The sequence below is a fragment of the Nonomuraea sp. NPDC049709 genome (assembly GCF_040674815.1).
Lineage (GTDB): Bacteria > Actinomycetota > Actinomycetes > Streptosporangiales > Streptosporangiaceae > Nonomuraea.
Genome location: NZ_JBFANM010000025.1, coordinates 113,539 through 154,134 on the forward strand (window position 1 = coordinate 113,539; position 40,596 = coordinate 154,134).

The following is a 40,596-nucleotide window of genomic DNA, read 5'->3' on the forward strand; positions in this document are numbered from 1 at the left end:
TCACGACGGGGACCAGGCACGAGACCACGGGCCGGCCGTCCAGCAGCACCGTGCAGCTGCCGCAGCCCCCTTGCGCGCAGCCGCGCTTGGCCCCCATCAGCCCGAACGTCTCGCGCAGGGCGTTCAGCAACGTCGTCGACGGCCGGGCGATCAGCTCCCGCTCGGTGCCGTTCAGCTTGAGGGTGACGATGGTCGAGGGCATACGATCCCCTTTCAGGCCCCGAGCAGGGCACGACGCAGGTGGACGGGGTAGACCCGAGCGCGGTACCAGGCGGAGGCGTAGGCGTCGTCGAACGGCTCGATGGCGTCCGCTCCGGCCGCCCGGGCGACGACCTCGGCGGTCAGCGGCGCGCCCAGCAGCACGCGCTCGGCGCCGACCGCTCGCACCAGGCGGCGCGCGAGACCGCCGAGCACAAGACGGACGTCGCCGACCAGGCCGTCATCGATCGTGATCCGGGCCGCCACCGTGACGATGGATCCTGAGTTGAGCCGCCGCCGGCTCGCCTTGTAGAACCGGAACGTGTCCTTCGCCGGAGCGGTGAACCGGACACAGGTCACCAGCTCGCCCGCGGGCAGGCCGTCCGTGACGATCCGCTCCAGTGGTTCGCGGCGCGCGCCGTCGGCGCCGAGCACGTCCAGCTCCGCGTCCAGGGCGAGCAGAGCCGCCGCCAGGTCGCCGTACGGCTGCGGCACGAAGAGGTTGCCGGCCACGGTGGCGAGGCTGCGGACCGGCGGGGAGGCGATCGAGCGCACGCAGCGGGACAGGTAGCTCAACCGGGCGTCGTCCTCGATGTCCGCGAGCGTGGTGGCCGCCCCGAGCGCCACGGTGGCGCCGTCGACGTCGATGCCGCGCAGTCCCGCCCTGCGCAGGCTGACCAGCCGCACGTCGCCGCCGGCTGCGTCGTTCAGCCGGGCCATCAGATGGGTGCCGCCGCCCAGGGGGATGGCCCCCGCCTGAAGGCCCGCACGAGCCGCCTCAGCACTGTCCGGCATCTGAACCGATATCAGCATCTAGGCTCCAATTATCGATATCGATAATTGGAGCCTAGATGGCATGATCTAAGAGTCAAGGGGCACTTTGGCCCTCGAAGCCACAGGAGGCCTGTTGCCGGAACCCACGGGGAGCCCGTTCACCGTCCCGCGCTCCGCACGACCGACCCTGAGCCGGCAGATCCGCGACGGTCTGCTGCAACGGATCGTCGCCGGCGAGCTCGGCGAGGGCGACCGGCTGATCGAGACGAAGATCGCCGCCGAGTTCGGCACCAGCCAGGCCCCGGTCCGGGAGGCGCTCCGGCAGCTCGAGGGACTCGGCCTCATCGAGGGCCAGCCCCGTCACGGCAGCCGGGTGCTTCCCTTCGCCGAGCAGACGATCCGCGAGGCGTACATCCTGCGGGCGGCGCTTGAGGAGACCGCCACGCGGCTCGCGATGCTGGCCGGGACCCTGCCCTTCGACCGACTGGGGGAGGCGGTCGAGGAGATGTACCGCCGCGCCCGGGACAACGACGTGCCCGGCATCGGCCTGGCCAGCGCCCGGTTCCACCGGCACGTCGTACAGGCCGGCGGCAACGGGCTGCTGACCCGCGCCTGGGAGGCGCTGCAGATCGAGGCGCGCACGGCCATCGCCCTGATGGTCACCAGGCCGGAACTCGAGCGGGTCGCCGATGAGCACCGCGAGCTGCTGGACGTGATGCGCGCCGGGGACGTCGAGACGGCCTGCCGGCACGCCCGCGACCACCAGTGGGCCTACGCCGACACACCGCACGACCCGTACGGGACGCCGAAGACGCCTCCACCGGCTTGACCTCCCTGCTACGGCCGGGCCATCGCCAAGTTCTTCCCCACCGCTCCCTGAACGCCCTCGGTGGGCCAGACTGGAAGGGCTTCGAGAGAAGCCGACAACCATTCGCATCCACCCCGGCCGGGACCATTGCCATGAACGATGACAAGCGTGGCCTCGCGCATACTCCGGAACGAGCAGCCGCGCTCATGCGCGCCTCTCTGGCGGGGTTGTCGGTCGGAGACGCGTTCGGTGACCAGTTCTTCCTGCATGCCAATCGCCATCTCACCGCCGCGGACCTTCCCGCACCGCCGTGGGAGTGGAGCGACGACACCGAGATGGCCTGCTCGGTCGTCACCTGCCTGCATCGTCTCGGACGCATCGACCAGGACACTCTCGCGACCTCCTTCGCCACCCGCATGAACACCGGCCGTCGCTACGGCGCCGGAGCCTTCGGACTCCTCGAACGCATCCGCGACGGACACCCGTGGCGGGTCGCCTCGGTCGAGTCCTTCGGCGGCAACGGCTCGTTCGGCAACGGCGCCGCCATGCGCGTCGCCCCGCTGGGCGCCTACTACAGCGGCGACCCAGCCCGCGCCGCCGCCGAGGCCACCCGCCAAGCCGAGATCACCCACACCCACACCGAAGGGATCGCCGGCGCGATCGCCGTCGCTGTCGCAGCCTCCCTCGCCGCCACCGGCACCGCTGAGAACATGATCGAGGCAGCACTCGATCACGTTCCCGGAACCTACGTCCGAAGAGGACTCCGACGCGCTCGCCGCCTCAGGAAGGCGACACCGGAACAAGCAGCGCAGATCCTGGGCAACGGATCGCGAATCACCGCCCAGGACACCGTGCCGTTCGCGCTCTGGGCAGCCGCCCGCCACCTGGACGACTATCCGGCCGGAGTCCGGGCCTGCGTCACAGTCGGCGGCGACATGGACACCACCGCCGCGATCGTCGGCGGCATCATCGCCGCCAACACCGGGATCGGCGGCATCCCACCAGAGTGGCTCGACTCCCGCGAACCACTTCCGGGATGGCTGGAGGACGGCCCAGCAGCCTGACGTCGGCGGGCTGTCGAGCGTCGTGGCGGCAAGGCTCCGTGAGCGGCTGCCACCCCCTGCGGAGCACCTGAGCGCGGGCCATCAACCGATCGGTGGATGCCGGAGATCGCGCCGGCGGGGGAATCTCGGAACATGACAGACATCATCGAGATCAACAACCTGAGCAAGAGCTATGGTGGACCGCGTTTCAGCGGTCCACCACAGGTAGCGGACGGAGTCCGCACCTACGGTGGACCCGGTTCCAGCGGTCCGCAGGAGGCGGACGGAGTCCGCACCTCCGGAGTCGGCAAAGCGGTGGACGGCGTCTCCCTGAGGGTGGCGCGCGGTGAGATCTTCGGGATCGCCGGTCCGAACGGCGCGGGCAAGACCACGCTCGTGGAGTGCATGTCAGGGCTGCGGCGGCCGGACGGCGGCACGCTGCGGGTGCTGGGGCTGGACCCGCAGAACGACCGGCGGGAGCTCCTCCAGCGCATCGGCGCGCAGCTGCAGGAGGCGGCCCTGCCTGACGCGATCAAGGTGGGAGAGGCGTTACGGATGTACGCCTCCTTCTACGACAAGCCTGCCGACTGGCGGGCGCTCATGAGCGAATGGGGGCTGGCGGACCGGAAGGGGGAGCGGTTCGCGAACCTGTCCGGCGGGTGGAAGCAGCGGCTGTTCATCGCGCTGGCCCTGGTCGGCAACCCGGAGGTGGTGTTCCTCGACGAGCTGACCACCGGGCTGGACCCGGCCGCCCGCCGTACCACGTGGGGGCAGATCCGCGAAATGCGCGATCGCGGGGTCACCGTCGTGCTGGTCACCCACTTCATGGACGAGGCCGAGGCGCTGTGCGACCGTCTCGCGGTCATCTGCCGCGGCCGCGTCGTCGCCGAGGGCAGCCCGCGCGAGCTGATCGCGCAGGCGGGTTCCGACTCGCTGGAGAACGCGTACTTCGCTCTGACCGAAGGAGAACTGGCATGAAGGGCAGCACGCAGGTCATCGGGGTCGAACTCAAGCTGATCATGCGCGACCCCATGTCGGCCTTCTTCGCGCTCGCGTTCCCGGTGATCATGCTCTGGGTCAAGCTGCGCAGCGGCAACAAGCCCCTGCCGGGCGGGGTGCTCGCCATCGACGCCACGGTGCCGATGCTGACCGCCTTCGTCATCGGCCTGGCCGCGCTGGTCGTCCTGCCGGCCACGCTGGCCCACTACCGGGATCGCCGCGTGCTCAAGCGGCTGCGCGTCACGCCCGCCTCGCCGGTGATGCTGTTCGGAGCGCAGTGGGCGGCGCACATGCTGCTGGCCGTGCTCGGATCGGTGCTGGTGATCCTCATCGGCCTGGTCGCGTACGGGCTGAGGGGACCGGCCAGCGTTCCCGTCGTCCTGCTGGCGTGGCTGCTCGGCGCGCTCAGCCTCGGCTCCATCGGGCTCCTGCTCGGCGCGATCGCCCCGAGCGGCCGCGCGGCGACCGTGATCGGGCTGGGCGTGTTCTTCCCGATGGTGTTCCTGTCCGGCGCCGTGATCCCCCGCGAGAGCATGTCGGGCTCGATGCGCGCGATCGGCGACCTGACCCCGATGGCGCCGGTGGTCCAGGCGATCCGCGACGGCTGGTCCGCCGGCACGACGTCCCCGCTTACGCTGGGCATCATGGTCGCGATTTCGGTCATCGCCGGGAGCATCGCGCTGAGGGCGTTCCGGTGGTAGCCGTCTCGCGCTGGGACCGGGTCCAGGCCGCGCTGCCGTACGCGCTGGTCCTGCTCCCCGCGCTCTTCTCCCTGGTGCGGGAGTGGCGGGTGGAGGTGCTGGCCCTGGCGTTGTTCGCGGCGGCCTGGCACTGGCTGGTGGTGGCCTCGGGCCGGAGCGCGCGGCCCGTGGTGCTCGTCGTCTACTTCGCCGTGCTGCTCGCCGTCGTCGGGGCGCTCGTCAGGTTCGACTCGGTCTTCACGGTCACCGGGATGGGGGCGTTCATCCAGTGCTTCGTGCTGCTGCCCGGGTGGTGGGCGTACGGGGGAGTGGCCGTGACGGTCGGCGTGCTGATCTCCGCCCGGCCCCGGCCGCCGGTCGAGATGGTCTCCTCCTTCCTCGTCGGGGTGCTGGTCGCCTCCACGGTGGGGCTGATCGTCAAGACCATCTCCGACCAGAACGACGAGCGCAAGAAGATGATCGTGGAGCTGAAGGAGACCGGCGCCAAGCTGGCCGCGCTCGCCGAGGAGAACGCGAACCTGCAGGCCCAGCTGCTGACCCAGGCCCGGGAGGCCGGGGTTCTGGAGGAACGCCAGCGGATGGCCAGAGAGATCCACGACACGATCGCGCAGGGCCTGACCGGCATCGTCACCCAGCTCGAAGCCGTCGACACGGAGACCGGCTCGCCCGCCGTACGCTCCCGCCTGGACCAGGTGCGCACCTTGGCCAGGGACAGCCTGACGGAGGCCCGCCGCTCGGTGCAGGCGTTGCGCCCCTCGCCGCTGCAGCACGAAGCCCAACTGGCCACCGCACTGCGGGAGGTCGCGGCGAAATGGTCGCTGAGCACCGGCGTGCCCGCCTCCGTGTCGGTGACCGGCGATCCGCGGCCGCTGCACGTGGAGGTGGAGACCGCCCTGTTACGGGTGGCGCAGGAGGCGCTGGCCAACGTCGCCAAGCACGCCTCCGCCGGGCGTGTCGGGCTGACGCTCTCGTACATGGAGGATGTGGTGGCGCTGGACGTACGCGACGACGGCCGCGGCTTCACTCCCGAGCCGGGTGAGGGAGGCTTCGGCCTCATCGCGATGCGCCAGCGGATCATCCGCCTGGCCGGCGACTTCGCCGTCGAGTCCGCCCCCGGCCAGGGCACGGGAATCTCGGCCACCGTCCCCGCCATCCCCACCGTCCCCGGCCCCGATCCCAGCCCCGTCCCCGGCCCCGATCCCAGCCCCGTCCCCGGCCCCGATCCCAGCCCCGTCCCCGGCCCCGATCCCGGCCCCGACCGCAGCCCCGCCCCTGACTCTGGACCGTGAGCCGATGCCGCCGATTCGTTTGATCATCGTGGACGATCACCCGGTCGTCCGGGACGGCCTGCGCGGGATCTTCGCCGCCGACGACGCCTTCGAAGTCGTCGGCGAGGCGGCCGACGGCCCCGAGGCGCTCGTCGTGGCCCTCCGCACTGGCCCGGACGTCGTGCTCCTGGACCTCCGGATGCCGAAGATGAGCGGTGCCGAGGTCATCCGCAGGCTGCGTGCGCAGACCCCCGGCATCCACGTGCTGGTCCTGACCACGTTCGGCGACGACGCCGACGTCCTGCCCGCGATCGAGCAGGGAGCCACCGGCTACCTGCTCAAGGACACCCCGGGCGCTGACCTGCGCCGCGCGGTGCAGGCGGCGGCCCGCGGCGAGACGGTGCTGTCCCCTGCGGTGGCCGGCGTGCTACGGCAGGGAGCACGGGCGCCGGAGGCCGGGCCCGCGCTGACGCTGAGCCCGCGCGAGCTCGAAGTGCTCAGGCTCATCGCGCGCGGTGCGACCAATCGTGAGGTCGCCGGGAAATTGTTCATCACCGAGGCGACGGTGAAGACGCACCTCCTGCACGTCTTCGCCAAGCTGGAGGTGAACGACCGGGCCGCGGCGGTGTCGGCGGCGTACGAGGCCGGCCTGCTCAAACCGGCCGCCGAGAGCTCTTGACGCGGCTGCGTCGGAACCCGCACGCTTCGGCCACCCGATACGACGTCGCCTGCTCCGCGGCCAGGCGGTGGCCGTGTCCGCCGTCCGTGATCACGGGGGCCGCGGAACGACGGGACGGCCATTCGCCGTGCTATCCGGCGGGGCGCAGGTGGACGGGGAGCTGCTGGTGACCGTTGCTGATGAGGGTGGGCACCGGCCGCAACGAGTCCGCCGGTGCCGCCAGCGCCATCGCGGGGAAGCGCTCGAAGAGCTGACGCAGGGCCTCGGCGACTTCGAGGCGGGCGAGGGGGGCTCCGAGGCAGTAGTGCACGCCGTAGCCGAACGCCAGGTGATCCTTGACCTTGCGGGTGACGTCGAAGGTGTCGGCGTCGGGCCCGTGCCAGTCCGGGTGGCGGTTGGCGGCCCCGTATGCGGCGAGGATGGGATCTCCCGACGGGATGACCTGCCCGTCGGGCAGCTTGATGTCGGTCACGGCGAAGCGCAGCGGCAGGTATTTGATGGCGGGCTCGAGGCGAAGGGTCTCCTCCACCACGTCCTCCCAGGTGGCCTGGCCGGTCCGGACGAGGTCGAGCTGGCCGGGGGACGTCAGCATCGCGAAGACGGCCTGGTCGATGACGTTGACGGTGGTCTCGTACCCGGCGTTGATCATCAGGATCATCGTGTCGCGCAGTTCGTCGTCGGTGAAGCCGCTGCCGTCCGACTCCTCGTCGCGGGCCGCGATGAGCAGGGAGGTCATGTCGTCGCCGGGGTCGGCGCGCTTGGTGGCGATCAACTGGTCGGTGCGCTCGAAGAGACGCGCGGCGTTGGCCTGGGCCTCCTCGGGCGTGAGCGTGCTGTCGAAGACGCGGTCGACGATCTGCCGGAAATCGTGGCGCTGGTCCTCCGGCACGCCCATCAGGTGGCCGATCACGGCGATGGGCAGCGGGTAGGCCAGCCGCTCGCGCAGGTCCACCGCCTGACCTGCGGGCACCGCGGCAAGGTCGTCGATCAGGCCGGTGACCAGGGACTCGATGATCGGCTTCAGCTTGGCGATGCGGCGCGCGCCGAAGACGGGGGCGACCATCCGCCGTAACCTGCGGTGGTCGGCACCGTACGCGGTGAGCATGCTCTGCACCTCGATCCACAGGGCGAGCGGCCAGGTGCCGGTCGTCCGCTGGAAGTCCGGATAGTGAGCGCGGCCGTCCTTGGACACATCGGGGCTGGTGAGCATGGTCTTGAGGAGTGCCGGGTCGGAGACCGCCCAGGCGCGCAGCCCGAGGACGTCCACGGGCGTGGCCGAGCCTCGGGCCCGCAGGGCCCGGTATTCGGCGTGCCGGTCGGCACCGGTCGGATCGATGACGAACGGCAGGGGCTGGGGCATGCGTCTTCTCCTTCAGGTCGCAGCAGCGAAGCGGAGGGAATCGAGGGCTCACGGCACGCTGGAACGTTCCGGCTCGCCACGGCGCCGTGTTACGGATACACCCACTTGACCGGACAGCCCGGCCGATGCGTGACAGAAAGCCCGATGTGACGTACGTCTCACCTGAGCCGCCCATCGAGAGGGCGGCCCAAGTGGCCGCTTTCAGTGATGGCCTGGAGGGCCCGAGCCGGGTGGCCTCTGGCCTTCGTCAGGGGCGGCGGCCGGTGAAGCAGAGGAACGCCGTCTGCGGACGCGGTCGTGGGGACGAACGCGCCCGATCAGCAGGCCGACGTCGTCGCGCGTACGTGCCCCAACGAGACGGCCGGCACCTTCACCGTTTCCTACCTGTCGTCGCTGGCCGTCCTGGGCGGGATGGTCGCCGGTCTGGAGGGGCCGTGCCGGGAGCGGTTCGCGGCCGCGCTGCGGACCGTGCCGCAGTCGCTGAAGGCGACTCTGGCGCAGCCCGCTCCGGTTCGGGCCGCCGCGGGCTGCGCCGCCGGCGAGCCGCTGCTGCTGGTCGGCTTCGATCTCGACGCGATCACCGCGGCCGAGGCCGCGCTCAAGATCAAGGAGGGGGCTCGCCTGTGGGCGGAGGCCGATGTCCACGGAATTCTCCTTGCACGGCACTCCCGCCGCCTTCCGCGCTGGAATGAACGTCATCAGCATCACCCCGGGCACTGACGACCAAGGACGGACGAACACGCTGCGGGCGCTGCTGGCCAAGCTGGGCGCGACCGTGTGGACCAGCGGCGAGGACGACGAAGAGCTGAGGTTCGCACCGGTTGACCCGTTGATGCGGCCTTTCACGTCCATCGTGCCGTTGCAGCGGCTCACCGCGGAGCTGGCCCGGCTACGTGGCACCGATCCCGACACGCTCCACGGCAGGGTGGAGCCGTGGCTGTCGGCCATGACCGAACTGGAGTTGTGACATGCCTCCCGCACCCCCTGTCCGGGAACCCTTCGCGCTACCGGCCCCGCAGGACCGAGTGGCTCGGCGTCACCGAGCACGCGGGCTGGCGGCTGAAGCTCATCGCCATCACGGCCGTCGGCGCGCTTCCTGACGATGCCCGGGATCAAGGCCGCGCTCGAGGCGGCCGAGCGAGAGGTGCCACAGCCCGCGGGCCGGGGCACGGCCGGGCGTCGGATTCCTGATCGTGCACCGTGGCGCCGAGGCGCTGTGGGTGCTCGTGTGCTGGTGGGAGGGCGACATCCTGTACGAGAGGCTGTGGCGGGCCGATCCCGGCACGACGGAGCTGCGGCCCGTACCACCGGAGGGGCCTACGGCCTGCGTCTGGGAGCTGCAGGCCATCGACCACGAACGGCGAGCCTGGATCAGGTACGTGCTGGAGCACCCTGCCGCTCCGGACCTCTCCGGATATCTCACGTCGGTCCCCGCCGGCGGGGAGCCGGCGCCGTGACCGCCCGACGCGTCGCCGTCGTGCAGGCCGCGCCCCGCCTGTTCGACCTGCCGGAGACGCTGCGCCGCTTCGAAGACCTCCTGGCGCGGGCAGCCGCCGGGGGAGCGCACCTCGTGGTGTTCCCGGAGGCGTTCATCGGCGGCTACCCCAAGGGCTCGACCTTCGGCGCGACTGTCGGACGGCGCGACGACGAGGGACGCGCGTTGTTCGCCCGGTATCGCAGGTCAGCGATCGAGATCCTGGGCGAGGCGTTCGAGCGGATGAGTGCCGCCGTGGCGGCCCAGCAGGCCCATGTGGTCGTCGGCGTCATCGAACGGTGCGGCCGTACGTTGTACTGCTCGGCGCTGTTGTTCGCGCCGGACGGCACGCTGCAGGCTCGTCACCGCAAGCTGGTGCCCACGGGAACCGAGCGCGTGATCTGGGGGCGCGGCGACGCGCGCGACGTCGTCGTCGCGGACACCGACATCGGACGCATCGGCCTGGCGATCTGCTGGGAGAGCTACATGCCGCTCTACCGGACCGCCCTGTACCAGCAGGACGTGCAGATCTATTGCGCGCCGACAGCGGACGATCGCGACGTATGGACGTCGACCATGCGGCACATCGCCGTCGAGGGCCGTTGCTTCGTGGTGTCGGCCAACCAGTTCGCCGGCCGGGACGACTACCCGGGCGACTTCCCCGCGGCCGCCATCCAAGGGGGCAGCTGCGTCGTGGATCCCTTCGGACACGTGCTCGCCGGACCGTCCTTCGGCAAGCAGGACGTGCTCATCGCCGACATCGACCTCGCCGTGCTCGACGGCGCCTATCTCGACCTGGACGTCGTCGGCCACTACGCGCGCCCCGACATCTTCCGGTTCCGCACCGCTCCGCCGGAGTCACAGGAACGGCACGACCGCTCGTAGGCCCGGGCCCGCTGGGCGAGGGTGACGACGGTGGCGCCGGCGGAGCACGACCGCCTGACCGTCTTCGCCGTGGCGGAGCCGGCCCGCCGCCGGGACCGGCGCGCTGTACCCGGCGGACCCGGGAACGGCCATCCCGGCGGCGGGACAGGCGGCCGTCCGCACCGCGCTCAGCGGGACATGGGGTCGGCGGCGATGAGGGCTTCCAGGGGGAGCAGGGCGGAGCCCGTGGCCACGGCATCGCCGCCGAACTTGGCGACCAGCAGCTCGAACTGGCCGCCGGGGCGCGCCAGGCTGTGCCTTCTGGTCGCCTCGGTGATGCGCTCGCCCAGGGACTCCATCAGCCGGAGCCCGACCCAGCCGCCGATGACGATGCGTTGCGGCCCGGTCAGGTTGACCAGCCCGCCCAGCGCGGCGCCGAGGCAGTCGACGACGTCGTCGACGATCTCGCCCGCGACCGGGTCGCCGGCGTGCGCGTCGGCGATGAGCTTGCCGACGGCCCCCCAGCCGGTGCCCTCGAAGACGCCGCCCCTGGCCCGCCACGCGGACAGGATCGCGTCGGAGCCGAGGTACGCCTCCACGCACCCGCGGTTGCCGCACCGGCACATCCGGCCCCCGCGTTCGATCACCGTGTGCCCCCACTCCCCGGCGCTGGAGTGGGCGCCGGACAGCAACTGCCCGTCGCTGACGATCCCCAGCCCGACCCCCCGGCCGAGCAGGGCGATCAGGGCATGCGCGGCCCCGCGGGCGTTGCCGAACCAGTGTTCGGCCCTGGCCTGCATCTTGGCGCCGTTCTCCGCGAGGACGGGGACGTGCCCGACGTCGCACAGCGCCGAGACGGGGACGGGCGGCCAGCCCAGGCTCTGGGCGTAGAGGGTCTGGCCGCCGTCGGGGGCGGTCTCGACGACGCCGGGCAGGCCGAGCCCGACTCCGAGCAGGGTCGGCCAGCGGTCGGCGTTGCGCTCGCGCAGCGCGTCGAGGGCCTCCTGGAGGTCCGCGCCGATCCGCTCCGGCTCCTCCTCCTTGGCGCCGCCGCGGAACTCCCGGTCGATCCGGTTCACCGCCAGGTCGAACATCTCCACGGCCACGCCGCGCTCGCCGATGTCGGCGCCGATGGTGATCGCGCTCTCGGCACGCGGCCCGATGAGCGTGATGGGCCGCCCGCCGCGCGAGGAGATCGAGCCGCGCTCCTCCACGAGCCCCGCGGTGATCAGGTCGGTGACGAGATTGGCCGCGGAGGCCGCGGACAGGCCCGTCTCCCGGGCGATGGCGGCCCGGGTGGTCTCCTGCGCGAGGATCACGTGTTTGAGGGCCAGCGCCCGGTTGCGCTGCCGGAGGGTCGTCACGGTGGACGCCTCGGGCAAGGAGAGATGGGGCCGACCACCACGGGGTTCGACGCTCATGATCCCCCGATCCTAGCAATCAGCCGCCCGCGTCCGGGCCGGGCCGAGGCCGCTGATCAGGTGCGCGTCACCGGGCCACCGCCTGTCGGTAGGTCTCGTCGGTGTGGAGGAGGTTGCGGTGGGTGTCCTCGGCGGTGATGACGCCGCCGTCCAGGACGAGGACCCGGTCGGCGGCGTCCAGGAGGGCGGGGCTGCTGGTGATCACGATCATGGTGCGGCTCCGGCGCAGCCGGGCGAGGTTGCGGGCGATGAGCTGTTCGGTGACCGCGTCCACCGCCGTGGTCGGGTCGTGCAGGACCAGGATGTCGGGATCGGCGGCCAGGGCGCGGGCCAGGGACAGCCGCTGGCGCTGCCCGCCGGAGAGGTTCGCGCCGCGGTCGCGGACGTCGTGGTCGAGCCCTTCGCGGTGGAGGGCGACGACGTCGGTCAGCATGGACGCCTCGACGGCCTCGGCGATCATGCGGCCGGCGCCCGCCGGGTCGATGTTCGTGCGGAGGGTGCCCGCGAAGATCTCCCCGTCGTACGGGTTCACCAGCAGGTGCTCGCGGACCGCCCCGACCGACAGGTCCTTCAGCTCCCGCCCGCTGACCCGCACCACGCCCTCGTACGCGCCGGGCGGGACGTGCACGGCCAGGATCGACACGAGGTCGGCCGCCGCGCCCGGCTGGTAGGCGGCGATCGCCACGAACTCCCCGGCGGGCACGTGGAGCTTCAGCTCGCGCAGCGACCCGTACCGGACGCCGTCGACCTCGAGGTCCCCGCCCGCCGACGGTCGTTCCCGCCCCGGGGTCATCACCGGCGGCGCGGCCAGGACCAGCGCCATCCGCTCGGCCGACGCGCGCGCCATCATCACGTACTTCGGCATCTCCGAGAACAGCCGGAGCGGTTCCATGATGAACTGCGCCAGCCCCACGGCCATGACCAGCTCCCCGACGGTGATCTGGCCGCCCAGCGCCAGCCCGCCCGCCGTCAGGGTCACGGCGATGGCGAGGATCGCATTGAGCGCCAGCGCGGTGCCCGCGTACGCGCCGTTCACCTTGGCGACGGTGATCGCCTGGTTTTTCGCCTCCGTGCTGACCTTCCGGTACGACAGGAACGCCGCGTGAGTGCCGCCGAAGCCGTGCAGCGGGCGCAGGCCGGAGATCAGGTCGGCCACCTTCGCGCCCGCCCGCGCCACCCGGGCCTGCTGCTCGCGGGTGCCGGTGCCGATCCACCTGGACATGACGCTGAGGATCGACAGGATCGCGATGGTGCCCACGATCACCAGCACGCCGAGCCGGACGTCGGCCAGGCCCAGCGCGACCGCCGTGATCAAGACCGCGACCAGCGAGCTGACCAGCAGCGGCACCACCTCGATGATGTCGGCGGTCTGGTCGGCGTCCTCGGTGGCGATGGTCAGGACCTCGCCGGATTTGAGATCGACGTCCCTGGCCACCGGCTGCAGCCCGCAGTCCGCGACCCGCACCCGCCAGCGGTGCGCCTCGGTCGTGTTGGCCTTCTGCAGGATGCGCATCCCGAACCGCCACGACAGCGACACGGTTGTGATGATCACGGCCAGCGCCGCGATCGCCAGGCCGAGCGAGCCGAGGCTGCGCTCCCGCAACGTGTGCTCGACGATCAGGCCGAGCGCGATGGGGAAGGCGGTCTCGCCCGCCTGGTACAGGCCCATGAGGAGGGTGCCCCCGGCCATGGCGCCCTTGTTGCGGCGCAGCGCGGTCCACAGGATGTCGGACCCCGTGCGGGGCCCGCGCTCGTCAGGAGTGCTCATCGAGGTGCCGGGCAATCGCTTCGGGGGTCCGCAGCGCGAACAGGTCGCGAACGGTGATCAGGGGGCCGTACTCGCGGCGGAGCAGCCCGATCAGCCGCACCGCCAGCATGGAGTGCCCGCCGAGGGACATGAAGTCGCTCACCGCGCTCACCTCGTCGTCGTCCAGGTCCAGCGCCTCGGCGAAGAACTCGCACACCGCGGTCTCGGTCTCGGTCGCCGGGCCGCGGCCGGCCGACGTGGTCAGCGCGCCCAGCGGCTTGGCCGCCGGCAGCGCCTTGGTGTCGGCCTTCCCGTTGACGGTCAGCGGGATGGCGTCGACCTGGGCGTAGTGCGTGGGACGGAGGAAGTCCGGCAGTCCGGCGCCCACCTCGGCGGCGACCGTCGCCAGGTCGGAGCCGCCCAGCACGAGGTACGCGGCCAGCCGGAACGCGCCGTCGACCTGCGGATCGGGCTGGGCGACCGCGGCGGCGAAGCGCACTGCCGGGTGCGCCGTGAACGCGGCCTCCACCTCGCCCGGCTCGACCCGGTGCCCCCGGATCTTGACCTGCTGGTCGGTGCGGCCCAGGTACATCAGGTTCCCGTCGGGCCGCCGGAGCACGAGGTCCCCGGTGCGGTACATGCGCTCGCCGGGCTCGCCGAACGGGCACGCGACGAAGCGGTGCGCGGTCTGTCCTGGCTGGCCGAGGTAGCCGCGGGCGATGCCGATGCCCGACACGTACAGCTCGCCGGGCACGCGGTCCGGCACGGGCCGCAGCCACGGGTCGAGCACGTACACGTCGGTGTTGTCGATCGGCACGCCCACGACCGGGTCCCCGCACTCGAAGGTGCCGACGCCGAGGGTGTTGATGGTGTATTCGGTGGGCCCGTACAGGTTGTAGCCGACGGTCCCCTCGGTCGCGGCGAGCCGGTGCCACAACGCCGGGGTGACCGCCTCACCGCCCAGCAGTACCAGCGCGGGCCGCCGCGCGGGGTCGTCGAGCAGCCCCTCGGCCACCAGCTGCTGCGCGTAGGTGGGGGTCACGTTGATGACGTCGATCCCGTGCTCGAGGCAGTACGCGACCAGGCGCGGCGCGTCCCGGCGCAGCTCCTCGTCGCAGATGTGCACCTCGTGGCCGTCGGCCAGCCACAGCAGCTCCTCCCACGACATGTCGAACGCGAACGACACGGTGTGCGCGATCCGGAAGACCCGGTGGCCGTGCTCCGCCAGCACCGGCTCGAAGATCCGGCGCTGGTGGTTGATCAGCATGTTGGTTAGCCCGGCGTACTCGGTCACCACGCCCTTGGGCCGGCCGGTCGATCCGGAGGTGTAGATCGTGTACGCGGGGTACCGCAGGCGGTCCGGGTCGTCGGGAGCGAACGTCACGAACGGCTCGGCCGCGGGCAGGGGGCGGTCCAGCTCGATCAGGTCGCCGGTCAGCCGGGGGGAGACGGCGCTCACGGTGAGGATCACGTCCGGGCGGGCGTCCGCCACGATCGCGGCGATCCGCTCGTCGGGGTGGTCCAGCTCCAGCGGCACGTACGCGGCCCCGGCCCGCAGCACGGCGAACAGCGCCACGATCGAGTCCAGCGAACGCGGGATCGCGAGCCCCACGGTCGTCTCAGGCCCGATGCCGCGCCCGGCGAGCACCCCCGCCACCGCCCGGCTGCGCTCCTGGAGCTCGGCGAACGTCATGGTCCGGCCGTGGGCGACGAGCGCGACCCGCCCCGGGCTGCGCTCCGCCGCCCGGTCGAACCGGTCGACCACGGTGTCGGTGCCGATGTCCGTGCGGCTGCTCGGCGCGGGCTCCGGCCCGAATCCCCCCAGCGCGCCCACCGGCCCCTCCGTCCGGGCCAGGTCGTCGAGCAGGCGCAGGTAGCCGTCCAGGAGACGGCGGGCGCGCTCGGTGTCGCCGTCGCGGTACTCCAGCTTGACCGTGAACCGGTCGCCGGGCGTGACGACCCAGGTGAACGGGTAGTGCGTGGAGTCGTCGGCCCGCACCGCGGTGATGCCGTGCCGGGCGTTCAGCTCGGCGAATGTGTCCAGGTCCAGGAAGTTCTGCAGCACGAACAGGTTGTCGAACAGGGTGTCGTGCCCGCTGCTCCGCTGGATCTCGCCGAGCCCCAGGTGCTCGTGCTCCATCGCCGCGACCCGGGCCGCCTGCACCGCCGACAGGTACTCCCGCACCGTGTCCCGGGGCCGGGCCCGGGTCCACATGGGCACGGTGTTGAGCAGCACGCCGACGATGCCGGACAGGCCCTCGCCCTCCCGGCCCGAGACGGTCACCCCGAACACGGCGTCGCTCCGGCCCGTGTGCGCGCCCAGCAGCAGGCCGAACGCGCCGGTCAGCACCGAGTTCAGCGTGACGCCGTGCGTCCTGGCCGCCTCCCGCAGCAGCTCCGACTGTTCGGCGGTCAGCGTGTGCACGAGCGCGCGCGGCAGCTCGTCCGGGAGCGACGGCGACGGTCCGGCGAGCAGCGTGGGGCCCGGCAGGCCGGTCAGGTGCTCCGCCCAGAAGCGCTCGGCCGCGGAGGGGTCCGCGGCGTCGAGCGCGCGGGCGTGGTCCTCGAAACTCGGCGTGGCCGGGGCCGGGTCCAGCGGCTCGCCCGCGACGACGGCCTCGTAGGCGCCGAACAGGTCGCGCAGCACGATCTCGCGTGACCAGCCGTCCCACAGCAGCAGGTGGTAGCTCAGCAGCAGGCCGTCGTGGCCGCCGGGCAGGCGCACCACGGTCAGCCGGAGCAGCGGCGGCTCGTCCGGGTCGAAGCCCGTGTCGCGGTCCCGGGCGAGCAGGGCTTCGACCTCCGCGTCCGTCCCCGGCACGACCGTGCGCACCTCGACCGGCCGGCTCGCCGCGAGCACCTGGACCGGGTTGCCGTCGGCGTCGGTGCTGAAACCGGCGCCGACGACCGGGTGCCGCGCGATCACGTACGCCATCGCCTCGGCCAGGGCGCCGGTGTCGAGCCGCCGGTCGAAGGTGAAGTAGCTCTGGGCGACATAGTGTCCGGCCGGGCCCGTCAGCTGGGCCTGGAAGAACAGGCCCTTCTGGAGCGGGGTCACCGGCGCCGTCCGCTCGGCCGTCGCGGAGGCGTCCGCGATCCGCTCCAGCGCGCGCAGCCAGTGCCCGGTGAGCTCGTCGGGGATGCCGTCGGCGAGCGTGAAGGCCGCGCGCAGGCTTCCGGTGGCCGCGTCGATCCACGCGTTGACCTCGACGGCGTACGGGCTGCTCCGGTCGCCACCGGTGATGTGCAGGGCTTGGGACTCGCTGCCCTGGCCGAGGTAGTTGAGCAGCACCTGCGGGCGCGCGGTCAGCAGCGGGGCCGTCTGCGGGTCGAGGTATCGCAGCCGGCCGTAGGCGACGTGCCCGCGCTCGTCCGGCTGGCGCGCGGCGACCTCGCGCGCCGCCGCGACGGGGTCGGTGTGCGGGGTGAGCCGTACGGGGGCGATGGAGGTGAACCAGCCGACCGTCCGGGTGTAGTCGTGGTGTTCCAGCACCGGGACCCGGCCGTGCCGCTCCAGCTCGATCGCGAGATCGGCGGGCGACGGCTGGATGTGCGTCAGCGCGGTCCGGAGCGCGCCGCACAGCAACTCGGTGAGACCGACGCCGAGCGCGGCGGGCGCGGTACGCGTCACCTGGGCGGTCACCTCCGGCGCGAGCTCCACGACGGTCTCGCGCAGCCCCTCGATCACCGGCAGCAGGACGGGCGCCGCGAGCGTGGTGAGCCAATGCCCGAGTTCGTCGATCAGGCCGGCGGAGCGGGCCGCCAGCGCGTCGGCGTACTCGGCGTACGGCGTGGTCGGCGGCGCCGGCACCGCGCCCCGCAGGGCGGTGGCCAGGTCGTCCAGCAGGATCAGCCAGGACACCGAGTCGACGGCGAGGTGGTGCACGGCGATCACCAGGGTCCGGCTCGCCGCCACCCACGAGAACGCGATCACCTGCCCGGCCTCGGGGTCGAGCCGTCCGGCGGCCTCGTTCGCCGCGATCGTGGCGTCGGTCGTGTCCGCCCGGACGACGGTGACCTCGCTTGCGGGCTCGGTGCTCAGCGCCCACACCCCGTGCTCGACGCGCAGCCGCAGCCGGAGGATCGGGTGGGCGGCCACGACCGCGTTCGCGGCCCGCACGGCGTCGTCGAAGCCGGTGCCCTCGGGCGCCACCAGCGCCCTGGCCTGGGCGAACCGGGCGAGGGAGCCGCCCAGCTCCCGCTGGCGCAGGATGATCGGCGTCGGCGTCAGCGGGCCGTCGCCGGGGCGGGCGGGTGCGGGCGCCGTGGCCCGCGGCGTGCGGGTCCCCAGGTGCTCGGCCAGTGCGCGCGGCGTCCTGAGCAGGAACACGTCCCGCGGGGCGATCGGCAGGCCGAGCGCCCGCGCCCGGTTGACCACGGTGATGGCGACGATGCTGTCGCCCCCGGCCCTGAAGAAGTCGGTGTCGCCGTCCACCTCGGCGCCGGGCAGCGCTCCGGCGAAGACACCGACCAGCGCGGCGAGCGGGGGCTCGCTCGGAGGCACCAGGGCGCCGTCCGTGGCGAGCGGGGGCTCGCTCGGGGGCATCGGGGCGCGATCCGTGGCGCGTGGGGATTCGCCCGGGGACACCGGGGCGCCGGCGGCGAACGGGGGCTCGCCCGTGGGCACCGGGCTGTCGTCCCGCGTGGCGCGCTCGATCAGGGCCTTGCGGTCCAGCTTGCCGTTGACCGTCAGCGGCAGGGCGTCGATCGGCAGCACCCGGCCCGGCACCATGTGCGCGGGCAGCTTCGCCGACAGCAGGCCGGCGAGGTCGCCGGGCACCCCGCCCACGACGTGCGCGACCAGGTGGTCGCCGCTGTCCGCCACGGTGACGGCCGCGTCGGTCACGCCGTCGAGCTCCCGGATCGCGGACTCCACCTCGCCGAGCTCGATGCGGAAGCCCTTGAGCTGCACCTGGTCGTCGGATCGGCCGGCGAACCGCAGCTCGCCGCCGAGCGTACGGCGGGCGAGGTCGCCCGTGTGGTACATGCGGGAGCCGTCGCCCGCGAACGGGTTCGCCACGAACCGGCCCGCGGTGAGCCCCGGCCGGCCCAGGTAGCCCAGCGCGACCTGGTCGCCGGCGACGTAGATGGCGCCCACCCGGCCCGGCGGCACCGGCCGGAGCCGGTCGTCGAGCAGGTAGGTGACGAGGCCGGGGATCGGGCCGCCGATCGGGCCGGCGTCGTCGCCGGGCGCGAAGTCCTCGTCGGTCAGCACCCGGTGGGTGACGTGGACGGTGGTCTCGGTGATGCCGTACATGTTGACCAGCTCGGGCGAGCGGGTGCCGTGCCGCTCGACCCAGCCGCGCAGCCGCCCGAGGTCGAGCGCCTCGCCGCCGAAGATGATCCGGCGCAGCGCGGTGACCGGCTCGCCGGCGTGCCGGTCGGCCTCGACGAACTGGTAGAACGCCGACGGGGTCTGGTTGAGCACGGTCACGCCGCGCTCGCGGACCAGCCGGTGGAAGTCGACGGGGGAGCGGGTCAGCCCGTACTCGGGCACCAGCAGCTCACCGCCGTGCGCCAGCGCGCCCCACAGCTCCCACACCGCGAAGTCGAAGGAGGCCGAGTGGAACTGGACCCACACGTCGTCCGGGCCGAAGCCCATGTCGGGCCGGGTGTTCGCGAGCAGCCTCACCACGCTGGAGTGCGGGACGACGACGCCCTTGGGCCGGCCGGTCGATCCGGAGGTGTAGATGACGTACGCCGGGTCGTGCCAGGTGACCTCGGGCGCGGCGGCGTCCACCGGCGACGCGTCCTCCTGCACGAGCACGCGGGCCGACCGGCCCGCCAGCTGCGTGAAGCGGGCCTGCTGCTCCCGGTTCACGAGCACGACCTGCGGGGCGCTGTCGGAGAGGATGTACTCCAGCCGCTCGTCCGGGTACGCCGGGTCCAGCGGCACGTACGCGGCCCCTGCGGTGACGATCGCGACCAGCGCGACGACCTGTTCAAGGGAGCGCGGGACGGCGACCGCGACCCGCTCGCCCGGTCCGACTCCGGCCGCGCGCAACGCCGAGGCCAGCCGGTCCTTCGCCTCCGCCAGCTCGCCGTAGGTCAGTGACCGGGTGCCGCCGTCGAGAGCGCACTGGGTGACGGCGGTGGCGGCCGGGTCGCGGTTCGCGGCGGCGTCGAACAGCGCGCCCAGGGTCGTCGGGGTGATCGGCGCGGGCGGCCGGGAGCCGTCGGGCACCAGGTCGCCGACCAGGTCGTCGGGCCGGGTGAGCAGGCCGGTCAGGGCCCGGCCGAACGCGTGCAGGATCGCCCGCGCGTCGCTCTCCCGCAGCAGCTCGCTGTCGTGGATCAGGTTGAAGCGCGGGCGGCCGTCGGGAGCGCGCTCCACCACCAGCGTCAACGGGTAGTGCGGGGCGCCCTCGTTCACGATGCCGGTGATGACGAGCTCGTCGCCGGGCCCGCGCAGGCTGCTCACGTCGGTGGCGACGTCGAACACCACCAGGGTGTCGAACAGCGGGCCGCCGCCGGCCTGACGGCCGATCGTGGTCAGCGAGACGTGCTGGTGCGGCAGGACCGCGCTCTGGTGCTCCCGCACCGAGGCGAGCAGCTCGCGCGCCGTGGTGGTGCCGGTCCATCGGGCGCGTACGGGGATCGTGTTGATGAGCAGGCCCACCATGTCCTCGATGCCGGGCACGTCCGCGTCCCGCCCCGACACCGTGGAGCCGAACACGACGTCCTCGCGGTGCAGGATGCCGCCCAGCGTCGCCGCCCACGCGCTGTGCACGGCGACGCTGAGCGGCACGCCCGCCGCCCGGGCGGCCTCGTCGACGTCTGCGCCCGGCACCGGCGCGGTCCCGGCGAGGTCCGCGCCCGGCACCACGGCGGTCCCGGCGAGGTCGGCATCCGGCTCCAGCGCGGTCTCGGCGAACCGGCCGGACGGGGTGTGCCCTTCGGCGACCAGCGAGGGGCCGGGCAGACCGGCGAGCTGGTCGCGCCACACCCGCTCGCTCGCCTCGTCGTCGCGTCCGGCGAGCCGGCGCACGTAGTCGGGGAAGCCGCCGCGCGGGTGCACGGTGCCCGGTGCGTGATACTCGGCCAGCAGCGCACGCAGCATCGCGGGCACCGACCAGCCGTCGGCGACGATGTGGTGCACGGTCTGCACCAGCACGCTCCGGCCGGACTCCCGGCGGATGAGGGTGTAGCGCATCAGCGGGCCGGTGGCCAGGTCGAACCCGGCGCGGCGGTCCCGCTCGGCGTGGTCGCGGATCTCGGCGTCGGTGATGCCGGGGCGGTCCAGCGTGGTGAACGGGGCCCGCACGCCGCTCTCCAGCACCGACACCACCCGGCCGTCGGCGAGGGCCACGAACCGCGCGGCCAGGTTCGGGTAGAGGGCGAGCAGCCGGGTGGCCGCCGTGGCGAGCCGGTCGGCGTCCACCTCGCCCTCCAGCGTCAGCAGCTGCTGCTCGACGTAGCTGCCCGCCGAGTCGTCGTCGAAGACCGAGTGGAAGTACAGGCCCTCCTGCAACGGGGTCAGCGGCAGGATGTCCCGCAGCGCGGGGCCGTCCAGGGCGTCCACGTCGGCCTGCGTGAGGGGCAGCGGGGCGAAGTCGCTGGGGGAGTGGCCGCCCTGGTCGAGCGCGGCCAGCCCCGCCAGGGCCGTGGCGAAATAGTCGCCGATCGTCGCGATGTCCGCGTCGGTGAACACCCCGTCCGGCCACGAGATGGCGGTGACCAGCTCGTACGCGCCGGTCGGGCCGGGTTCGGCGATCGCGTTGAACTCCAGGGCACGCGGCAGGCGCATCCCCGGGTCGCGCCGCTCGCCCAGTTGCCCCGTGGCGCCGGCGAGCTGCCAGTCCCCGGCCGCCCCCGCGTCGAAGCGGCCCAGGTAGTTGAACAACACCTGCGGGGCGGGCGCGCCGAACCCGGCATCGGTCAGGTAGCGCAGCGCGCCGTAGGACACGCCGTGGTCCGGCACCCGGGCCAGGTCCTCCTTGACCGCCTTGAGCGCGGCGGACAGGTACGCGGGGTCGGTGAAGTCGGCGGCCGCCCCGGGGTCCACGGTGACCGGGAACAGGGTGGTGAACCAGCCCACGGTCCGCGACAGGTCCGGCTCGAAGCCGGCGGCGCCCGCCACGAACCGTCCCTCGCGGCCGTGGCCCTCCAGCTCGATGTGCGCGTACGTCTGGTCCTGCCCGAGATCGCGGCGCCACCGGGCGAGGGTGACGGCGAGCGCGGTCAGCAGCACGTCGTTGACGCCCGCGTGGAACCTCGCGGGAACCTCGCCCAGCAGCGCGGCGGTGACCTCGGGCCCCACCGGGACCACCCGTACCCGCTCACGGGCGACGGTGTCGGACTCGGACAGCGGACGCCTGCCCACCGGTCCGTCCGCGCCCGGCAGGGGACGCCGGTAGTAGCCGGGGTCGGCGCCGGACGCCGCCCGCTCCAGCAACTGCGTCCAGCGCCGGAACGACGTGCCCACCGGCGGCAGCTCGATCGGCGCGCCGGAGGTGAGCTGCCGCCACGCCGTGGCCAGGTCGTCCAGCAGGACGCGCCAGGACACGCCGTCGATCACCACGTGGTGGACGACCACGACCAGTTGCCGTGCCCGGCGCCGCCAGACCGCACGGAGCAGCACGCCGTGGTCCGGGTCCAGGCCGGCGGTGGCGAGCGCGACGCACTCGTCCACCGGCCGGTCGCTCTCCTGCCACCCGGCGACGGCACGGTCCGCCGCCGGGACGTCGAAGCCCCAGCGCTCGCCCCGCACCAGCCTGGCCCGCAGCATGTCGTGCCGCTCGACCAGGGCGGACAGCATCGCGTCGAGGGCGTCGCCGGTCAGGTCGGCCGGGGTGTTCAGCACCACCGACTGCACGAAGCCGTCGATGGCGTCCGTGGTCTCGCCGAGCCACCGCACGATGGGCGACCCCGTGACGGGACCGGTCGCGACGTCCGCACGGTCGACGGGGGTGACCTCGTCGCGGCTCACCACCGCCGCCAGCGCCCCCACGGTCGCGCTGGTGAAGATCTCCGTCGCCCGGACGTGCAGGCCCGCGTCGCGCAACGCGCCCAGCAGCGAGATCGCCAGCAGGCTGTCCCCGCCGAGCCGGAAGAAGTTCTGGTCGACACCGACCGCCTCCAGCCCCAGCACCGACGCGACCGCCGCGCACACCGCGCGCTCGTTCTCGGTGGCGGGCGGGACGAGCGCGGCCGTCTCAGCGGCCGGCTCCGGCAGCGCGGTCCGGTCCAGCTTGCCGTTCTCGGTGAGCGGGAACTCCTTCAGCACGACGACGTGCGCGGGCACCATGTAGTTGACCATGTGCCCGGCGGCCCACGCCTTGACCTCCTCCGCCCGCAGGTCCTCGCGCCCGGCCACCGGGATCACGTACCCCACCAGGTACGTGCCGCCCGCCGCGTGCTCTTTCGCGACGACGCAGGAATGGCGTACCGCGGGGTGCTCCGCGAGGCCGACCTCGACGTCCTCGAGCTCCAGCCGCATCCCGCGGATCTTGATCTGGTTGTCGGCCCGGCCGAGGAAGTCCAGCGACCCGTCCGGCGCGAACCGCGCGAGGTCACCGGTCCGGTACAGCCGGGAGCCGTCCGTGGCGAAGGGGTTGGCCACGAACCGGGACGCCGTCAGGCCGGGCGCGTTGACGTAGCCGCGCCCCAGGAGGAACCCGCCCACGTACAGCTCGCCGCCGACGCCGATCGGGACCGGGCGCAGCTCGTCGTCCAGCACGTACAGGGCGGTGTTGGGGTTGGCCTTGCCGATCGAGGTCGACAGGCGCTCCGCCGCGCCCCGGTAGATGACGTGCGAGACGCCGATCGTCGTCTCGGCCGGGCCGTAGCCGTGGTAGAGGGGGATGCCGAGGCGGGCGCGGAACCGCTCGTACAGGTCCGGGGTCAGCACCTCGCCGCCGCACCACACGTGCCGCAGGCTGTCCAGCTGCCCCGAGTCGCCCGCGATCTCCAGCAGCACGTCCAGCATGGACGACACCAGGTACGTGAAGGTGACGCGCTGCTCGGCGATCACGCTCAGCAGGTGGTGCGGGTCGCGTTCGCCGCCGGGCCGCAGGACCACCAGCCGGCCGCCGCACACCAGCGGCAGGAAGATCTCGTTGACGGAGATGTCGAACGACAGCGGCGCCTTGAACAGCGACGCGTCGTCGTGGCCGAAGTGCAGGATCTCGCCGACCTGCCACAGCAGGCGCTCGCTGATCGCCTCGTGCCGGATCATCGCGCCCTTGGGCCGCCCGGTCGAACCGGAGGTGAAGATCACGTACGCCAGGGCGGGTCCGGGGACGGCGACCTCGGGCGGCTCGGCAGGGTAGGAGCCGAACCGCCAGTCGCCGAGGTCCACGGCCACGGCTTCGGGCTCGCCCGCCGCGTGCTCGCCGGAGTCGTTGAGCTGGGCCGCCAGCCGGGCGTCGTCGATGACGACCGCCCGCCGCGCGGCGGGCCACCGCGGATCGAGCGGCACGAACGCGCCCCCGGCCATGAGCACGCCCAGCAGCCCGATCACCATCTCGGCCGAGCGGTCCAGCGAGATGCCGACGGTCTGCTCGGCGGTGAGCCCGCGGTCGATGAGGTGATGGGCCAGCTGGCCGGCCAGCCCGGCCGCCTCGCGGTAGGTCAGCGACCGGTGCCGGTCGACGATGGCGACGGCGTCCGGCCTGGCCCGCGCCTGCTCGCGGAACATCTCCACGATGGTCGGGCGGGCCCGGTCGGCCCGGTTGTCGTTCCACTTGGCCAGGGTCTCGAGCCGGGCCGCCACGCTCGACGGGCCGATGGTCCCGACGGGCCGCTCCGGGAAGTCGGCCAGGTCGTCCAGCGCGAGCTGCGCGTCGCTCAGCACGACGCCCTCGGGGACGGTGATGCTCCGGCCGTCCGCCCCGACCTCCCAGCCGGCTGTCCCGCGCCCGCCGTGGCCGGCCCAGCCGAGGACGTCGGCGAACGGTGTGCCGGGGGTGAGATCGAGGCCGTGGGGGCTCCGGCCCGTCGCCCAGTACGCCAGTCCGATGGCGCACGCTCCGGCGAAAGTCCGGTCGGAATGTTCGCCGGCCCGCCGGCGCAGGCCGGCCAGGTGCGCGGCGGAGAGCGACACGCGCCGGGTTCTCGGTTCCGTCATCGAATGATCAGCCGTCCCTTCAAGCGAAGTCACGGTCCCTGGCTGCCGTCTCGCCACGCCCGCCACAGACGCGCGTACCGGCCGCCCAGAGCCACCAGTTCCTCGTGCGTTCCCTGCTCCACCACGCGCCCGGCGTCCAGCACGGCGATCCGGTCCGCCGCCATCGCCTGGGTCAGCCGGTGCGCCACGAACAGGGAGGTACGGCCCCGGCACGCGGCCAGCACGGCCCGTTCCAGCTCGGCGGCGCCCTGGCTGCCCGCCTCGGCCGTCGATTCGTCCAGCACCACCACCGGTGCCCGGCCCAGCACCAGCCGGGCCAGGGCGATCTGGGCGACCTTGGTGCCGTCCAGGCGCTCACCGCCCTCGCCGACCACGGTGTCCAGCCCGTCGGGCAGCGCCGCGACCCACGTGCCGGCGCCGACCGTGCGCAACGCGTCCAACAGCTCGGCGTCCGTCGCCTCCGGCGCGGCCAGCCGCAGGTCGTCGGCGAGCGGGCCGGAGAACACGTGCGTCTCCTGCGTCAGGATGCTCGCCAGCACCCGGGCCCCGGCCTCGTCCAGATCGGCGAGGTCGGTCGACCCGATGCGCACCGACCCGGCCTGCGGGGTGCCGATGCCCGCGATCAGCGCCGCCAGGGTCGACTTGCCGGCGCCCGTCGCCCCCACCAGCGCCAGCGAACCGCCCGCCGGGATGACCAGGTCGACGTCGTCGAGGACCGGCCGCTCGGAGCCGGGATAGCTGAAGGTCAGCCCCGTCACCGTCACCGGGTACGGCCCGCGGTCCGCCCGCGCGACGGCCGCACCGCCCACCAGGCGCTCCTCCGTGGCCTCTCCCAGCACCCCGACCAGCCGGGTCAGGCTGGCGCCCGACTTCTGCGCCTCGTCGAAGGTGAACATGATGGCGCCCAGCGGGGTGAACAGCCGGTGGAACAGCAGCGGGGCCACCGCGGCCTCGCCCAGGGAGACGGCGCCGGCCTCCAGCAGCACGTACCCCACCACGATGATCAGGACCAGCCCGATGAACTCGGCGCGGTTCTCCCGGCCGACGAACCGGCCGAAGAGCCGGAACACCTCGATGCCGAGCTCGCGCACCCGCCACGACTCGGCGGCGACCTTCTCGCGGAAGACCTTCTCCAGGCGGTAGGCCCGGACGGTGCCGATCCCGTTCAGCCCGCTGATCAACGCCTGCGCGCGGTCGGCCTGGGCCTCCCGCTGCCTCCGGTAGAGCGGCGCCGACCGGGGCAGATACCAGCGCAGGGCCAGCGCGTACGCGGGCAGCGCCCCGGCACCCGCCAGCCCGAGCCGCCAGTCCAGCCCGAACATGCCCGCCGTGGCGATGACGACCAGCACTCCCGCCGAGAACACCGTGGGGACGGCCGCCCGGATGCCCCTGGACACCACGGCCACGTCGTCGCCGACCCTGGACAGCACGTCACCGCGGCCGACCTGCTCGATCCGCGCGCTCGGCAGCCCCAGCACCGCCCGGACGGCGCCCTCCCGCAGCCGCGCGAGCAGTTCCGCGCCCAGCCGTCCGATCAGGTACGCCGACGCGGCGGCGGCCGCCGCACCGAGCAGCGCGGCGGTCACCATCAGCACCCCGATCGTGACCAGGATGGAGTGCGGCTCGCCCGCGACCACCCCGTCGACCACCTGACCGAGCAGGAACACCGGCAGCACCTGGAGCGCCGCCCCCGCCACCGTGGTGAGGACGGTGGCGGCTGTCAGCCAGGGCGCGTCACGGCAGTGCGCGGCGACCCATCGGGTGGCCTCGCGTCCGGTCGCCGTGCGCAGGGCGGCCGAGGCCACGCCCGTGTCGGTGCTGCTCACATCGGGACCGCGGCGGGCCGGGGACGGGACACGCTGACCCGCATCGCTAGCCGACCGACTTGACGAGCTCGTCGATCGCGTACGGCAGGGACAGCAGGGTGCCCTGCGACATGGCCGCGCCGATCGCCGGGCCCTCGCTGTCCAGCAGGTACGACACCTTGCCGTTCTTGACCGCGGGCAGGTTGGCGAACAGCTCGAACTTCTTCAGCGCGTCCTGGTCCGCCTGGTCGGCGATGACGAAGATGCGGTCGACGTCGATCAGGTCGATGCGCTCGGGGGACAGCACGGTGTAGAAGCTGCCGCCCGCGATCTTGTCGATCTCCGTCGTGCCCTTGAAGCCGATCCCCGTCACCATCCGCCCGCGCACGTCGGTGGTGGTGAACGGGGCGACCGAGTTCTTGTACCAGGACACCGCGACGGCGGTCTGCTCGGCGAACTCCGGGTGCGCCGCACGGGCCGCGTCGAGCTTGGCCTGGATGTCCTGCACCATCTTCGCGCCCTCATCGGCCTTGCCGAGCGCCTTCGCGATGTGCAGCGCGTTGTCCTGCCAGGGCGCGCTGAACGGCTCCTTCTCGCCCTTGGTGCGCCCCACCGTCGGGGCGATCTTGGAGAGCCGGTCGTAGGCGGCCTGGTCGATCTCGGAGTAGACCGCGATGATCAGGTCCGGCCGCAGGGCGGCGATCTTCTCGTAGTTCGGGCCTGAGTCCCCGTTGGTCATGATGACCTCGGGGCGGGTGTCGCCCCACTTGTCCTTCACCCAGGGCCACTGGGTGTTGATGTCGGGGGTCTTGCCCGGCGGGTTCGGGTACTGGTCGACCATGCCGACCGGCTTCACGCCGAACGCCAGGATGGCCTGGTCGTCGGTGTAGCCGACGGAGACGACCCGCTCGGGGGCCTTGGTGATCTGGGTGGAGCCGAACGCGTGCTCCACGGTGACCGGGAACGCGCCGCCCGTGGCGGTCGCGGTGGTGCCGGCGCTCGTCGGAGCGTCCGCCGGGGCGGATCCGCACCCCGAGAGGAGGCCGGCGCCGAGGGTGGCTGCGGACAGAGCCACGGTCAACCGCCGTAAGGTCCGCACAACATTCGTTCGCTGGAGGAGCATCCGCAGTCCCTTGTCGAGTCGTGCCCAAGCGTCGTCAGGCTCACTTTACTTAGGTTAGCCTATCCTTCATATCCCCCTCCTGAGGTTCGTCCGTACCAGCAGGTAGACGAGGAAGGGGCCGCCGATCGCGGCGGTGATCACGCCGACCGGGAGGGTGAACGGCAGCGCCGTACGCGCCACCAGGTCCGCGCCGATCAACAGCAGCGCGCCCACCAGCCCGGAGGCCACCAGCGGCGGCGTCGCGTACCGCGTCAGGCGCATCGCCACCTGCGGCGCCACCAGCGCCACGAACGGGACCGGCCCGGCAGCGCTCACCGCCACCCCGGCCAGCAGCACCGCGCACAGCAGCAGGACCGCCCGCACCATCGAGTAGCGGACGCCCAGGCTCGCCGCGACCTGGTCGCCGAAGTGCATCGGCCTGAGGTGGAACGCGACGAGCGACACCACGGCCAGGAGGGCGAGCGCGCACCACAGCGCCACCCAGACCTCGCTCCACGACCGGTTGTCCAGCGAGCCGACCAGCCACGCCTGGGCCCGGGCCACGTCCCGGATGTCGGCCCTGGCCAGCAGCCAGACGGTGATCGCCTCCATCACGGCGCTCACCGAGATGCCGATGAGGATGAGCCGGAGACCGTCGATCCCGCGCCGCCAGGCCAGGAAGTAGACCAGCAGACCCGTGCCGAGACCGCCCGCGAGCGCCGCCGCGGACAGCCCCACGGAGCTGACGATCGCCGCGGCGGCCCCGCCCGACACCGTCACCAGGAACACCGCGACCGCGCTCGCGCCCCCGGTGATCCCGAGAACGTCCGGGCTGGCCAGCGGGTTGCGCGCGATGGACTGCGTGATCGCCCCCGACACCCCGAGCGCGGCCCCCACGACGAGCCCGGCCAGGGCGCGCGGCATCCGCAGATCCATGATCACGAACTCGTCGACCCGCTCGCCCCGGCCGAGGATCGTGGCGATCACCTGGGGCAGGCCGATGGGGAAGTCCCCGGCGCCGATGGACAGGCAGAACACCAGAAAGGCCGCCGCCGCCAGCAGCAGCGTGACCAGCACCATCCAGGGTCGCCACACGAACGACGCGTTCCCGAGCCGCACGCCCGGCACCACCGTCCGCCGCACCGCAGGCCCGGTCATGTCTTCCTGAACTTCCCGCGCCACACCAGCGCCGCGAAGAAGGGTGCGCCGGCGAGGGCGACGACGACGCCCGCCTGCAACTCGCCCGGCCGGATCACCACGCGTCCCACGATGTCGCAGGCCAGCAGGACGACCGCGCCGAGCAGGCCCGCGTACGGCACCAGCCAGCGATAGTCCGGGCCGGTGAGATACCGGGCGACGTGGGCCACCATGAGCCCGAGGAACGCGATGGGGCCGCACGCCGCCGTCGCCGCGCCCGCCAGCACGGTGATGGCGGCGATGCCGGCGGTCCGGCTCAGCGCGGTGTTCACCCCCAGGCTCCGCGCCACGTCGTCGCCCAGGTTGAGCAGGTTGAGGGCGGGCAGCGTGGTCAGCGCCAGCACCAGCCCGGCAGCGACGAACACGGTCACCGGCCAGATGACGTCGAATCCCACACCGGCCACGGAGGCCTCGTTCCAGAAGCGCAGCGCGTTCAGCGACGCCTGGTCCGACAGCGCGACCGCCGTGGTCATCGCCGCCAGGAACACCGTGATCCCCTGCCCGACCAGCGCCAGCGTCAGGGGGCTGCCCGCCACCCGGCCGATGCTCGCCAGCCCGAACACGACGACACCGGCCGCCGCCGCCCCCAGGAAGGCGAACCACACGTACTGGTACGGATTGCTCAGCCCGAACAGCAGGATCGCCGACACCACGGCGAACGAGGCGCCGGAGTTCACCCCGAGCAATCCCGTGTCCGCGATCGGGTTGCGGGTGAACCCCTGGATCAACGCCCCGCCGACTCCCAGGGCGACGCCCGCCACGATCGCGAGCACGGTCCTGGGCACCCGCACGGTCTGCACGATGAGCGTGATCTCGGTCAGCCGCTGGTCGGAGCCCGCCACCGCGAACAACCCGTGCCACACCTCCAGAGGGCTCAGCGCGCGCGCCCCGACGGCCAGCGACGCCGCCCCCACGACCGCGAGGACCACCACCAGCACGCCGACGCCGGCCACCCGCCGACCGCGGGACCGCTCACCATTTCGATCACTCAATTTAGGTAAAGCTATCCTTAATTGCCGGTCGGCGGTAGGGACGGATGGGGACTTGCGCATGGAGAGCACCTTCGCGAAGTTCGGGCTTCCCGGTGAACCCGGTACAGAGGAATTCTGGGCGGCGGCGGGGGGACCCGCGTCGGTACCCGCCGGGGGCGGCTGGCTGACGCTGTTCCTGTGGCGCGGGTCCCCGGCGAGCATCGGCTTCGAGAGCTGGTCCGAGCCGGTGCCCCTGCGCCGGTGGGGTGACACGGACTGCTGGTACGCCGAGGTGGCCATGCCCGCGCGGCTGCGCGTGACCTACCGGTTCCGCACGGACGACGGGGCGTACGCCGACCCGCTCAACCCGGTGGGCGCGGGCGGTGACCGGTCCATCGCCGCGACCCCGGACGTCCCCGCCCAGCCGCACTGGCCCGCCGTCGGCGCCGCCGACGTGCTGCCCCTCCCGCGCACCCGCCTGCGCTGGACCAGCGAACGGCTCGGCGGGCGGCGCACGGTGCGGGTCCACCCGGCGGGCGGCGGCGGGCCGATGGTCCTGCTGCTCGACGGGGACGACTGGCTGTACCTGCACCCGGCCATGACCGCGTTCGACTCGGCCGTCGCCTGCGGCGACCTGCCTCCTGTCACGCTCGTCTTCCTGCCCGCCCGGGCCAGGGACACCGAGTTCGGATGCCGGCCCGAGCTGTGGGAGGCGATCCGGGACGAGCTGCTGCCGCTGGTGGCCGGGAGCGGCGTCCCCGCCGAGCCGGACCGGCTGGTGGTCGCCGGGCAGAGTCTCGGCGGGCTGAGCGCGATGTACGCGGCACTGGAGTTCCCCGAGCTGGTGTCCGGCATCGCCTGCCAGTCGGCGTCGTTCTGGTGGGCGCCCGGCGCCACCGACCTGGCCGACCCCATGGGCGGTCCGGCCGGCGGCGCCATCGCCGCGCGGCTGCGGGACCGGCCCGACCTGTCCGGCCTGCGGGCCGCGTTCGACGTGGGGGAGCACGAGACGCGGATGCTCCCGCACTGCGGGCTGGTCGAGACGCTGGCCGAACGGGCCGGGGCGACCGTGCGGGTCTCGCGGTCGCCCTCGGGCCACGATCGAGCGGGCTGGCGGCACGCCCTGCTCAGGGACGTCTCCTGGGTGCTGGACCGGCCGGCGGCGCCGGCGGCGGGATCGGTCATGGACGACCGGTGAGGTAGCCGCCCATCGTGCGGAACACCTCGGTGGCGGGCAGGTCCGCGCCGTCCTCCGTACGCACGCGTTCGATCACCAGCCCGTGGCTGCGGCCGCGGCGGGCCTCGGCCCCCGCCACGATGACCACGCCGTCACCCTCCCGGATGAAGACCCGGCCGGGGGTGCCGCCGTAGACGCCTTTGGAGACCGAGGCCTTCAGCACCCGGATGCGCTCGCCGTTGTGGTAGGTGAAGGCGTTGGGGTACGGGTCGGACTGGGCGCGGACCAGGCGGGCGATGTCCTCGGCGGGCCAGGTCCAGTCGATGTTGCCGTCCTCGACCGACCGCTTGTGGAAGAAGCTGGCCTTCGACCGGTCCTGCGGGGTCCAGGAGGACCGGCCGGAGTCGATGAGGTCGAGCGCCTCGGTGACGATCGGTGCGATCAGGTCGACCGTGCGGTGGAAGAGGTCGGTGGCGGTGTCCTCGGGCCCGACGGGCACCGCGCGCTGCACCACGATGTCCCCGGCGTCCAGCTCGTCGTCCATCATGTGCGCGGTGACCCCCACCTCCTTCTCGCCGTTGATCAGCGCCCAGATCAGCGGGGAGAAGCCGGCGTAGGCGGGCAGCAACGAGTCGTGCACGTTGAGGGTGCCGTGGCGGGGGAGGTTGAAGATCTCGGGCGGGATCCAGGTCCGCCAGTTGTTCGCGACGATGAGATCCGGTTCGGCCTCCTTGAGCCGGGCCATCAGTTCCTCGTCGTCCGGCCTGTTGCGCAGGAGCACCGGCACATCGTGGGCCTCGGCCAGCTCGGCCACCGAGTCGTTCCAGATCCTCTCGTAGGCGTGGTCGCTCCTGGGGTGGGTCACCACCAGCACGACCTCGTGCGTGGAGTCCAGAAGTGCCTGGAGCGTGCGATGGCCCCAGGTTTGGTAGCCGAACATCACGACCCGCATGGTGCCTCCTTGTCGGTGGGGCCTGATTAAGTTAGGCTCACCTTAATAAGGCGAGCCTAACCTAAATTTAGCGATGTCTCCACCCCTGATCCAGCCGGCGGAAGGCCTCTATGTCCTCAGCGGAGCAGCACGTCCACGACCTCGTAGGCATCGGTTTCGGACCGTCCAACCTCGCCCTGGCGATCGCGCTTCGGGAACGCCAGGAACGAACAGGCGCCCAGGCCGACGCCGTGTTCCTGGAGAAACAGCCCGCCTTCGGATGGCACCGGGGCATGCTGCTCGAAGGCACGACCATGCAGGTGTCCTTTTTGAAGGACCTGGTCACCATGCGAAATCCGACGAGCGAATTCAGCTTTCTCTGCTATCTCCGGGACAGGGGCCGGCTGCTCGACTTCATCAACCACAAAACCATGTTTCCGTCCCGGATCGAATTTCACGACTATCTCGAATGGGCCGCCGCCCGCTTCACCGAGCAGGTGGAGTACGCCTCCGAGGTCGTCGCGGTCACCCCCGTCGAGGTGGACGGGACGATCGAGTTCCTGGACGTGGTCGTCCGGCAGGGCGACGGCACGCTGGTCACCCGCCGGGGCCGCAACCTGGTCCTGGCCGCCGGGCTCGAACCGGTCCTGCCGGACGGAACGGTGAGCGACGAGCGGGTCTGGCACAGCGGGGAATTACTCGACAAGCTGCCCGGGACGCGCGCACCGCGCAGGTTCGTGGTGGTCGGGGCGGGGCAGAGCGCGGCCGAGGTGACCGACCATCTGCACGGCGCCTTCCCCGGGGCCGAAGTCTGTGCCGTCTTCACCAAGTACGGATACACCCCCGCGGACGACAGCTCCTTCGCCAACCGCATCTTCGACCCGGCGGCGGTCGACCACTTCTACGCCGCGCCCGACGAGGTGAAAGCACGGCTGCGCGCGTACCACGCCTCCACCAACTACTCCGTCGTGGACCTGGAGCTCATCGACGAGCTCTACCGCCGCCACTACCAGGAAAGGGTGCAGGGCAAGGAACGGCTGCGCATCTTCAATGCCTCCCGGCTCGCCGACGTCGAGCGGGACGAGACCGGCCTGCGGGTCACGGTGGAGTTCCTGCCCACCGGCGAGCGCACCCTGCTGGAGGCCGACGTCATGGTCTACGCGACCGGCTACCGGCCGGCCGACCCGCTCACCCTGCTGGGCACGGCCGGCAGGCTCTGCGACCGGCTCCCCGGCGGCGGTGTCCGCCTGGGACGCGACTACCGGATCGTCACCTCCCAGGCGATGCGCTGCGGCATCTACGTCCAGGGCGCGAGCGAGCACACCCACGGCCTCACCTCGACCCTGCTGTCCAACACCGCGGTTCGGGCGGGTGAGATCGCCGAGTCGGTGGCCGAACGGCTCCGGAGCGGCAGCTCGTACGCGCTGTCGCACTGACCCGCCGGCCGCGCGCCGTCGGCGGGCTCAGGCGACCTTGGCGGAGCCGGCCGTCCAGGTGTTGCACGCGCCCGGCTTGCCCGCCTTGTAGCCCTTCTCGAGCCAGTAGAGGCGGTTGGCGGTCTTGCCGTGGAACCTGTTCTTCCAGAACTCCGGCACCTTGACGACGGGCTTCCAGTCCTTGACCTGGCGTCCCAGGGCCTTCGCCGACACCGCCTGGAAGCAGTCGATCTGCAGGTAGTACCGGCGGTTGTGCTCGTTCATCATGGACTCGGACCGGTCGTTCTCCAGCCCCCACCAGGCTTCGCCGATGCCGGTCTGCCCGGTCACGACCGAGCTCCAGGTCCTGGTGATGGACGTGAACACCGCCAGGTCGCTCTTGGCCTTGATCCAGTCGTCGGCGAGCCGGACCTTGATCTGCACGGCGCAGATCTCGGAGAAGGAGCGGGAGACGTCCATCCCGGTGGAGCAGGACTGCTTGTCGTCGGCGTCCTTGAACACCACCTCCACCGGGCGGAAGTCCTTGACCGCCGGCTTCCACGCCTTGTTCAGGCAGCCGACGAGCCCGGTGATGTACTTCTGGGTGGACGCCTTGCTCGTGCCCTTGGTCGGCTTGCAGGAGACCTTGGGCAGCTTGGCCGCCTTGTAGACCTCGTTGTGGGTCAGCTCGGGGGCGCCCTTGACCGGCTCGGCGGAGGCGGAGGCGGGGGCGGGGACGAGCGCCAGACCGACGGCGGCCCCGGCTAATGCGCGAATGATCATAAGCGTGGATCTTAGCCATCACTGGACGAGCCGGGCGTACGACGTCTCCGGCCGCGCGCCGTGACCTAACTCACCCTCGCCGGTGGCCCCATGGGCGTCACATTTTCCCGGCCGATGTCGTCAATGGCATGGGAGTCGAAACGAGGAGGGCACAATGCGCTCGTGGGTGATGAGACGTCGGTCGTTCCGGTTCAGCCATTGGTCATTCATGTTCGCCGAAGTGGCAATCTGGTCTTTCGTCGTCCTGGTGCTGACCGGAGCGTTTCTCATGGTCTTCTACGACCCCGGCATGTCTCCGGTGCTCTACCGGGGCGTGTACACGCCGCTGCGTGACATCCCGGTCAGCGAGGCCTACAACTCCACCATGTACCTGAGCCTGGAGGTGCGCGGCGGCCTGTTCGTCCGGCAGGTGCACCACTGGTCGGCGCTGGTGTTCGTGGCCGCGGTCGTGCTCCAGTTGCTGCGCATGTTCGTCACCGGCGCCTTCCGCCGCCCGCGCATGCTGCAATGGCTGATCTGGGTGGCGCTGCTGCCGCTGGGCATGTTCGCGGGGGAGACCGGCAACGTTCTGCCCGACGACCTGCTCTCCGGCGGGAGCCTGTGGCTGATCCAGTCGGTTCTGCTGGCGATCCCCGTGGTGGGCTCGTACGCGGTGCAGTTGTTGTTCGGCGCCGAATTCCCCGGGGACACCATCATCCCGGTGATGTACTGGGTGCACGTGCTGGTGTTCCCGGTCGCCATCGCGGCGCTCCTCGGCGCCCGCGAATGGCTGGTGCGGCGCAACGGCCACTCGCGCTTCGCCGGGTCGGTGCCGGGGCGGCGGGGTGCGCGCCCCCTGATGGCGGGCGCGACGATCGGGGTGCTCGTCATTCTCGGGGTGGGCTTCCAGATCGCGCCGATCTGGTTGTACGGCCCGGCGGGCCCGGGCCAGATCTCGGCGGGGTCGGTGCCCGACTGGTACATGGGCTTCCTCGACGGCGCTCTGCGGATCATGCCGGGGTGGGAGCTGACCGTCGCGGGATACACGCTCAGCCTCGCGGTCCTGGTGCCCGCGCTCGTGGTGCCGGGCGCCTTCTTCACCGTCCTGGCCGGCTACCCCATGGGGGAGCGCTTCGTCCTCCAGCGCCTGGCCCGGCGGGACGCGCTCGGCCGGCCCAAGAGCAGGAGCCGCCTGGCCAAGGAGGGGACCATGCTCGCGGTGCCCGCCGTGCTCGACCGGCCGCGCGACGTCGCGGTGCGGACGGGTGTCGCGGCGGCCGGCGTCACCTTCTACGGGCTGCTGTGGGCCGCCGCGTCCAATGACCAGCTGGCGCACCAGATGCAGCTCTCGGTGGAGGCCGTGACGATCTTCTTCAGGTTCGCCGTGGTCATCGGCCCGCTCATCGCCTACTGGGTGACCCACCGGCTCTGCCTGGGCCTGCAACTGCAGGAGCGGCACAGCAGGGAGCACGGGCCGGAGAGCGGAGTGATCGTCCGGAGCGCGCAGGGCGGGTTCCACGAGCGGCCCATGCAGGTGGACCGGGAGCGCCGGCCGGCCGTCACCGCGTCGGCCGACTGACCGCCTCAGGGCAGGCCCAGCAGGGCGCAGGTCTCCGCGTGCAGCCGGGTGCCCGGTTCGGCGAGCTCCAGCGGCGCGTCGAAGTGGTTGCGCCCGGCCTGCTCGTACGCGGTCACCCGGCAGCCGCGCGCCCGCAGGTGCGCGGCGAACGCGGCCGACTGCCGCTTGAACTCGTCCGTCTCATGTTCCCCCCAGGCGACGACCACGGGGCAGCGTGCGCCCGGGAGGAACATCGGGCTGCAGTCCCGGACCTCGTCGGGGTCGATGCCGACGACCTCGTTCACGTACGTGTGCCGCACCGGGGTCAGATCGTAGATCCCGCTGAGCAGCACCGCCCCGGCGATGGGCGCGGGCGGCAGGCCCCACCGCCGCCAGGGCGTGGCCAGCAACATGGCGGCCAGATGCGCCCCCGCGGACGACCCGGAGACCACGATCCGATCCGGGTCGATCCGGTGGTCGGCCGCGTGCCGCCACAACCAGGCGAAGGCGTCGCGCACCTGGTCGACGATCTCGGCGAGCCGGGCACGCGGGGCCAGCGTGTAGTCGGTCGTGGCGTAGACGCCGCCCGCCCCGACGACGGCCGGCGCCGGGAACGTGCTGTCCTCCTTGGACAGCTGCTGCCAGTATCCGCCGTGGATGAAGAACAGCGCCGGGTGGCCCTCCGCGCGGTCCCCCGCCGGGCCGTAGACGTCCAGCAGGTCGTCCGGCCCCGGCCCGAAACGCAGGTCGCGGTGGGCCACCCCGGCCAGCTCGGCCCGGGCGCGCCGGCTGTGCTCGGCATAATCGTCGAGGTACGGCTGCAGATCGCCCACCAGGCTGCTCGGCGAGTACTGGACGTCCAACTGCTCCTGGTCGAACCGCCCGTAGACGGGGCCCGTCATGGCAGCAGCCGTTCGACGGTCTCCTCGCGGGCTCTCCTCAGGAAATCGGCGAAGTCACTGCCACCGGTCCCCTTGGCCTGCTCGCCGCGCTCGAACCGCTGGATGTAGCGCCCGGTGATGCCGATGTGCAGCGCCCTGAGCCGGGCGAGGGCGGCCACGGCCGCGTTGTACGCCTCGGACAGCCGCGGCCGGGCGGCGCGGTGCCGCTCGACGTGGTCGCGCACCGAGGGACCGGCCTCCAGATCCGCGAGGAAGCGGCGGTGCGGCCCCGGCATGTACGCGCGCATGCCGGTCAGGAAGCCGGCGGTCAGCCCGTCGCGATGCGGCACGTCGAGCCCGGCGTCGAAGGCCTGGATGAGGGAGCTCTGCGCGGCGCTGCCGCCGGCCAGCACCAGAGGCTCACGATCGACCCCCTCGAACCGCAGCCCCGGCGCGGCCCAGCCCGTCAGGAACGGCCTGATCCGGTGGTAGAAGACGTGGGGGTCGCACCACCGCTCGATGTCGAGGAGCGCGTCGACCACCCGGCTGAGCACCTCCCGGACGCCGAGCAGCGCCTCGGTGAGCCGGTCGTGCTCGTCGCCGGCCACGGCCTGCCGGACCTGCGCGAGGAGCGGCAGCCCGGGAGCGCCGGCCAGCTCCACCCCCACGGTCGCGAGGTAGAACCACTTCTCGTCCACGCCGCCGAGGAACGTCAGCTGGGTGTCGACGTTCGAGGTGCTCAGCGGCTCAGTCCTGTCGATGCGCCGCCAGTTGTTCAGGACGGCCGAGGCATGCGCGACGATCGGCATCCGGTCCAGCCGCCGGGCGAGCTCATGAAGGGGACGTGCCACCGGGGCCGGGAGCGTGTGTGCGGGCGGTTCGGCGCCGCGTACGTAGCCGTTCGCGAGGAAGGTCAGCAGGAGCATGGCCCGCTCCCGCTCCCCGGGGGACTCCAGGGCGTCCGGCGTGAGCACGGGCATGGACTCGATCTCCGGGCGCAGACGCCCGGTCATGATCAGGGCCGAAAGGTTCCGCCCGGCCCGCTCCCACGGGAGGTAGTACGGCGGCAGCGCGTCCACCGGGTCGTCGGAGGGCAGGAACCCGTGGCGCGGGTCGATGGCGTATTCGCTCAGCGGGGCGATCCCCGGTCCACGGGCGCGGGTGCGCATGGTCTCGGGCCTCAACGGACTTTCCTCCTCGTCGCCCCGCCGGTCTCGCGGCGTCCTGGCCGCTCGATGCCCCTTGATCCGCCCGCCGAAACCGGCATTGCGCCCCGGCCTCCGGCCGTCAGACTGAGCGGCATGATGCGATCCTGCCTCGCCGCCCTCCGCTGAGCGACGCGGGCGCCCCGCTGCGCCGAGCCGGGCGTCCCGCTGAGGGGTTCGGGCGTCCCGCTGCGGGAGCCGGACTTCTTCCCGGCGAGCCGGGCGTGGGGCGTCGTCAGCCGGTGGTCTCCTGGGCCGAGGCGTGCTGCGGGCGGACGTGGTGGCGGCCGATGGGCAGCATCAGGGGACGGCCGGAGACGGGGTCCTCGATGATGCGGCTGTCGAGGCCGAAGACGGTGCGGACGCAGTCCTCCGTGAGCACCTCGGCAGGGGCGCCGCAGGCGTGCAGGCGGCCGTCGGCGAGGGCGATGAGGTGGTCGGCGTAGCGGGCCGCCAGGTTGAGGTCGTGCAGGACCATCACGATCGTGGTGCCGCGGCCGCGGTTCAGGTCGGTCAGCAGGTCGAGGACCTCGATCTGGTGGCTGGCGTCGAGGAAGGTGGTGGGCTCGTCGAGGAGGAGCAGGTCGGTCTGCTGGGCCAGCGCCATGGCGATCCAGACCCGCTGGCGCTGGCCGCCGGACAGCTCGTCGACGGCGCGGTCGGCCAGGTCCGTCGTCTGCGTGGCCTCCAGGGCGGCCGCCACGGCGACGTCGTCCTCGTGGTTCCACCGGGAGAAGATCCCCTGGTGGGGGTGGCGGCCCCGGCCGACGAGGTCGAGCACGGTGATGCCTTCCGGCGCGACCGGCGACTGGGGCAGCAGCCCGAGCGTGCGGGCCAGCTTCTTGGCGGGCATGCGGTGCACCTCCTTGCCGTCCAGGACCACCCGGCCCGCGCGCGGCGCGAGCAGCCGCGACAGGGAACGCAGCAGCGTCGACTTCCCGCAGGCGTTCGCGCCGACGATGACCGTGATCTCGCCGGGCGGCACGACCAGGTCGAGGGACTCGACGACCACGCGGTCGCCGTACCCGAGCGTGAGCCCCTCGGCCGCGAGGGAGTGGGACGTGGTCATAGGGAGCCTCCGGCCCGGTGCGAGCGGATGATCAGATAGACGAGGTACGGCGCCCCGAGCACGCCGGTGACGACGCCCACCGGGTAGCGGACGTCGAAGGCGAACTGCCCGGCGAAGTCGGCGACGAGGACCAGGAGGGCGCCGACCAGCCCGGCGGGCACGAGCAGCGAGGTGCCCGGACCCACGAGCCGGGCCGCGATGGGGCCGGACAGGAACGCCACGAAGGCGATCGGCCCGGCCGCCGCGGTGGCGAACGCGATCAGCCCGACGGCGGCGACGATCACCGTGATGCGGGTGCGTTCGACGCGTACCCCGAGCGCCGCGCCGGTGTCGTCGCCGAGCTGCATGGCCGACAGGTCGCGCGCCCGGGCCAGCAGGACCGGGGTGAGGACGACCAGGGCGACGAGGGCGGGCAGGGTCTGGTCCCAGGTCGTGCCGTTGAGGCTGCCGGTCAGCCAGCGCGTGGCCTCCTGGAGGTCCCATTCGGCGGCCCGGGACAGCACGTACGCGGTGATGCTGTCGAGGATCGCGGAGATCCCGATGCCGATCAGGATGAGCCGCGTGCCGACGACGCCGTCCCGGAAGGCGAGGGTGTACACGAGCAGGGCGACGACGAGGGCGGAGACGATGGCGAAGACCGACACCTGGGTCCCGCCGAGCGACAGCGACACGATCGCGACGGCCGCCGCGGCGCTCGCGCCCGAGCTGATGCCGATCACGTCGGGGCTGGCCAGCGGGTTGCGGAGCATCGTCTGGAAGGTGACGCCGGCCAGGCCGAAGCTGAAGCCCGCGACCACGGCGAGGACGGCCCGCGGCAGCCGGAGCCGCCCGACCGTGAAGGTCGCCCCCGGCACCCGCTCGCCGAGGATGACGCGGACCACGTCCTCGGGCGGGTAGAACGTCTGCCCGGCCATCAGGGTCACGGCGAACGCGGCGACGGCGAGCACGGCCAGCGTCAGGACGACGAGGCGGCGGCGCGCGGCGCGCCGGCGCCGGCCGCGGGTGACCGCCCGGACGACGGCCGGGGTGACGGTCGGGGTGACCGCCTGGGCGGCTGTCTGGACGGCTGTCTGGACGGCGGGCGGCCGGCCGCCGGCGGCAGGGGCGCTCACAGCTCACGGACCTTCTGACGGCGGACGATGTGGATGAAGAACGGGGCCCCGATCAGCGCTGTCACGATGCCCACCTCGATGTCCGAGGGCCGGGCCACCATGCGGCCGACGACGTCGGCGGCGGTGAGCAGCGACGCGCCGACCAGGGCGGAGAACGGCAGCATCCAGCGGTGGTCCACGCCGACGAGCAGGCGGCATGCGTGCGGGACGACGAGCCCGACGAAGGCGATCGGCCCGGCCACGGCCGTGGCGGCGCCGCACAGCACGACGGCGCCGAGCGCGGCCGTGCCCCGGATGACGGCGACCCGCTCGCCGAGCCCGGCCGCGATCTCGTCGCCCAGGGCGAGCGAGTTCAGCGCCCGCGCGGACAGGAGGCAGATGGCGAAGCCGACGGCGAGGAACGGCAGGACCTGTCCGATGCGCTCGTAGGAGGCGCCGCCGACGCCGCCGATCTGCCAGAGCCGGAAGCTGCCGGCGATGTCGTTGCGGGGCAGGACGACGGCGCTGACGAGGGACGCGAAGGCCGCCGACGTGGCGGCGCCGGCCAGCGCCAGCTTGAGCGGGGTGGCCCCGCCGCGCCCGAGGGAGCCGACGGTGTACACGAAGGCGGCCGAGACGGCGGCGCCCGCCATCGCGACCCAGATGTACCCGGTCGGCGACGTGAGCCCGAGGAACGCGACCGCGGTGACGACGGAGAGCGAGGCGCCCATGTTGACGCCCAGGATCCCCGGGTCGGCCAGCGGGTTGCGGGTCACGCCCTGCATGACGCCGCCGGCCAGGCCGAGCGCGGCGCCGATGACCACGGCGAGCAGGGTGCGCGGGATCCGCTTGGTGACCGCCGCCTGTTCGAGGGAGCCGTCCGTACCGCCGAGGGCCGCCCAGACGTCGGACCAGGCGACGTCGCGCGACCCCAGGGCGACGGAGGCCACCATGGTCACGGCCAGGGCCAGCACCGCGACGAGCAGCCACAGGACCCGGACGCGCGCCGGACGCCGCACGAGGGCGGC

30 protein-coding genes (1 of these 30 only partly in view) are annotated in these 40,596 nt (G+C 72.7%); 13 read left to right on the forward strand and 17 right to left on the reverse strand.

Annotated elements, in window-relative coordinates; all coding sequences use genetic code 11:
* A protein-coding gene (locus tag AB0J69_RS25745; RefSeq protein ID WP_364121997.1) for a (2Fe-2S)-binding protein crosses the window boundary here: on the reverse strand, nt 1–202 show its beginning. Its footprint begins 320 nt before the window's first position; the window shows 202 of its 522 coding nt (coding positions 1–202); the start codon lies at nt 200–202; its stop codon lies off the left edge, out of view.
* Between the two features lie 11 nt (nt 203–213).
* Nucleotides 214–1,011, reverse strand: a complete 798-nt coding sequence (locus AB0J69_RS25750; protein ID WP_364122000.1) for an FAD binding domain-containing protein — start codon at nt 1,009–1,011, stop codon at nt 214–216.
* Nucleotides 1,012–1,105: 94 nt separating this feature from the next.
* Between AB0J69_RS25750 and AB0J69_RS25755 the strand changes: the two genes are divergently transcribed.
* The 6 genes from AB0J69_RS25755 to AB0J69_RS25780 all read left to right on the forward strand — a co-directional run bounded on the left by AB0J69_RS25755 (nt 1,106) and on the right by AB0J69_RS25780 (nt 6,470).
* Entirely contained in the window at nt 1,106–1,801 is a 696-nt protein-coding gene (locus AB0J69_RS25755) for a GntR family transcriptional regulator (protein ID WP_364122003.1), read from the forward strand.
* Nucleotides 1,798–2,844 carry an ADP-ribosylglycohydrolase family protein gene (locus tag AB0J69_RS25760; RefSeq protein WP_364122005.1) on the forward strand — a complete coding sequence of 349 codons (1,047 nt, stop codon included), beginning with the start codon at nt 1,798–1,800 and terminating at the stop codon, nt 2,842–2,844. Before AB0J69_RS25755 ends, AB0J69_RS25760 begins: the two co-directional genes overlap by 4 nt.
* Nucleotides 2,845–2,976: 132 nt before the next feature.
* Nucleotides 2,977–3,801, forward strand: coding sequence for an ABC transporter ATP-binding protein (locus AB0J69_RS25765; protein ID WP_364122008.1), 825 nt, complete (start codon nt 2,977–2,979; stop codon nt 3,799–3,801).
* Complete coding sequence (locus AB0J69_RS25770; RefSeq protein ID WP_364122010.1) at nt 3,798–4,523, forward strand: ABC transporter permease; 726 nt, start codon at nt 3,798–3,800, stop codon at nt 4,521–4,523. The genes AB0J69_RS25765 and AB0J69_RS25770 overlap by 4 nt, the downstream gene beginning before the upstream one ends.
* On the forward strand, nt 4,517–5,812 hold the full coding sequence (locus AB0J69_RS25775) for a sensor histidine kinase (RefSeq protein ID WP_364122013.1): 1,296 nt from the start codon (nt 4,517–4,519) through the stop codon (nt 5,810–5,812). The genes AB0J69_RS25770 and AB0J69_RS25775 overlap by 7 nt, the downstream gene beginning before the upstream one ends.
* A gap of 4 nt (nt 5,813–5,816) precedes the next feature.
* Nucleotides 5,817–6,470: a response regulator transcription factor gene (locus AB0J69_RS25780; RefSeq protein WP_364122016.1), complete on the forward strand. Its 654-nt coding sequence runs from the start codon at nt 5,817–5,819 to the stop codon at nt 6,468–6,470.
* Between the two features lie 130 nt (nt 6,471–6,600).
* Here AB0J69_RS25780 and AB0J69_RS25785 read toward each other — a convergent pair whose 3' ends face one another.
* Entirely contained in the window at nt 6,601–7,830 is a 1,230-nt protein-coding gene (locus AB0J69_RS25785; protein WP_364122019.1) for a cytochrome P450, read from the reverse strand.
* Nucleotides 7,831–8,127: 297 nt separating this feature from the next.
* On the opposite strand from AB0J69_RS25785, the gene AB0J69_RS25790 reads away from it, so the two are divergent.
* The 4 genes from AB0J69_RS25790 (at nt 8,128) to AB0J69_RS25805 (ending at nt 10,189) form a co-directional block, all read left to right on the forward strand.
* Nucleotides 8,128–8,550, forward strand: coding sequence for a hypothetical protein (locus AB0J69_RS25790; RefSeq protein WP_364122022.1), 423 nt, complete (start codon nt 8,128–8,130; stop codon nt 8,548–8,550).
* Complete coding sequence (locus AB0J69_RS25795; RefSeq protein WP_364122025.1) at nt 8,519–8,797, forward strand: hypothetical protein; 279 nt, start codon at nt 8,519–8,521, stop codon at nt 8,795–8,797. The genes AB0J69_RS25790 and AB0J69_RS25795 overlap by 32 nt, the downstream gene beginning before the upstream one ends.
* Before the next feature lie 226 nt (nt 8,798–9,023).
* Entirely contained in the window at nt 9,024–9,287 is a 264-nt protein-coding gene (locus tag AB0J69_RS25800; RefSeq protein WP_364122028.1) for a hypothetical protein, read from the forward strand.
* Nucleotides 9,284–10,189 (forward strand): carbon-nitrogen hydrolase family protein, encoded by a 906-nt coding sequence (locus AB0J69_RS25805; RefSeq protein ID WP_364122032.1) that lies wholly within the window; start codon nt 9,284–9,286, stop codon nt 10,187–10,189. The genes AB0J69_RS25800 and AB0J69_RS25805 overlap by 4 nt, the downstream gene beginning before the upstream one ends.
* Nucleotides 10,190–10,356: 167 nt before the next feature.
* Here the strand turns inward: AB0J69_RS25805 and AB0J69_RS25810 are convergent, their stop codons facing one another.
* From AB0J69_RS25810 to AB0J69_RS25840, 7 genes are all read right to left on the reverse strand, one after another.
* A complete protein-coding gene (locus tag AB0J69_RS25810) occupies nt 10,357–11,532 on the reverse strand; it encodes an ROK family transcriptional regulator (protein ID WP_364122035.1) in 1,176 nt (391 codons plus the stop codon).
* A 124-nt stretch (nt 11,533–11,656) separates the two neighbouring features.
* Entirely contained in the window at nt 11,657–13,357 is a 1,701-nt protein-coding gene (locus tag AB0J69_RS25815; protein WP_364122038.1) for an ABC transporter ATP-binding protein, read from the reverse strand.
* Nucleotides 13,344–24,404, reverse strand: coding sequence for an amino acid adenylation domain-containing protein (locus AB0J69_RS25820; protein ID WP_364122041.1), 11,061 nt, complete (start codon nt 24,402–24,404; stop codon nt 13,344–13,346). The genes AB0J69_RS25815 and AB0J69_RS25820 overlap by 14 nt, the downstream gene beginning before the upstream one ends.
* Before the next feature lie 29 nt (nt 24,405–24,433).
* Nucleotides 24,434–26,230, reverse strand: a complete 1,797-nt coding sequence (locus tag AB0J69_RS25825; protein ID WP_364122043.1) for an ABC transporter ATP-binding protein — start codon at nt 26,228–26,230, stop codon at nt 24,434–24,436.
* A 46-nt stretch (nt 26,231–26,276) separates the two neighbouring features.
* Nucleotides 26,277–27,284, reverse strand: coding sequence for an iron-siderophore ABC transporter substrate-binding protein (locus tag AB0J69_RS25830; RefSeq protein WP_364122046.1), 1,008 nt, complete (start codon nt 27,282–27,284; stop codon nt 26,277–26,279).
* A gap of 114 nt (nt 27,285–27,398) precedes the next feature.
* Entirely contained in the window at nt 27,399–28,469 is a 1,071-nt protein-coding gene (locus AB0J69_RS25835; protein WP_364122048.1) for an iron chelate uptake ABC transporter family permease subunit, read from the reverse strand.
* A complete protein-coding gene (locus AB0J69_RS25840) occupies nt 28,466–29,500 on the reverse strand; it encodes an iron ABC transporter permease (RefSeq protein ID WP_364122050.1) in 1,035 nt (344 codons plus the stop codon). Before AB0J69_RS25840 ends, AB0J69_RS25835 begins: the two co-directional genes overlap by 4 nt.
* Before the next feature lie 58 nt (nt 29,501–29,558).
* Here AB0J69_RS25840 and AB0J69_RS25845 point away from each other — a divergent pair, with 58 nt between their 5' ends.
* Nucleotides 29,559–30,677: an alpha/beta hydrolase-fold protein gene (locus tag AB0J69_RS25845; RefSeq protein WP_364122053.1), complete on the forward strand. Its 1,119-nt coding sequence runs from the start codon at nt 29,559–29,561 to the stop codon at nt 30,675–30,677.
* Here the strand turns inward: AB0J69_RS25845 and AB0J69_RS25850 are convergent.
* Nucleotides 30,661–31,608, reverse strand: a complete 948-nt coding sequence (locus tag AB0J69_RS25850; RefSeq protein ID WP_364122056.1) for a methionyl-tRNA formyltransferase — start codon at nt 31,606–31,608, stop codon at nt 30,661–30,663. The two genes, AB0J69_RS25845 and AB0J69_RS25850, sit on opposite strands and share 17 nt — an antisense overlap.
* Nucleotides 31,609–31,718: 110 nt before the next feature.
* Here AB0J69_RS25850 and AB0J69_RS25855 point away from each other — a divergent pair, with 110 nt between their 5' ends.
* Nucleotides 31,719–33,023: a lysine N(6)-hydroxylase/L-ornithine N(5)-oxygenase family protein gene (locus AB0J69_RS25855; protein WP_364122059.1), complete on the forward strand. Its 1,305-nt coding sequence runs from the start codon at nt 31,719–31,721 to the stop codon at nt 33,021–33,023.
* 27 nt (nt 33,024–33,050) lie between these two features.
* Here the strand turns inward: AB0J69_RS25855 and AB0J69_RS25860 are convergent, their stop codons facing one another.
* The gene (locus AB0J69_RS25860; protein WP_364122062.1) at nt 33,051–33,785 is read right to left on the reverse strand and encodes a hypothetical protein; all 735 of its coding nucleotides are present in this window, start codon (nt 33,783–33,785) and stop codon (nt 33,051–33,053) included.
* Between the two features lie 220 nt (nt 33,786–34,005).
* Between AB0J69_RS25860 and AB0J69_RS25865 the strand changes: the two genes are divergently transcribed.
* Entirely contained in the window at nt 34,006–35,343 is a 1,338-nt protein-coding gene (locus tag AB0J69_RS25865) for a cytochrome b N-terminal domain-containing protein (RefSeq protein WP_364122065.1), read from the forward strand.
* 5 nt (nt 35,344–35,348) lie between these two features.
* Here the strand turns inward: AB0J69_RS25865 and AB0J69_RS25870 are convergent, their stop codons facing one another.
* From AB0J69_RS25870 to AB0J69_RS25890, 5 genes are all read right to left on the reverse strand, one after another.
* Complete coding sequence (locus tag AB0J69_RS25870; RefSeq protein ID WP_364122068.1) at nt 35,349–36,224, reverse strand: alpha/beta hydrolase; 876 nt, start codon at nt 36,222–36,224, stop codon at nt 35,349–35,351.
* Complete coding sequence (locus AB0J69_RS25875) at nt 36,221–37,387, reverse strand: hypothetical protein (RefSeq protein WP_364122071.1); 1,167 nt, start codon at nt 37,385–37,387, stop codon at nt 36,221–36,223. The genes AB0J69_RS25870 and AB0J69_RS25875 overlap by 4 nt, the downstream gene beginning before the upstream one ends.
* A 256-nt stretch (nt 37,388–37,643) precedes the next feature.
* Nucleotides 37,644–38,477, reverse strand: a complete 834-nt coding sequence (locus AB0J69_RS25880) for an ABC transporter ATP-binding protein (protein ID WP_364122074.1) — start codon at nt 38,475–38,477, stop codon at nt 37,644–37,646.
* The gene (locus AB0J69_RS25885; RefSeq protein WP_364122077.1) at nt 38,474–39,589 is read right to left on the reverse strand and encodes an iron ABC transporter permease; all 1,116 of its coding nucleotides are present in this window, start codon (nt 39,587–39,589) and stop codon (nt 38,474–38,476) included. Before AB0J69_RS25885 ends, AB0J69_RS25880 begins: the two co-directional genes overlap by 4 nt.
* On the reverse strand, nt 39,586–40,596 hold a 1,011-nt coding region (locus AB0J69_RS25890; RefSeq protein ID WP_364122080.1), incomplete at its 5' end, for an iron ABC transporter permease. The genes AB0J69_RS25890 and AB0J69_RS25885, both read right to left, overlap by 4 nt.

Coding starts and splice junctions, on each gene's coding strand:
- AB0J69_RS25795 (WP_364122025.1), top strand. CDS start 8,519: ATGAACGTCATCAGCATCACCCCGGGCACTGACGACCAAGGACGGACG.
- AB0J69_RS25785 (WP_364122019.1), bottom strand. CDS start 7,830: ATGCCCCAGCCCCTGCCGTTCGTCATCGATCCGACCGGTGCCGACCGG.
- AB0J69_RS25780 (WP_364122016.1), top strand. CDS start 5,817: ATGCCGCCGATTCGTTTGATCATCGTGGACGATCACCCGGTCGTCCGG.
- AB0J69_RS25880 (WP_364122074.1), bottom strand. CDS start 38,477: ATGACCACGTCCCACTCCCTCGCGGCCGAGGGGCTCACGCTCGGGTAC.
- AB0J69_RS25750 (WP_364122000.1), bottom strand. CDS start 1,011: ATGCTGATATCGGTTCAGATGCCGGACAGTGCTGAGGCGGCTCGTGCG.
- AB0J69_RS25770 (WP_364122010.1), top strand. CDS start 3,798: ATGAAGGGCAGCACGCAGGTCATCGGGGTCGAACTCAAGCTGATCATG.
- AB0J69_RS25870 (WP_364122068.1), bottom strand. CDS start 36,224: ATGACGGGCCCCGTCTACGGGCGGTTCGACCAGGAGCAGTTGGACGTC.
- AB0J69_RS25835 (WP_364122048.1), bottom strand. CDS start 28,469: ATGACCGGGCCTGCGGTGCGGCGGACGGTGGTGCCGGGCGTGCGGCTC.
- AB0J69_RS25815 (WP_364122038.1), bottom strand. CDS start 13,357: ATGAGCACTCCTGACGAGCGCGGGCCCCGCACGGGGTCCGACATCCTG.
- AB0J69_RS25850 (WP_364122056.1), bottom strand. CDS start 31,608: ATGCGGGTCGTGATGTTCGGCTACCAAACCTGGGGCCATCGCACGCTC.
- AB0J69_RS25845 (WP_364122053.1), top strand. CDS start 29,559: ATGGAGAGCACCTTCGCGAAGTTCGGGCTTCCCGGTGAACCCGGTACA.
- AB0J69_RS25855 (WP_364122059.1), top strand. CDS start 31,719: ATGTCCTCAGCGGAGCAGCACGTCCACGACCTCGTAGGCATCGGTTTC.
- AB0J69_RS25820 (WP_364122041.1), bottom strand. CDS start 24,404: ATGACGGAACCGAGAACCCGGCGCGTGTCGCTCTCCGCCGCGCACCTG.
- AB0J69_RS25765 (WP_364122008.1), top strand. CDS start 2,977: ATGACAGACATCATCGAGATCAACAACCTGAGCAAGAGCTATGGTGGA.
- AB0J69_RS25860 (WP_364122062.1), bottom strand. CDS start 33,785: ATGATCATTCGCGCATTAGCCGGGGCCGCCGTCGGTCTGGCGCTCGTC.